Consider the following 55,139-nt stretch of genomic DNA (forward strand, 5'->3'; position numbering starts at 1 on the left):
TTGTTCCACCTTCTCAGTAAACTCTACGAGCGCACCAGCGTCGTCATCACCACGAACTTGAGCTTCAGCGAATGGGCCAGCGTGTTCGGCGATGCGAAAATGACCACCGCGCTACTCGACCGCCTTACCCACCGCTGCCACATCCTGGAGACCGGCAATGACAGCTATCGGTTCAAGGCCAGCTCGGAGACAGCGAAAAAGAAACGAAAGGAGACAGCAGCATTGACGCCATCATGACGCAAAGAACATAACAGCTGGGTGGGTCAAGTCTCGGTGACAATGCCGGGTCAGTTCTCAGCGACAATCAACACCTCATCGGCAGCTTGATCGGCCTGCATCGGAGACGAGGCTTGTGAGGCGCGTTGCAGCAAGAGCCATTGATTCAGGTCCTTTTTTGGAGCTCTCTCGTTGTGTTCGCGGGCAACTCCCCTGCCTTACGGTCATGAGATCGACGAGAGAGCGCCGTTTCCGTCCGAGCTTTCCCTTTTTCGGTCCCTGTGGCAGGTTTCCGGCCAAAAGACTTAAAGGTGGGGCGCTATGAGTTGGGCACTTTTTATCGATGAATCCGGGCAGGATCAGCGGCAATCGCCATATGAAGTCCTTGCTGGGATCGCCATTGAAGACCGAAAACTCTGGCGGCTGATACGGGATCTTTCCGATGCACAGGAGGAGATTTTCGGTCTGCGTCTCTTCGAGGCATATGGCAGCGAGGCCAAAGCTCAGAAGCTTCTCAAAAAGAAGGTCTTCACGCATGCAGCGCAAATGCCACCGTTTCCAGCCGATCAGCGACGGACCCTTGCACGCGAGATTTTGCAAGACGGCACTGCCGTCAGCCGCGAGCGCCTGACGGCCCTGGCACAAGCGAAACTCGCTTATGTTTGCCGTGCGCTAGATATCTCTCGCAAAGCGAAGGCACAGGCTTTTGCATCCATTGTTCCCCAGACCGCGCCTCGCCCCGCTGGAGGTATGTTGCGCAAAGACTATGCCTATCTGTTCGAGCGGTTTTTCTACTTTTTGAACAGTCAGCCGGAAGATCCGATGGGATACGTCGTTTTCGACGAGCTGGACAAAAGCGCAAGCCATATCCTCCTGACTCAAGTGTCAGAGTATTTCCTGAAGACCAACAAAGGCCGAACCCGGTCACGTCTGATCATTCCCGAGCCGTTTTTCGTTCACAGCGATATGACCACAATGGTCCAAGTTGCTGATTTGATGGCCTATTTCATCAGTTGGGGTGTGCGGTTGAACGGCATGCACGCGCAGCGGCGCCCCGAGCTCGATGATCTTTCTCGCAAAGTTATGCGTCTTCGGTTTACCCAACACACGCCCGGGGGTTACACGAACTATGGGTTCAAAATCATCAACGACCTGAGAGCAGCCGTCGACCAATAAAAAAGGCAATGCCGTCGCCAGCAAAGCCTCCGAGGAGAGAGATAGCACCAGCAGATCGATTTGTCCAGTTCGGCAACACCGTTCGATGTTCTTACGCCACTTTAAGGCCTTGATTTATAGTCCTAAAATTATTTTCTACTGGTGCGGTACGCCCGTGTTTCAATGTCAGTCATTGGTATGTTCAGGGGGCGTCGCCTGCGGCGATCAGCTCTAGTCGGCCTCGCCGACCGGAGCCTAGGGTCTCCGCCCATACGGGTCACGATCTTCGCCCAAAACGTCCTTGTGCCACGTCACTTTGGCTTCCGTTTCAGATTCAGGTTGGTCGACGAGCACGAGCATCGCAGCGCTTCAGGCGGGCCATGTCGAGGTGTCACATAAAGCCAGCCCTGGCATTCCGGACATTTGGCACAGTCAAGGAGATCCTGAAGAGCTTTCACGACTGGCGCGAAGTCGTTTGCAGTGAAGTTGGCCCAATCATTGAAGTGAACCGCCCGATTGATCGCCCAATCCTCTTCACCCTTGTGAGTGCTGGCCTCTTTCAGCTTCTGTTTGCGCGCTAAGGCGTCGGTCTTTTGAGAGCCATTGTTCCAGGATTGCGCAGCATCTGCTGCTTTCCCTAGCAGCTCTTTCAGTCGAAACATGGCGCTTGGAAGCAAACTTCCCATGTCATAATTATTGTCAGCCCGAAACCCTGTCTGAGCTGCCAGCTGATCTGCAAGCAAGCGAGAAACGAATTCCATATGGCGCCGCAGAATGGGTGCCGCAACTTCGACCCTGTCCTTGGCCAGCTCAGCTTCAATATCAGCCCACACGTCCGGATTGGCCTCCACAACCGGCCCGGTCTCCACAGACCAGCTGTCAAATGCGATTGAAGTCTTGCGGGTCACCAATTTGGCCGACCGCATTTGCTCTGCCCAAACTTTATCATGCGTGGCGATCACAAACTGGGTGTCGGGAAACTCCGACATCAGCAGTTTGCAGAACTGATATCGGTGATCCGCGTCGACGGACATGACGACATCATCGAGTAGGGCGACCGAAAATCCATCTCCGAGCAGTCGCTTCATGAGAGCCAGATACAGGCATACGCCCATTCCGTCCTGATGGCCTTCGCTGTGAAACGCCCCCGGTGGAAACAGACCGCGTTCGTAGAAATTGACGTCAAAGTCGAGACGACCTTCGGTCGCCTTCAAGCGTGCCACGAATTTCTGTTCATCGCCATCATTGAGGACACGGTAGAACTTGCTGAAATCATCTTCGACTGCGTCATAAAGCGCGTCGAGTTCTGTTTCCATTGCGCTGCACCAAGCCTCATAGGCCACCTCACTGGCCTCGCGGGCTTTCTTGGCGTCAGTCTCTACTTTCCGTGCCTCACGGTAGTCGTGAAACCGCTGATCCGCGTTGATCAGAAAGCTTTGCGCTTCAACCGTTGCTGTCTGATCAGGCTTGGCCCGCACCGCTTCCGTGAACTCGGACAACGCCACTTCGAACCCGCGCGGCATCCCAGGCCACCCCGCTTCAAGCCGATCCTTGAGAGCCAGTACATCGGAAAACTGCTTCAGTTTCTCCTGTAAAGAGGCCAAGTCCTTGCCCCAGGCTTCAATCTGCGCCAGAAAATCTGCCGCCTTCTCAGCTTTTGCGATGCGATGCGCTTCCAACAGAAGCGCTTTCAGGTTTGCCACCTCAGACGACAAAGCACCGGCGTCATCCATAAGATTTTGCTGCACCTCTCCGGCCGTCTTCGACTTTTCCTGTTTCGCGTGCAAATGCGCCAGCAGATGCGCCTCATCCGGCCATTCATGGTCGCACATCGGACATTCAGGTCCGTCGACGAGTTTCAAACCTTGAGCCACCAAGGCGCGCTGGTGCAACGCGATCAACAGTTGCGGGTCGTTTTCCAGTTTTTTGATATGATCCAGGAGACGGGTCGCTGCTGGCGTTTCCAGTGTTGGCAAGCCATCGATCGCATCCTTGAGCTTCGTTAGCTCAATCAGCGCCGCGGCGGTGTTGAGCGGCTGCTCTGACGACGGTTCAGCTAGGCCCTGGTCAAGTTTGGTCTCTGCCGTGACCTCGTCAAGAACCGGCAATCCAAGCAGCTGCCGATTTGGGTTCACGGCTCCCATGACATCGGAGGCTGAGAGAGATGACAGGCCGAGATGCTGAAGCAGGGTGTTACGCTTGTTTTTTGTGTCTTTTTCAGCCGCTGTCGCCGCCCGGTTGAGCTTGCCAAATGCCGTGTTTAACACAGACCGGGTTTGACCAAGGTCGTCGATCTTAAGGATTGCCTGAATTTCCTTGGATCGCTCTGTCGGTTCGACAAGGATGAACTTCAAAATCTCCCGTCGGGCGAGCGTAATCTCCGGATGGCTCGCCACGTCCTGCAGGACTTCGACGATAGCCGCGTCATTGGGCTCTATCTTTGGTTTCTTTGGCGCTGAAACGCTGCGCGTGAGCTTCGCCGACTTTCCAAGGGTTGGGAAGGTCAGTTCAAGTTCGACAAACGCTGCATCCGGGAAATTGATCCGATCAACATGCGGCGCATGGTCTCCGATGCTCAGCCCCTTGGTACCGCGCCCTGTCAGGCGGCCGATCTGCCCGGTCAGACCAAACTCTATCGCATCAATCACGCCGCTCTTGCCGGATCCGTTCGGGCCTGACACGGCAAATGTCTTGCCATCGAGGTCGATGTCGAGTTTGCGAATGCCCCTGAACTCTTCGATGTGGGCTGAGAGGATTTTGATCACAGAACCTCTCCCCCATCCGGCAGAGAGAAGATGTCGACCAGCTCGTCTGCCTTGGTCTTCTTGTCATCCAGAAGGCAGTCTTTCAGCTTTTCGATCTTGGCAGAGTCAAAGGTTTCATTTGCCTCTAAAGTCTCAATGAATTTTGCGACCACCGCCGCCTGCAGGGACGCCATGCTCTTAACTCCTAGGGCTTGCCGCGCTTTTCATACCAGCTGTGGCAGAATTTGATGAAATGGCGCGCCGGATGCTTGGGCTCGATCTCTTCGCGTCCGCACCATGCCCTCCACTCCTGCTCGATCATCCGCACGTCCCAGCCAGGCGCAGCGGTGCGAGCGTCATGGTAGGCTTCAGGATCGAGCGCCCCTTCGTAGATTTCGACAACAGGTACCGGAACTGTTCCCTTACTGCGGAAGACGACGATGTTACCCTCCAGGAAAGGATCGTAATCCGGGAAGTGATCGTGCTGCTCAGCATCCGCGATGATGTTGTTGACCAGGCGCTTGAACTCTTTAGCCGACGACTGCGAGCCGCATTTCAGGCGCAGCTTTTCCAAACCAATGCGCCATTCAGCTGACTTCCCACAGTGTTTGCGGGCGATCTCATACATCCGCCGCTCTAGCGGTTTCTTCAGGCGGAAATAATCTCGGCTGATCGTCAGCACTTCCTTAGCCTGAATGGCATTGAAGACCCAATCCGACAGTGTCACCTGGACTTCCTGTAGCACCCCATCGACATCGCGGCGCACCGTCTTCGCGCTTTCCACCAAGCCAAACACGTTCCACTGCCGCTCATCACCGGTGTGGATGTTTGTTTTGATTGTCGTCCCCCGCAGTCGCTCAAGAGCCTCTTCGGCCCGATTATATGCGCTGCCCCCTGCCGGCTTGCCGGTTGCAACGATATAATCGCTCACCTTGAAACTTACCGTCTTGGAGACTTCACGGCCGTCATTCAGTGCAGCAATAAGCTGCGAGATACAAAAAATGAGAATGTCACGATCAAAAACCGTTGCCATTCCCTTCGCTGACGGTGAAATCTCGATGTAATTTTCGCCGTTCTCATAGCGGCGCGTCTGATGGTCTGGCTTCTTGGAGATCGAGAAAACCGGATGCTCCATACCGGCCATGTCGCTCTTTGGCGCTGCATCGAAGATATCGCAGATGAACAGATCCGGCTGCTGGAACCGGTCTGGCAGCAGCGGGTTCGCTAACCGCTTCACTGGCTTATCACCCACCTCAGTCACCATACTGGCCTATTACCCACCGATTCTCTCTGTCTCTGGCTTATCACACACTAGTGGCTTATCGCCCACCAAGTCAATCCTTTGGCTTATCACCCACCAAAACCCCTATTTAGCTGGCTTATCGCACACTCGGCCAATGGCTGAGCCAAAATGATCAATGAATACATGCCAGTGGCTTGCCACACACCGAACGCTGGCTTATCGCACACCCTTTTGTTGGCTTATCACCCACCGCACATTTTGTAAGCTATTGATATCATGCATTGAATCAGAACAAATTTATCCGTAACCCATTCATATAACACAGATTTAACACACACTGATCGGCTATACGTCCAACCAATGATTTGTGCGAAGAGACATAGAGCAACGAAATGCTTAGAAGAATTGGTGCATTTTCATCAATTGAGTCACCCAGAGAAGCCTTGGAACGATCAGCAAACTTGAATTTAACCCCCAGTATCGTATATCTATCTGGCTATGACCAAGACGATGCAAACAGCGATACTGACCACAGTGAACGCTCCGTACCAGACGATGCTGGATGCGGACGCTCTCGCGTTGGCCATTTCGCAGCACGACATCAAGCTTGCACAAGTGGGGTCGTTTTTGACCGAAACCCCGGTCGACGCACAGATCGCTTTCGCCGAGGCTTTTGGCATTTCGCCATCGGAACTCGCGGCAACCGCAACAGAGTTTGCGAACTGGTCCGGCCAGCCCGTCGCCCTGGCTGCTTAGGCGTGGTTTCGGCCGCGTCCCGATGGCGCGATCTTATCATGGAAGCCTTCAGCATTATTGATCGCGTCAATCACGACGTACAGATCTTGGAGAATTGGTCATTCGGTGGTGGTACCGCAATGATGATCCAGATTGATCATCGCGAGAGCCATGATGTCGACCTCTTCCTCGATGACCCCCAGTTGTTGCCCTACGTGGAAGCGACCGTTGCCGAGATGCAGTTTTCCATCGGCGAAGCGACCTATAACGGAGACGGGTCCGGCCACCTTAAGATCGCTTTCGACGGTATCGGCGAAATCGACTTTATCGTCACCGGCCATGTCACAGACACCCCGACCATCGAAACACAAATCGAAGGCCGGCAGGTCTCGCTCGAAACCGTTCCAGAAATCGTCGCCAAGAAAATCCGGTACCGTGGGTCGCGCATCCAACCGCGGGATATCTTCGACGTTGCAGCAGCAGTGACATCCGGGCAGTCCGACGAGATCCTTGCTGCATTGGCAACCATTCCCGGCCACGTTCACATCGCAATCCAACAGATTGAAAAGCTGTCAGAAGATTACATCTCCAACAGCATCTCACAGCTGGCTCTTCGGGACACCTCCGCCGGTCTCGTAAAAACCGCCCGCGACATAGCCCTCGAGACACTGCGAAAGGTCTGACATCTCTGACAAGTCTTTCAGAGACGAAGATACAATTACGTCAAGGGCCCTCCCCTCCACATACATCGACGATCCGCTTTGGTCAGGTCCCGACCAGAATCGAGGTCCCATCCGAGGCACGATCTTTGCGCCGGAGTGGCCTATCACACTCCTTGAACGTGACTTCGCAAACCGAAAGACGGGGCCGAAGCCCCACCCCTTTCGTCTAGGTTTCAGCACCTGCCGCATCGTCTGCCCTGACAGCAAGATCGATGACGTGATGAACCAAAAAAGCCTCAATCAAGGACAGCGCATATTCACTGTCGATTGGGAGCATGTCTGGGCTGAGATGATGATTGTCGACATAGTCTTCAGCATCCCAAAGCGCCCGCGTATCCCTCGGATTGTCCGGCTCAATTCGGCGCACAACCATTTCGAAGGTGCTGTTTGCCAGCGAGATCGCCTCCCTCCGATAGGACGCGTCTACAGGAAGGGAGGTGATTTGATACCCCGTTCGAGGTAGTGCATTCGGCTTTGGTTTTTGCGCTTCATAGTCACGGATCAACAAGCCCCAGCTCGGATAGCCTTCCTCTTTGGCGATGCGTTCCAGAGCACGGTTCAAAGGAATGTCGTCTTCGCGACGAATGAGCCTCGCCTTGCATTTCAGTTCATTGATGGGTGCAGAGAGGTTCATGTGAGTTTCTCCTATTGCGAGCAAAAATTCACAATCCCTCCTCATGTGAGCGCTCGAACAGAAAAAGCTCTATTGCAAACCCTGCATGCTGAATACTTTCCCAACGGAGGGGGGAGGCTGGGGCGTCAGCCGTGTCCTGAGAATAGGAACCCACCGGCTGCCCTTCAACCCGAAAGCGAAGGAATGATTGTTTGGCCGCGGTGTCAGCTAGATCTTTGTCCAGTCGATCACGCCATGGTCTTTGACATGGTCAACAGCTTCAAAGCTGACATAGTCCCCGAAAATCACCATGTTGCTGCCGTCATGCCGCGCGTTTGGCACCAATAGCGCCGAGGGATCTGCTTCATCCTCTGAGCCTAGGAAATGCGCAGCCTCGCCGATCTTTTGGCAAGCTTCATACTCACCTTCCCGCTTAAGATAAGGCAGCTTTCCGTATGTCGCCGGATCAATCCCAAGACCGGCCAGGAATGACATGTCGGTTAGGTCGAGAACGCCATCGATCTTCACCTGTAGCTCATGCAGCCGGTACTTGATTTTTGAAGGTGCAATCGGCTGGCCCCGCGCGACATGATAGTGCATCTCCGCAAGCGCCCCTTCCCGGCTCATCGAGGTGTAGAGGACCTCAAATGTGCCGTCATCCCACCGGTTGCCGCCTGCAAAGAAAAGCGTCGGGTCCCGCCCGTCGCGCGTAACGCGCCACAGGCGGCCTTCATATGCCTGGGTCGCTAGTCCTTCCAGAGCATCGATGAGTGTGTGATCTCTGGGACCTTCGATCATGTGTTACAGATATCCGTCAGTGTCCAGACGATCGAGCACGCGGAAGATCTCCACCACCTCGCCATCATGGATCAAGTCAATGGCCCGCTGCCCTTCGAGCTGCGGATGGCGCGCGTATAGCCAAAGACGAATTTCGTCATTGGAGTAGTAGTCTTCCAACCGCCTCACAACATAGATGAGGTCAGACAGAACTCGCTCGCTGGTTGGCTGAGGTCGCTTCGTCCCATTTCGCCAGCGAGAGACTGTGGCTTTGGAGACATCTGTGACATTCGCAATGTCTGTCCCGTTCAAACCACCGATAGATTCAAGATCTGATATGCTCCTTGCAATTGCTGTAGTTGTCATCTCTCCGTTCCAGTCTGGTTGAGTGGAGTGCTTCGACGCAAATCGCCGATCGCCCTCACCGTCGCCCCCTGTTCCGTACGTTCTTGAGCAAGATTTTCATATGTCCCCCTGAGTTTTTCTGATTGCGTGCTGAATTTGACGAGCCGCGCGCGCAGCTTTGTCAGATCCACTTTTTTGGCCTCGGCAATCTCTGCCTTTGGATTCAGCTTTGCGGCCTTGTTCGCTGTGGCAACGACCTCGCGCATGCGCTTATCGGCAAAATGGTCTGGCCGATTGGCGGTCGGAATTGCGTTGATCTCTTCCATGCGGCGCTGCGCATCATAGACATTGAAACGGCGCGGATCGCGACGAATGTCCTCTACCCCGTTTGGCAACACCGTCCGGTCATTGGGCAGCAACGCTGATTTCGCGCCATGCGCCGACATCAGCACATCCAGCTCCGCACTTGTAAATGTGCATCCAAGTGACGACACACCAATGCGGGTTGCCCGTCCACCGGGCTTGTCCTTGTCGCGTTCTTCGGGCGGTTCCGCCCATTTTGTAGTTGTGAAGGACGTTTGTTCCCCAAAGCCATGTGCAATGCCTGAGACGACATTCATCGCCGCCAAGGACTCTGCCGACAATCCACCCATATAATCCATCACAATCGGTTTCCCGATATTGTGCCAACGGGACAGCGTGCGCACGAGACGCTGCGCATTCACCGGCCCAAGAGCTTTGGACATCGATGCCCGCACCCAGAGATTGTCATAAGGCAGATCCGACAGGTTCGGCATCATCTTCGATTGGAAGCTCTCATCCATAAAGTCCGTCAGCCGCGCGGCCACGAGATAGTCTATCGCGATTGACTTTCCGCCTTCTGAATCAAGCGCGCGCCGCAACAGCAAACAGGCGTCATGGTCGATCGCCTGCCAGCCTTCAAAACTGGGATCGGCAAGATAATGCGACGGTGACAAGACGGCACTGACGCCATGTTTAACGGCACACCGCGCAATGGCCCCATAGATATCGGTCGGGTGACGGTCCCGAAACACATCTGGCGCAAGCGGTACGCCCCGTGTCTCAGGTGCCCATGGGGCGCTCGAGGCCAGTCCTGCACATTTGCGTCGCGCAGAGAGCTCGATGGTGCGCGGATCAAGGACTATCTCTGCACCAAGGCCCTGCAGAACCTGAATAATGTCTTCCTGAAAGCCGATTTTCGAACCATCCAGCACAAAGCGCTTGCTCTTGATCACGCCCGCAGCGGCCAGTTCAGCGACCTTTCGGTAACTCGTTTCCCCCAGGCGGATGTAATGCGCCACAGGTTGAAAGACGGAAGCTTGCTTTGGAAATGCGATAACGCTCATGATGTGACCTTTCTGTTTCAGAAACTAATTCCGTGAAACGCAAAAGTCAATCCAGTCTTCTTAGCAGGCCGCCCGCGCTTCAGCGTGGGCGGCTTCTCTTTCGGTCTGACACTGCGTGAATCCTTCTGGAATTCGGCCAATCCTACGCCCGAACCATGACACATCGGCACGTGCCCGCAAGGGCTTCGCTCTTCTTCACTGCGTTGCGACCCTGCGGGTGCAGACACGCGTCTCTGTGTGTCACTTGGACTTCGTCATTACCCGTAAGCAAAAGGAGATCACTATGACAAAACTGATGAAGAAAATCCGTGCCACCCTACGTAGCCTCGGCGACAAAGCTAAAGTCACCATTAGCGTTGCCCTGTCGATACCTGGCTTCCTCAAAGTCGAGGTTGAGTACGAAAAGACGCTGGTACCGCCGGATCAATCAGATCCTGCTTAGCCGCTCCGGCCCGCGCTTTTGGGCGGGCTTTTTGCAGCAACGCCCAGCAGGCGCACCAAAGGCGTCGGAGAACCGTCTGTATAGGGAACACTCAGGAGGACCGCGTTTTTCCAACACTCTTGGGAGGCCAAAATTTGGCTCTCAAATCCGCTACGCTTTGGGCACAAGGGTCTCTTTTGGCCAGTGAGCTTCCCAACACTACGCCACTTAGCCCAGTCAGGCGAATAACACGTGTGTGAAGAGTCATCACAATAATATCATTGGCCAAAACCCGATTCGCTCGTGCGTATTAGCTGGTTTGGACTCTCGTCAGGAAAAAAGGGTTCAAAACATGCATCAACCGTCTCAGACACCAATCTTCTGGACCATCGTGTTTCTTACCGTCGCCTGTGGTGTAGGCGCGGGCGCCACCGCTGTCTACACCGCAGTGAATGGATCAAGCCAAAACATGGACCAGCTCTTCGCAACACTCTCCCATCTGTTCTCCGGTGGCATCGGCGCCATCTTCGGGGCCCACGCCGCAAGCTTGAGTGCGCGACCACCAAGTGCGCCGGCAAAAGATGAGCCAGGCACATGACCCCCGTCAGACGACGAGCATCTACCTATGACGACCTGGCGGAAGAGACGTTTGACGCACGGAGCGCGGCATCGCTTGCGCGCGCCAAAACCTTGTCACCCAATTCCCGGCAGTCGCAAACAGCGCTACGTCTGCAACAGCACAGCGTAGGATGCTGCTTGGTCCCGGATCAGCTCGTCAACCATATCGGTGGTCAAACGATGAGGATCGTAAACTGCCCTCACAAATCCAAAGCCGTCGCATTCGGTCTCGTGGCGCAGCAACGTGCCTACCCAGCCAAACAAACGGATCATGGCAATGAACCCGCCAGTATCCGAGGGCAATGACCGCGGCCACTATTTGTTAAACTCGCACACGAACCCCTGACACCTCAAACACTGCAGCGCAGAAGCAACCTCTCCGCTGAAAACAACCTTCTTCACTGAACCCCTGAAAACCTTCCCCTACCCCGCTGTCGATCTGAGCACATTGCAGGCATACATGCCAATCTCAGCACCGTCGGCACCATAGGCAATCATCGTCCCCTCCAGCATTCCCTGACCTTCCGGGACTTCCATGGCCTCTACCCTAACCTGATCATCAATCTCCTGAAACTTCGTCAATGCCGCGGCATGGCAGGCGGGTTCGTTCCCAAAACTCATATCAGTTGCAAGCTCCGCACCTGTTTCGAAGTTGAAAACGACAATGATCAGTAAAACCTTCATCATGCGCGCCTCTCTGAAGCGAAAACCGGAGCCTTGTGGCCCCGGCTTCCTAGTGAATGGATTGCCATTTCACCTTGCAGGACCATCGCCGTCCCCGGCTGTATCCTGCAATAACAGTAATACTGTATTGTTACGTAAACAAGAGTTCCGTTTTGCTCTTCATCTTGCCCGAAATATCCTCGGGGGAGGCGCGGGACGCGCCAGGGGCAGACAGCCCCAGAGGACCGTTGTAAGCCGCCGCGTACGGTGTTGTTGAATTCTTAGGCCAGATTTGCTATATCTTTCGCGTGACCTGTCAGGCCGTGTGCCGGGCGGGAGCAGCGGTGACCCGGGCCTCAAACAAGGACCGGTTGCGAGCCGCACCCCAAAAAACCGCCCTCGTGGCGGTTTTTGCCATTATAGGACTTCGATCCTGTAAGCATCGCGGAGCTTTTTGGCGTTTTCTTCCTCTTTGTCGATCCACGCACGCGCATGTGCAACTACATCGGCAAGTTGCAACATGCGCGATGCGGCAGAGTCCACTGGCGTGACGCGTCTCACAGCCGCCGACAAGCGCAACATTCTTGACTGCATTGAGTATCTGCGTGGCGAAGAAAACCATGCGCAATGGTTGGGTCGCAAAGGTTCAAACAAGCGCTATTGCCTGACCAGCGACCCAGAGCAGCCGAACCGCTTCTACATCCTCATTGGAGAGACCTACCGCACAGACAGCGGAGCGAAACGCGAACGGCAGTCAAAAATCATCATTGAAACCACAGGGGTCGATCCCCTGCCCGCCGCGTCATGGCAGATCAATCAAGGCGATCTATTCGACGGGCTGGATACGAACGAGGCCCAGACATGAACCAGCACACGGAATTCGCCCGCATCGGTGAAACTATAGACCAAGAGGCGCATAACGCCCCAGCCATCCGCTTGAGCCTGTCCGATATCGTTGAGGAATACGATATCAAAGCGGCGGCAATCACAGAGGCCGTTGCCACCTTTCATGAGGCAGAAACAGCAATCAAAACAGCCGCCTGCATTCAGGGCACCTATGGTTCTGACCCGTTTTCATCGGATGCACGGCTATATGAACGAGACGTGCGCCTAGCCCTTCTGCGGTCCGCATGGAAGCACGTCTACAACGGGTTGAAAATCGAGAGCATTGCGACGGCCAAGGACCGCAAACAGCTTGAGTTGAAGCTGACAACGCCCCTCCCCTTCACTCTTGAAAACATCGCCGAAATCTTCGGGGACTACCTGCTGGACCGGCGCTTTCATGTGCTGAAAGGCTTGGCCGAATGCTTCTGCGATCTGGACCCGGCCTACAAGAGCCATTCAAAGGTCAAAATCGGGGTTGAGGGCCTGCCTAAGCGGATCATCGTTTCCTATGTCACAGGCTGGAATTCATGGGGCCGTGAGCGGGTCAAAGACACCCTCAATGCCTTGCGGCTCTATCGCGGCGAGGCACGCTACACCCACGTCGAGTTTGAAAACATGATGGATGAGGCCGAAAAGTGGGGGGAGGCCGATTTCTGCGGCGGCAAGATCAAGGTTTTCAAGAACGAGAACGGGCATCTGATCTTCGACAAGCAAGGCTTGCTCGATATCAACCGTGCCCTTGCAAAGTTCTACGGCGAGGTCCTGCCCGATGCTCCGAGCGAGAGCGAGGCCAAGCGGCCAAGCACCGAAGTGGCCCGCGACTTGCAATTTTACCCGACGCCAAAAACGGTTGCCGAAACCGTCGTTGACGCCCTGCATTTGCGGGGCGGTGAGGCAATCCTAGAGCCATCATGCGGTGACGGCGCGTTGATGGACGAGCTGGCCGTCCGTAACGCCGATCTGCACGAAAGCCGTATGAGCGGCCCGGTCACTGTCACAGGCGTTGAGTATGACGGCGGGCGCGCGGCCCAGGCTAGCGCGAAGGGCCATCACGTTATGGTTGCCAATTTTTTGCAGGTCGCCGCTGACCCGTCTTTTGACGCCGTGGTGATGAACCCCCCTTTCTACGGTAAGCACTGGCTGAAGCACTTGACCCATGCCATGCGATTCTTGAAACCGGGCGGGCGGTTGGTCTGCATCCTGCCTGCGACGGCGCACTACGACCACGACGAGGCTGTAGGGGATTGGCGCGATCTCCCTGTTGGCAGCTTCGCAAGTTCAGGCACGAACGTGCCGACCGGCTATTGCATCTATTGGAAGCCGAGGGCCTAACATGCTGATAAGCTCTTAAGACAAGGGCAAATTGCTCATAGTGTTCTCGGGGTCGTGCACAGTATAGGGGCAGATAGCCCCTCCCCTCCCAACAAGAAAGGCATCTGGAATGCTTGTGAACTTCTACACGCCGCGAGAAGACGACCACGAGTTGATCCTTGCAACCCGTCTCGACATTCTGGGGGCCTTACCAAGGGTAGGAGACGAAATTCACATCGACGATTTTCAGGGTGTCGTCAGCGTGGTTCGGTGGCGGATCAAGGACGAAAAGCGCCTCGTAGCAGTCATGGTAGATGAACGCAGCTTAGACTGACACGCACCAAAAACGTGCTTCAGCGTCGATAAAACGCATCGTTTTGATCGAGCCATTGGCGCATTTTTTCCAAATGCGATCTGACATGGTGCACGGTCTCGCGAATGGTCCAAAAAATTCCAAAGGCACAGACGCCCAAGACCATGTAGAACGCAGGATTTGTCAGCCATGAAATGTCCCACATGACATAGGCCAGCATGGCAACGACCACGAAACCACCAATCAGCAACGATAAGAAAACCGCACGGGTGCGATGTCGATACGCTTCCGTCAGCAGCTTGTCGTGGCCGCTGGCCAAGATCGGTTCGACGACGCGATCTTGCCATTCTTCATGGGCGTTCTTTTGAGCCACCACACGTTGACGCAACTCAAGCAAAGATCGAAGCGGGTTTTTCATTGTGCCAACGTATCACACTGGCTTTGCCAGCGCACGGCCTGACGATGTTTGCGCGCGATCACAGCCTAGTTTGCCGATGATCACTCTCAAACCTCGACTATCCCCAAGAACTGGATTTCATCTTGCCAAGAATATCCTCGGGGGAGCGCCCGAAGGGCGCGGGGGCAGACAGCCCCCTCCTACCTATGCGGCCCGCGATAGGGCTCCCCAACAAGCTGGACGTGGGGGCATCCCAAAATGAAGCTCGTCGCAGCATGCAGCGAACGGAAGTAGATGCAATGCGCTTTCTGTGAAGACCAGAGCGTGTGAGGCTTGCTGGCATAGTTGCCGGTCCCGACATGGCGTTGCAACCATTGCCGGGTCAGCTCGTTTGTCGCGGGATCGGCGCGCACACTGATGCGGACAGGAAACTCCCGATCCATGATGTCATAGCGATGTGGCGCTTTGCTTCCCATGACGGAGAACATAAGCAGAACAAATAGCCCTTATCCAGAGCACAACGTGATCTGCGATCATCCGTACCGATGCCGATGTTGAGAACGCAAACGCCGCCGTGAGGAAAAGTGCGGGATACTTCATGACGTGTCTCCTTAAGGGTAAGGGGGGCTGTCCGTCGTCAGGGTTTTGGCCCCGAAGACGGCTTGATCTAAGAGAGAGTCCGGCTCATCTGATTGGGCACGCTGGCGGGGATGCAAGCGTCGCGCTTCGAGCGTCTTTTGTTGATCCTTTCACGTTGATTTAGAATGGCTTGGTCATGTCCGAAGCAACCGTTCGGCGAACTCGCCAGAGACGCAACTGGAACCGGTATCGCTAGGCAGGCGCGGTTTCATACGCATGATCCTGTCCGGCGTCCTCTGCGATAAAATCGAATCCGAAGTCCCACGCGGCGAATTCGCGTCCTGGCGCGATCTCGTCTGATGGCGCCAATGCGGGACCGGCAAATACCAGAAGCACGGTGCAGGCGGTTTTCAGAGTTTTCATTTTCCGCGTTCCTTCCGATTCGATATGAATAGCTAGCTATATACTATTACATAGCATACAATGCAATGTTAAAGAACATTCATGAAATTCGATCGCATGACCTCCGCAGGATACCTCGTGAACCACGTGGCCCGGCTCTTCGCCGACGGGCTTCGCAAGCGGATAGCTCCGCTCGGCATCGTCCCCGGCCAATTCCCGGCCCTGCTGGCGCTGTGGGAAAAAGACGGTCTGACACAGAAAGAGCTTCTTGCCGTTCTCGACATTGAACAGGCTACGCTTGCCAATACACTGACGCGAATGGAACGGGATGGCCTGATCGTGCGCAAGGAACATCCGTCAGACGCGCGTGCGCGCACGATCCATTTGACCGAGAAAGCCCGAGGTATTCGTGCTGACGCATACCGTGCGGCCGCTGAGACCAACAGATGCGCATTGGCCGATATGACCGAGGACGAACAAGATCTGCTGCTGGAGTTCATCCAGAGGGTCATCGACACGATGCAAAAAGACAAAGAGCAATGAGGGGCGGCGCAGACCGCCCCCTGCCAGCTTGAGACATAGGTGAAATCCGAAACCCACAACCGGTTCGGCGTGCCCGCCAGGACGGCTCTTACGCATTTGCCTGCTCCTAAATAGGCGGGGCAGATTCTACCTCATGGTGAGGGATCGGCGGGGCACAGGTCAGGGTCAATCCAATCGCCGCAACGGCACATCGCGATGCCGCCGGGCGCGGGCATTCACTCCATCGGACATGAACGCCGGTCCACGGTCATGAGATCCGCGCGTCGGCACGTGGCCGCGCGCCAGCCAAGCCCCTTTGAAAAAACCCGTTCGGGCTGTATTGTTCCCGTCGACATAGTGATGTACCGCGACTCCGCCAGCTGCGCCCGGAGAGGGCTGCATCCCATCATTTGCGGGCGGCAAGGTGCCGAACCCGGTGTTTCGCGCACTGAAAGGATCCGTTTCCATTGGCCAATCAACACACCGACAACCCGGCGCCCTCCTGGTGGACAGCACCCGGCGAAACCGACACGTTCTCCTATATCAGCCTCGTGGTCATTCTACTGCTGGTGCTTCTGGTGATCCATCTCTATGCGCGGTTCGACCGCTTTGCCGAGCATCACAGCGCGGATACGCCGCTGCGGACGACGGTACCAACCATGCTGATGATTGCACTCGCCTTTGAGGTGTTCCCGCCGCTGTCGCATTTCAGCATTCTGCTGCCTCTGGCGTTGATCGCGGCGGCCTTGGGCCGCGACTACATGCTTTGGTCGCACGGCTCCGGCGCGTTGACGCAAAACCAAGCCCCACCCGCCGCATCCGTCGAAGATCCAGGTGCCGAAGCGCCGCCGGACGCGGGTGGTCGGCAACGGGCCGTTTTCCCAACCGATCCCGGCGTAGCACCACGACCCGACCGCCCGATCGGGGGGAAGGACGACAATGCTTGAGCTCATGATCACTTCCATCCCGTTCGTCTTGCGCATCCTGTATCTGCGCTGGAAGAAAATTCCTGTCACACTTTACAACGTGCATTATGCCTTGTTCACTTGGTTGGTGCTGGCGCTGGTCGTCTTTTTTGCCGTGTTTTACTATCACCCGAAATCCTACACCGCGTTCGTCCCATTCCGCACGGTGCCGGTGGTTGCCGAAATCGGCGGCGACGTGACCGAAGTGACCGTACATGCCAGCAAGAGAGTAGCGCCCGGCGACGTGCTCTTTCGCATCGACGATGCCCGCCAAAGCGCTGCCTTGGATCTCGCCGAAAGCAGGCTCAAGGAGGTAAATGCCGCCGTCACTTCGGCCAAGGCCGCCGTCGCCTCGGCCAAGGCGGCGCTCGCCCGCGCCAATGCACAGCTTGCCCGGGCCAGGGAACGATTGGCCGACCAGGAAGAACTGCGTGACAACGGCTCTGCCGCGTTCCGCGAAACCGAACTTGAAACCGCCATAAGCGAGACCGCTTCCCGGGCCGCCGACGTGGACGCCGCCCAGTCGCAGATTGACGCTGCCACGGCCGAGCTCGAGATCGTCCTGCCTGCCCGTCGGCAGAGTGCCGAGGCGGCGCTCGAACAGGCGCAGGTGGAGCTTGAAAAGACGGTGGTCCGTTCGCGGGTGTCGGGCCTTGTCGAGCAGGTCACGCTGACCGAGGGCGCGCGCGCGGCGCAGATCGCGGTGCGCCCGGCCATGGTCATTGTTCCCGATCGCCGCCCGGACGAGCCGTTGCTGGTCGCGGCCGGCTTCTCGCAGGTGGCGTTGTCGGTTCTGCATGTCGGCATGGCGGCCGAGATTGCCTGTGAAAGCAGTCTCAAGGCGTCGATGGAAAACACGGTCCTTCCTGCCCGGGTCGCCCGGATCCAGCGCGCCGTCGCGACCGGGCAACTGTCCCCGACGGGCCGCCTGCTTGAGCCGCAGGAATTCGCACGCGGCGGCGAGGCGGTGGTCTATTTCAAGATGGAACATCCAGAACACGCGGCGCTGCTCGTCGACGGAACCAGTTGTATCGCGCAGACCTATACAACCCACCTTACAGGATCGCTGGAGGGCAGCCTGGCCGCACATGGCATCGAGGCGCTTGGCATGATCAAGGCAATCCTGCTGCGGATCAAGGTCTGGGTCGCTCTCGTCGCCGGTGCCGGGCTTGGCGGTGGCGGCGGGCACTGACATGAGGCATTGTCGCACAGATCGGCTGCAACTCGGAACGTACCCAACCCGGCGAGACAGGGTTCAGGCGGTACGTTCAAAACTTGGGCAGCCAAGTCCGGTCATTCGGCTACGACCCCGGACGCCAAGCTTCGCTTCTGTTTTCCGATTGTCGACGGTGTGCGCCTTTAGCCTGGGCCCGCTGACAGCCTTTCATCGGCCCAAGAAGGTTTCGCCCCGGCTGCGGTGATTGCAGCCGGAGGTCTTCTGCCAAGCCATCCGCCCGTGGACCTTGATCTGTGCAAGAGCCCGGGCGCGCGACTGTCCATCTCGCGTCGTTCGGTGCCGTGCCGACCACAAACCGCACGCATCATCATTGATCTGAACAAGCCACACCGGCATCAGTAGAACCGCGATCTGTCCGCGCCTTGTCGGTCGCCTGCCGCAACTCGGCCAGAATTTCGGCGCTGTGCTGACCGCGCGCCGGGATCGGCGGCGGTGACCACGCCCCCTGCCCCGCAAAGCGCGGCGCAGGCGCGGCCTGCAGGATGCCGTCCGCCGTCACCCACATACCGCGCGCAGCGTTCAGCGCATGGTCGCGCGCCTCTTCCGGCGACAGCACCGGCGCAACGCAGGCATCCGTTCCCATGAACAACGCGGCCCAGTGATCGCGCCGATGTGCCGCAAAAATGCCCGCCAGCCGACCGGTCAGTCGCGGCCACAGATCCCTGTCATACTGACACTGAAACTCGGGATCGTCAGACAGCCCAAGCAGCTCCAGAAACAGCGCGTAGAATTTCGGCTCAAGACATTGCACCGAAACATGGCCCCCATCCGCGCAGACATAGCTGCGCGACCAGTGTGGCCCGTCCAACAGGCTTTGGCCGCGTTCGTTCACAAAGCCGCCGTTTGGGCGCATCGAATGGATCAGGTTCATCATATGCGCCGAGCCATCGCAAATCGCGGCATCGACCACCGTGCCCTGCCCGGTCGCACGCGCCCTCAGCAAGGCCGCCAACATGCCCACAGCCAGATACAGCGCACCGCCGCCGATATCTCCGACCAATGTCGGGGGCGTCACCGGCGCGTCTCCTGCCACGCCAGCATACCACAACGCGCCCGACATCGAGATATAGTTCAGGTCATGCCCCGCTGTGTGCGACAACGGCCCCCCCTGCCCCCATCCGGTCATACGGCCAAAAACCAGCGCCGGATTGACCGCGTGGCAGACATCCGGACCGATCCCCAGCTTTTCCATCACGCCGGGGCGAAACCCCTCTATCAGCCCATCGGCGCCCGAGATCAGCGCCATGAAGGTCGCGATGTCTGTCCCGGCCTTCAGATCCAGTTCGATCGATCGCTTGCCACGGTTCAGCAGGTTGACGTCGGGCATTCCCGGAGTTACCGCCCCCCCCTTTCGGTGCACGGTGATCACATCGGCCCCCAGATCCGCCAGCAGCATGGCGGCAAAGGGACCCGGACCCAAACCCTCGACCTCGATAATCCGTATTCCGTCCAGCATGCGCGCCCTTCCCTACCTATTCCGAGACGTCAGTCCTGCGTCTGCATTATCCGCGCGACCAAAAACCGAGCGCCGCGTCTTGGCGGGCTCAGGCCACAACCGCTACCTGGGCCACCGAATCGTCGACACTTTGACAGGCGGCCAGCAGCCGCGGGATAAAATGGGTCTGCACATAGGCGGCATGGAACCGGCTCGGCGCGGTCAACGTCAGACGCCCCCCTGCCCGCTCGCCGCGCACCAGCGCACGCAACCAGGCACCATAGACCGCAGGATCCTCGGCGTGCAGAACCGCCTGGGCCAGCGACCATTCCTTGCCATCGCCCAATTCCGGAGGGGCGACCAGGCCGCGTACCGGCAAGGGAACCACCGCCGCGCTTTCCCGACCGTCCAGGCGCAGTTCGAAATCGGGGCCAACCGCCGCCCAGGCCGGGCGCGTGTCATCCAGAACCCGCTCGATGTCCAGGCCGTATTCGGTGACCCGTCCACGCGCACCTTGACGTTTGACCACAAGCCAGCCCATGCCCCGCAACCGTGCCATTTCTCGTTTGACTGTACGTTCCTGTATCGCCCACAATCGGGCGATCTCGCGTTGGCCAACCGCCAATTCATCTCGGGACCAATTGTATCGCGCCGTGATCAAAGTCATCAGCCGCAGTATCAGGCGCTGTCGGGATTTGTCTTGTGAAAGGGCAAACGCCCCCATCGCAGTGAGCAAATCGTATTTGCGCGCAGCCGCACTGCGACCGATGGGTTTGGGGTATAGCATACCGCTTCATTCCGCCTGTGTACGGATCTGTCGACCCGCTTTTGTCTCAATTTTGCGGGCTCTTTGATGGCCCATCTTGTCTTAACGGTCAGTCAACTCAGCGCACTCGGCGCTTTTCCCGGCCACTCCATAATTTGCGTCCTGTTTGTCGATTCTGTCAAGCCCAGAGTTTTTCTGGCCTGTCCCTATTCCAATTCAAAATGAAATTTGAGGTATTATAGGTATTGGGGGTCACCCAGGCTGTCCCCCAATAGGTGGGAAATGTCCCCCATTTTGGCCGCTTGGGGCGCATCGTGTCCCCTAATGGCCGGGCCAGTTCTGCTCGAGGTTCCAATAAATTGGCGTCTGCGCCCGCTCTACGTAGAATTTCCATTTAAAAACAATGCAGTCCCCGCGGGGGCGTTGCCGAATTGGGCCAATGATAATTCATTTTGCTTTTTTTCGCAAATCAGCGTAAATCAGGGTCGAGCAAAAATTAGCGTCCCGAAAAGCGGACAGGAGGCAGGATGTACACCCACAGCGATTTGGCCCAATTGCAGGCGCAATCCCTGAAAATGCAGGGCTGGATTCGGCAGCAGACCTATTCACCCGAGTTGGAAAAGACGCTGCGCCGCTTTTCCAGCTGGGAAGTGGCCGAGCTGATCTTCCGGGTCAATCAATCTACTTTGCGAGGGCGGCTGGCCGCAGACCCCAGCCTGCCCCAGGGATTGGTCGAGGAAGAGGGGCGCCAGCGATGGTACAGCCTGGACGAAATCAACGAGATTCGCCGCCGTCTCAAGGTCAACCGCAAATCGCTGATGCCGCCCCGCCCCTCTGGCAAGCGGGCGATTCGTGCTGCCATTGCCAATTTCAAGGGGGGGGCCGGAAAATCCACCGTGGCCTTGCACTTTGCGCATGCGGCGGCGTTGGATGGGTATCGTGTGCTGTGCGTGGACTTTGATCCGCAGGCCACGTTGAGCCACTCAATGGGCCTGAGTGACGTTGCCGAGGAATATACCGTCTGGGGTATCATGGCGCGGGACCTGATTGCCGAGACCGAGCGCATGAACACCGCCGCGCAGGGGGCGGAAAGTGGCACCGCCCTGCCCCGCCGCCGCCTGCCGCCGTCTGTCACGGGCATGGGGCTGGCAGAATTGCGCAACTCGGATTTCATCAAATCGACCAGTTGGTCAACCATAGACGTGATCCCCAGCTGTGCCAACGCGGCCTTCGTCGAATTCGCAAGTGCACAATATCGCCATCTGAACCCGGAATGGTCCTTTTTTGCCGCTGTTTCCAGGTTTCTGGATAGCCTGCCGGACGATGCCTATGACATGATCATCTTCGACTGCCCCCCGGCCATCGGGTATCAGTCGATGAATGCCGTGTTTGCCGCCGACGTCCTCTATATCCCCTCGGGGCCCGGCTATTGGGAATACGATTCGACCACATCCTTTATTGGCCAGTTATCCGAGGCGCTCGAGGATTTATCCAGATTTTCCAATGCTGTCCCGGCGGGGACGATGCGGTTGCCCAAGGCATTCTGCGACATCCGCTTTCTGCTGACACGCTATGAGGCGTCAAACGATCTGCACCGTGCGATGCGCTCAGCCTTTGGCAAGGTGTTTGGGGACAGAGTGGCGGAACACCCGATCGAAATGACCCGGGCCGTCGAACAATCCGGACGGTTCCTCAGTTCGATTTACGAAACGGATTATCGCGAGATGACACGAGAAACCTGGCGGCGGGCTCGGGCGTCTTTTGACGGTGCCTACGGCGAATTTCGGGACAACCTGCTCGCTGCCTGGGATGAACTGGAGGCCACAGAATGAGCAAGCGACGCGTATTTGACATCGAATTCCCCGACGTCGACCCCCCTGAACCCATCGCATCCGAATCTTCTGTTCCGGCGGCAGACCCGCGGCGTGGCCCCATGGCGTCCGCAATCGCAGAAAACGCCGATGCGCTGCGTGAACGCGAGACGCTTGAGGCTCGGATCCGGGCCGAGAATGACCATCTGGCGCATGAGCATGTGCGCTTGAAAAAGGCCGGTCTGATCACCGACCTGATCCCGATAGAATCGATAAAAACAAGCAAGCTGACGCGGGATCGTAGGGCCGGGCGCGACGACGAGTTGGACGAGCTCAAGGAATCGATCCGTGCTGTAGGTCTGTCCAACCCGATCCGAGTAGAGGCGTTGGGGCAGGGATCCTACGAGTTGATCCAGGGCTATCGCCGGCTGGCGGCTTTCCGCGAGCTTTTTGAAGAGACGGCTGATGCGGCCTATGCAAACATTCCTGCGGGTTTGACCGCCCGTGGCGAAGAACTGGAACTTCTCTATCGGCGCATGGTTGACGAGAACCTGGTGCGTCGGGATATTTCCTTTGCTGAAATGGCGCAGTTGGTGCGGGCCTATGCGGATGACCCGGAAACGGAGGCGGTCGACCTGGATGCCGCGTTGACCGCGCTGTTCGGGTCGGTGTCGCGCCAAAAGCGGAGCTACATTAAGCATTTTGTCACGGTTCTGGACGCATTTGGCCCGCGCTTGAAGTTCCCGGAGGCGATTCCACGGGCGCTGGGTTTGCAATTGGAGAAGCGGATAAGTCACGAACGAGGGGCGGCGGCACGCATGGCTGCGGCCCTGACGGCAGCCATGGCGGCCACGCCCGAGGCCGAATTGGAGGTGCTTCGGGACCTTTCCGTGCCCCCGCGAGAGCCCAGAGTGGTTTCGCCGAAACAGGCAGCACGGGCCGCCGCGAAAACGACGTTTCGGCAGAACGTACGCGGAGGCAGTGTGCGCTGTGCGGCGGCGGAAGGGCGGGTCGAATTGAGGATGAACCGGGACTTCTCGAACATGGACCGGCATAGGCTGGAAGCTGCAGTGGCCGCATTTTTCCAAGCGCTGGAAGAGTAGCGCGCCCAGATCGGTTCCGGGTATTTCAGGGTGTCCCCGCGGGGACACCCTTTTTTGCTGCCGGTCTACGGGCACGCGGCAGGGCAAAATTCGTGACCTTTGTGACCGATCGCTTCTGGTCTGAGAGGGGAACCTGATGGCTCAAATGTAAATCCTTCTTCTGTGTGAGGGGCATTGGACGCAGACACCCGATGCTTCTGGCGTCTTTATTGCAGGGATCGGTGCCTATGGATCACGGCGCTGCCATTGGAATGTGGACCGTGAACCGGCGTTCCGCACACTTTCAAACTCTTCAGGTTCGGCCGCGCCTTGGCATGATTGGCAAAGGAGCGGCTGACATTTCCAGCCAGAGAATTCGATGGGCTGACCGAAAGGGCAGAGGTCATGCCCTGTGGCGGGGCAAGGTCGGCGATATGGAGACCGATCAATTCCGGCGAAACGGGCAGGGGTCCTTTGTGTTCTGGAAAGGCTGGTCCTCCTGACAGCGCGACACCGGCGGGATTGCCACGAGTTGCTCACCACCCCGATCATCCGCCAGGCGCTGACGGTCGTCCTTCCCGAGTACGACGAGCTGGTCCCGTTGTTGGTGACGCCCGTGCGCCCCAGTCTGCACGCCTTGGCACAGGGTTTTCGGTTGTCGGCTTTTGCATTGACGGTGGAGATCGGTCGGATCGTCGAGAATCCCTTGGCACGGCCATCGCCCTGTTGCTCGCCACCGACGCAGGCGGGCAGGAGGCGTTCAGATCATGGCCGCTCTCGTTGACGCGGCCATCGTCGCACGGTTCTGGCACGCTCAGCGCAACGAGAGAGAGCGCCGCAACGCAAAAAAGCCGCGAGGCGACGCCGGTGTCATAAATTGCGACTCACCCGGTTTCACAACCGCCGTTACAGAATCTCGTGCACTCCGGTCAGTTTTTTAGGCCGTGCATGAAACTCATGAATTTCGGTGTTTGGACAAATGAAACATGAGCTACGTCCTTGCTGCTGAGCGTATCCCCTTTATGTCCGATAAGGCAAGATTATAGGATATCTTAGAGATCGGCAAACAGCGGCGGTTTTGAATCAATATACATATAAAAGCGCCGCATCGGGGGCTGGGACATGACCCCCAAGAGATTGCATTGTCTCAAAAGCTGTGACGGAGAATCGGAAAATTCGCCAGGTGCATGAGGTACAACCAGGCAGAGGTTCCCTCGGTCGGTCAAGATTTCGGGTGTGGGCACCGTTAAGTCAGTGCGCTGATGTGAAATGGGGCCACATGATCAAATAGACCTCTGCATGATGAGAGGATTCCCATGGTTTGTTTCGTTTGGTATGGTTTTGGAGAAGTTTCCGGGGGATTTTGATGGATCTGTTCTTGCGAGAAGCGACGGATCGGATCGGGGCAGAAGATGCTCTGGCCAAGATTGATGCGTTGATGGATTGGCGGTCGTTTTCACCCATCCTCAAGCGTGGTCTTGGGCGATCCGGGTTCGGCCCACGAGGGTATGATGCACTGGTCCTGTTCAAGTGCCTGTTGATTGGTCAATGGCACGGTCTTAGCGACCCGAAGCTGGAACGCGCACTGAAGGTTCGTCTGGATTTCATGATCTTTTGCGGGCCTGATCTGCATGCTGCAGTACCGGATGAGACGACCCATTGCCGCTTTCGCAACGCTTTGGTGAAGGGCGGTGTTTATGACGACCTTCTGGCCGAAGTCTGCCGCCAGATCGAAGATCACGGGCTGAAACTCAAGGAGGCTGAGGCCGCGATTATCGACGCGACTTTGGTAGAAAGCGCAGCGCGGCCCCGTACGCATATAGACGCCCCTGAAGATCGTGCCGAGGGCGAGGCATCGGATGATCCGCAGATGCATTTCAGCGCCGATCCCGATGCACGTTGGGTGAAGAAGGGCTCGAAAAGCACGCTTGGTTACAAAGCCTTCGCCCGCACCGACGAGGAAGGCTTTGTCGATCGTATTCACACCAAGCCCGCCAACTGCGCCGAAAGCCCGGAGTTTGGGCACATGATTGAAGGCGCAAAGGCCCAGCGTGTGCTTGCGGACAAGGCCTACGCATCCAGGGCCAACCGTGCCATCCTACGCGGCCAACACCGCGACGGGATCATGAGGAAGGCTGCTCGTAATCGCCCGCTGCGGGCCTCCGAAAAGCGCTTCAACAAAATGATCTCCAAACGCCGGTTTCGGGTGGAGCAATGTTTCGGAACCATGAAGCGCCTCTTTGGGCTGCACCGCGCCCGCTACTTTGGCGTCGACAAAACCCATGCCCAACTGGCGATGGCGGCGATCGGGCAAAACCTGCTCAAGGCTGCAAACAAGATCACCCTCAACCGGCAAACCCTCGCAATCGCATAACCGAACCCCTCAAACGCTCTGTGTCCGCTGAAAAATCAGCGGACCAAAACGAGTGAGCACAGTCCTGAAACCACAAAAAAATGACCCGTTACGCAGACGTCTTTCAAAGCGAAAACCTCACCGCTCTATCACCGCTTCGTTTCCCGTCGGACGTGATCGCCTGGGCGGTCTGGCTGTACTTCGGGTTTCCCCTCAGTATGCGGATGGTTGAGGGCTTGTCTGCAGAACGCGGTATCGCGGTTTCACATCAAACAGTCCGGGCGTTACTTTGCCGCCGACAGGCGCCTGATGCGCGAACTTACAGAGCGGCAAGGGTCGGTTCCACGAGTCATGATCACCGACAAATTGCGGTCATACGCAGCGGCGAAACGGCAGATCATGCCCGGCGTCGAGCATAGATTTCACAAAAGGTCCGAACAATCGGTCTGGAAATTCTCACCAGCCAACACGGCGACGAGAACGGGGGGAGTGAATAAATTTGAACCGCCCGGCCATTTGCAGCGATTTTTTCTTTCCACGATCCGATGGCCAACCTGTTCTGTCTCCTGCGCCACGAAATGCCATCAACAGACTTCCGCGAAATGAGATCGCTGCTCATTCAAACCTGGCGCGATATCGCTCACGTTTAAGCGGCGTAAAACCAAGGCCGCTGAATTTCCTTGGCCGGCGTCCGTTAACTTTGCGGTGCCTTCGTTTTACCTCTTGAAGCTCTAGTTGCTGTAGGAATTATGTGAATGTGGAATCATTGAACCTTGAGGTCAATCCATGTCTTCCAATGGCCACCGCCACCATCACAAACACGCCGACGACCACTCAGACGAACAGGAACATTCTCATGGAGAGGGTGTCGCGTGTTGCGGTGCCGGAGCGAACGCAGGGCCGGCACAACCCATTCCCTCGAACGGACGTAGCTTTCAGGTCTCCGGGCTCGATTGCGCCGAAGAGGTGGCAATCCTGAACAGGGTTGTTGGTCCAAAGGCCGGCGGAGCCGAACACCTGGCGTTCGACGTCATCAACGGGCGAATGACCCTCCTCGACAGCGCCGAAAAGATTTCGGACAGCGAAGTCGCGCAGTTGGTGGCAACGACCGGCATGAACGCAAAGCCATGGGATGCCGACAACGCCGCAGAGGACCAGGCGGCGCATCTGGCGCGTCAAAGGCTCTTCACCTCGTTGAGCGGCGGCTTCTGGGCGGCGGGTTTCCTTTTCCACATCGTCGAGACCGGCATGGGTGGCGCACTCGGGCTCTTTGCGGGGCATGGCGAGGCGCCGATGCCCATGGCCGAAGCGGGGCTCTTCGCCGTTGCGATCATATTCGGTGTCTGGCTGGTGACGCCCAAGGCCTGGTCCTCGGCGCGGCGGTTTTCGCCCGACATGAACCTGCTGATGGTAGTGGCTGTGGCGGGTGCCATCGGTCTCGGCGAGTTTTTCGAGGCGGCGACGGTGGCCTTCTTCTTCTCGCTGTCGCTATTTCTGGAAAGCTGGAGCGTGGGACGGGCGCGCAACGCGGTTTCCACGCTGCTCGACCTCGCCCCGCCCACGGCGCGGGTGATCCGACCGGATGGCACCGAGGCGGATGTTCCGGCGGCAGAGGTCGCCGTGGACGATCGCTTCATAGTGCGCGGCGGCGACCGTATCCCGCTCGACGGCGCGGTCGTGGACGGGGCAGGGGCCGTCGATCAGGCCCCGATCACCGGGGAAAGCGCGCTGGTGCCCAAGGAAGCCGGCGACGAGGTTTATGCCGGCACGATCAATGGCGAGGGCACGCTGACGGTGCGCGCAACCAAGCCCGCGTCGGACACGGTGCTTGCGAAGATCATTCGCATGGTGGGTGATGCTCACGCACGCCGCGCGCCGGTCGAGCAGTGGGTCGCGAAGTTTGCGCGTATCTACACGCCCATCGTCATGGTTCTGGCGGCCGCCATCGCTTTGCTGCCGCCCCTGCTTCTGGGCGGGGCCTGGGATTACTGGTTCTACAATGCGCTGGTGCTTCTGGTCATCGCCTGCCCCTGTGCCCTTGTCATCTCGACGCCGGTTTCCATTGTGGCGGCGCTGACGGCTTCGGCGCGGGCAGGGGTGCTCATCAAGGGCGGCGCCTATGTCGAAGCGCCAGGGCGCACCACCGCACTGGCGATGGACAAGACCGGAACGATCACCATGGGCGAGCCGGAGGTGGCGGCAGTTCACCCACTGGGCGGCGTCTCTGCGCGCGATCTCATGACGCTGGCAGCAGGTCTGGAAGCGCGGTCCTCGCACCCGCTGGCACGCGCCATCCTCGCGCGCGCGCAAGCCGATAATGTTTCCGTGTCTGCGGCAGAGGACACACGCACCGTGCCGGGGCGTGGGCTGGAAGGGCGCGTCGGGGGGCGCGCGATCTGGCTGGGCTCGGATCGGTTTGCCGAGGAGAAAGGGTTCGGCAGCGCCATTCCGACGGACCTTCGCGACCGGATCGAAGAGGCCGGCAGCACCCTCGTGGCCGTGGGTGACGACACCGGCCTAACCGGCGTTCTGGAGCTTCGCGACCGCATCCGCCCCGATGCAAAGGGGGTCGTTGCCCGGCTGCATGCGCAGGGTGTGAAGACGATCGTGATGCTGACGGGCGACAACGAACGCACCGCGCGTGCCGTGGCGGCCGAGGTCGGCATCGACGAAGTGCGCGCCGAACTGCTGCCAGAGGACAAGGTGACGGCCATCGAGGAACTGGCCGCAACACACGACATGGTGGCAATGATCGGTGACGGTGTGAACGACGCCCCCGCCATGGCGCGCGCGCATTACGCCATTGCCATGGGGGCTGTCGGATCGGACGCGGCCATCGAGACGGCGGACATCGCGCTGATGACCGACGACATCGGCAAGGTGCCGTGGCTCATCGGCCACTCGCGCCGGACCATGACGATCATCCATCAGAACATCGGGATCTCTCTGGCGACCAAGGCGCTGTTCGTCGGGTTGACGGCGTTCGGCATGGCTTCGATGTGGGGCGCGATTGCCGCCGATGTGGGGGTGTCCCTGCTGGTGGTGGCCAATGCGCTGCGGCTTCTGAACGGCTACCGGAGTAAGACCGGGCGTTCGGGCGGCGAACCGGTTGGCGAGCAGACGGCCAAGGGGGCGTTGGCGCATGGTCATTGAGTTAAAGGAACCCGGAAAAGAGCCGAGAAAAAACATGAACGCAAAAGGCAGGATGATGTGCCCGGTCTGCGACGTGCCCCTGAGCATGACCGACCGACAGGGGGTCGAGATTGATTTTTGCCCCGATTGCCGGGGGGTCTGGCTCGACCGGGGCGAACTCGACAAGATCATAGAGCGCTCGGCATCCGATATCGCGCCCCGGCGTGCGCCCGAGCCGAGCGGCTACGATGACGACCGTGGGCACGGCAGCGGCAAGCACGGCGGCGGCTATGGAAAGCACGGCTACCGCCGCAAATCATGGCTGCACGAGTTGTTTGACTAAGAACGAGATGGGGGCGGCGAATTGGTTGGTGCACACATGGCGCATGATCATTGATACGGCGTTTTCGATAGAGTAACGTCTGACATCAACCAGACCTCGCAAAAATGAGGCTTCGAGCAATGATGAATACCGGATTTCCACGACGGGTCTTTCTGTTGAGCGGATTGGCCGCCTTCCTGTCAGGTTGTGCCAACAAGTTCCGGTCGTACAGCGGGCCAGAAGTGACCCGGCTGCGCATGTACAAGGCACAGCGGTTGCTGATTTTGGACGGGGCGGACGACGTGTTGCGGACCTATCCCATCGGATTGGGCTTCGCGCCCAAAGGTCACAAGCAGTTCGAGGGGGACGGTCGTACGCCGGAAGGTTCCTACGTGATTGACCGGCGCAACCCAGACAGCCTCTTCCATCTCTCTATCGGCATTTCATACCCCAACGAAGCCGACATCGCGTTCGCGGAGGCGCAAGGCCGGTCTCCGGGAAAGGACATCTTCATTCACGGTGGCCCGAGACGCGGGATCGACCCCGTGAATGTCCGCGACTGGACGGCGGGTTGCATCGCTGTCACAGACCGACAGATCGAGGAAATCTACGCCATGGTGAGAGACGGGACACCCATCGACATCTATGCGTGATGGTCAGGCAAAACGGCGGCGCAGCGCGACGTTGATGCCTTCGATTGCGATGACCATGAGGACAACGGCAATCGTGACGCTGGCCGCCTTGTCATACTGGAAAGAGCGCACATAGGTCTGGATGTAAAATCCGATCCCGCCCGCACCGACAATCCCGAGGATCAGCGACTCTCGCAGGTTCAATTCGAACCGGAAGATCGTGTCGCGGGCGACGACCGGCGCCATTTGCGGCCAGATCGCATGTCTGAGCCGCACGAGCGGTCCGGCGCCCGCGCTTTCCAGTGCGGCGATAGGCGCGCGGGACACGCCGTCGATCGCCTCGGCGTAAAACTTGGCGAGCATCCCCGTCGCATGAAACGCGATCGCGATGATACCGGGCAGCGGCCCGAGCCCGACAGCGCCCACCATCAGCATGGCCACCAGGATCAGCGGAATCGCCCGTATGAAGGCAAGCAGCATTCGGATCGGCCGGAACACCGCACGCGATACCATCGTCTCGGACGCAAGGATGCCCAGCGGGATCGACAGGACCGTCGCACCAAGGGAGCCCAGGATCGCGATCCTCAGCGTTTCTGCACTGCCTTTCATGATCTCGGCCATCACCGTAGGGTCTGGTGGAAACATCCGGCCGAGGAAACCGGCGATCCGCGGGCCGGCGGACATGAGACGCGATAACTCGACGTCGGTGGTGACGAAGGACCACAGGACCGCGCCGGCGATCAGCGCGCTGGCCGCGAATCCGCCAAACTCTCGTAGCCGCATCAGGACACCGCCCGGAGCCCGATACCGGGCATTGGCTTTGGGTCCCTGTAGAGATCCGCTGTTGCGTCCTCGTTCAGCTCGGATGTCGGCACATCGAAGACGATCCGGCCGCCACGAATGCCGATAATACGCTGCGCGAAACGCCGCGCCAGGTCGGGCTGGTGCGACGAGAACATTGCCGTCGCTCCGCGTGCCCGCGCAGCCGCGGTCAGCAGCGCCAGTATTTCGCCGGCGCGGGCGGGGTCGAGATTGCTCACTGGCTCGTCGGCGAGGATCAGACGCGGTTCCTGGGCCAGACACCGCGCGATGGCCACACGCTGCCGCTGACCGCCGCTGAGGCTGTCGACCCTGCGTTCGGCAAGGTCTGCAATGCCGCAATCGGCAAGTGCCGTGCGCGCAATCCCCAGATCATGCGCGGTCGGGGATCCCAGCAGGGCCCGCAGCGGCGACATGCGTCCCAGGCGACCGTTGAGGACGTTACGCAGAACCGTGGAGCGTTCGACCAATGCAAACTCCTGAAACACGAAACCGGTATCCGGACGGCGCGCGCGCGGCGGCGGGTGGTCGGGGTCGAGCGGCGCACCCAGAACCGAGACCCGTCCGGCCCAGCCCTGGAGCCTGCCGTCGAGCAGCGCCAGAAGCGTCGTTTTTCCCGCCCCGGACGGGCCGAGCAAAGCGACGCTTTCGCCCGCCGGGACGAACAGCGACACCCGGTCCAACGCCGGGAGATCCGTGCCCAGATGGGCAAAGCTCAAGTCATCGATTTGGGCGGCGATGCTCATTCCAAAAGCCCGTATCGCCGCGCGATGTCGCGCACGCCGTCATAGGCGGCGGGGTCGGCCCTGACATAGCCGTCCGGGCCATAGAGATAGCGCAGCTTTTCGCGGTTATCCGGCGCGTTGAGCTTTAGCATCGCGTCGATAAACCGGTCCTGCACGTCAGCGTCAAGCCCCGGTCGCGCGATCACCAGATGGCTCGGGATCGGCGCGCTTTCCGCGATCCATTTCACCTCTGCCTGTTGCTGTGGTGTCAGAAGCAGATCGGCGTACTGGCTGGCGCCTGCGGCATCGACCAAGCCTTCGGCCATGGCCTGCATGGCCTGCTGGTAGCCACCCGCGAAGAAGATGCGACCAAAGAACGCCTCTGCGGTACCGGGCGCCTCGATCAGCCCGGCCTGCACGAATTCGGCAAGCGGGTAGAGATATCCCGATTCCGAGATCGGATCGGCGAAGGCGATGTCGCGCCCGCGCAGGTCGGCGAGCGACCGGATGCCGCTGTCACGGCGCACGTAGATGCGGCCCGTGTAACTCGGTGCATCGCGGTAGACCTCGGACAGGAGAGGCACGGCACCGATCTCTGCCTCGGCCAGAACGAAGGGCAGGGCACCCATGAAGGAGATATCTGCGTCGCCGTTTCTCAAAGCTTCGACCGCCGCCGCATGGTCGATGGTGACGAACCCTTCGACGGGGAGGCCGATCTCGCTGGACAGCCAGCCGGCGATGGCTTCGATGTCGCCCAGCAACTTCTCCGGGTTCTCCTGCGGAATGAAGGCGAGCCGCAACCTGTCATTCTGCGCAGCGAGCGGGGACGCCAGAGATATCGCGCTCGCGCCGGCCAAACGAAGGACGGTTCTGCGGTTCAGGTGCATCGCCATCAAAAGGCCCTCTCTTCGATATCGGCGGTTTCGGCCTTGAATGCAGTCCAGCTTGCTTCGGCGGCTGTCCAATCCTCGTCACGCACGGCGGCGCTGACCTCGGCCAGCTTCTCTGCCAGCGCGTAGACGCCGGGCCGTGCGGCGAGGTTGGACATGGTGCTGGCGTCAGCCGAAAGGTCCGCAGCCACGGTGTCCGTCAGGAGCAGGATGTGCCGCGCATCCCGCCGGGGCAGCAATGTGTCGAGCGTCGAGGCGAAGGTGATCAATTCGGAGAAGGCCAGTCGGAAGGCGGTGTTCTCGGCATCGAAGGCCTCATAGGGTTCGTCCGCCGCACCCACGGTTTCCAGATAGGCGGTCAGGTCGGCCCGTTCCGCCCCGGTCAGCCCAAGCGATTTCGTCTCGTCGAACCAGTCTACGACTGCCGCCAGGGTCGGCAGCGATCCGTCATGGAAATAAGGCGCGGTATAGGCCGTCCCGAGCAGCGTCGGCGTGTCCAGCGCACCGGCGCGGGCACCTTCATAGGCCGGCGCGACGGAGCCGATGTTGTGCGCCTGCCGGTCCAGGAAGTTGGCGTCCGAAACGTGGCAACTGGCGCAGGAGCGGTCGCCGAGACTGGCGAAGGGCGTGTTGAAGATCGCTTCGCCGCGCCGCGCAGCCTCGGGTGCGGCTTCGGTCAGCCTGCCATCGGTTGTCAGCATGGAATTGGGCAGGAAGTCGAATTCGAGCATGTAGGCGACCAGTGCGTCCATCATGAAAGGCGTCGGCTCGTCGCCGCCGAATTCATTGACGATGACGTTGCGGGTGAAGTCGCGCAGGGAAGCGAAACGGCCGTCGCGCCCGTACGGCCCGGTGAAGCGCAATCCGCGAAGGCTTGGGATGTCGAGAGGGTCGTTACGCCGGTCGTTGAAGATTGGGTTGAAAAAGGCACCGTCGACGTCGATCGCGCCCGGTTGATGGCTGGCGCCCGGAATGAACAGCCGTTGGTTGACGTCCGAGCGGTTGTGACAGGTCGAGCAGGCGAGCCCGAGATCGCGCGCCGGGCCGCCGAAGATTTGCGCGCTGTCGAACAGCATGTCGCCGTAAGCCACGAGCGGCAGGCCGGTCTCGTCGATGCCCTGTTCCTCGAAGTTGAGGACGAGACGCGGCAGCGGATCCTGATCGAAGATGTCGGAGCCCGGTGGCAGGCTTGGCGGCACCTCGATGGCACGACCGCTGAGCACGGCAGTTTCGGGCAGGGCGCTCAGCGTCCGACGCGGAGCGAAATCGTCAATGAGATAGTTCCCCGCAATATAGCCGGAAATGACAGCGCGCGCGGCTGCCATCGTATCGCGGTCAGCGGATGTGACGCCCGCGCCCAGGACCCCGGCGGACCCCGTACTGCTGTTCAGCTCCAGCCAGGCAAGGCCGATTTGCTTTGCGGCGGCTGGCTCCGCCGCGGCGATGCCGTCCGCAAACGCGCGATAGAGTTCGCGAGATGTCCGTACGGTCTGCTGCGCACGCGCCGGGTCTTCGGCAGCTATAGCACGGTCCAGTTCCTCTTCGATCCTGAGCGCAATGAGCCGCGTCGCCTCGGCAAAGACCGCCTGCCGGTCTTCATCTGCGATCGCGTCCAGAAGCCGCGCAGGGTCGATATCGCTCACGCGATCCAGCCACGCCAAGGCGCCGATGGACAATTCCGAACCCCGATAGGGTTCCGTCCAGGCGATCTCGATATCGTTCCAGGGCAGAGGCTCGAGATTTCCAAGAAAGAGCGTCAACCGGTAGGCCGCCGCCTCGGGAAGCCAGGGGGTCTCCTTGGCAGGTGTCGCGGCTACAGATCCGGACAGGACGAGCGCACTTGCGAACGAGACCATCAGCATCTTTAGGAAATCTCGTGTCACTGCGGCCTCCAGACCCAAAAGTTAGACATGGCTAACTTTCCTACCCAAAGCAAACAAGTTGTCAACCCCGCTGTTTACCTGCAAAGTCACAAGTATGACAAAGCTGCAATCACATGGGCGTGAGCCGTTTGAAACTGTCGACAGGGCTCCCGAGGCCCAGGCCGAGGGGTTTGCAACCGTGCGCCAGGCGCATGAGAGTGAAATGGCGGAGGATTACGTCGAGTTGATCGCAGAGCTGATCGAGACGCGCGGAGAGGCCAGACCGGTCGAGATTGCAGAACGACTTGGCGTGAAACCGCCAACCGTGACCAAGAACATTTCGCGGCTCAAGGCCGCTGGCCTTGTACGGAGAGAGCCCTACCGGGCGGTTTTCCTCACCGATGCAGGCCAGAAGCTGGCAGAGGCCTGTCGGCAGCGCCACAGGATCGTCGTCGCGTTTCTTTGCAGTCTCGGGATCGACGGAGAAACCGCGGAACGCGATGCGGAAGGGATCGAGCATCACGTCAGCGAAACGACGCTGGAGGCATTCGAACACGCGCTGATGCAATCCCGGAGCCACAAATAACGCCGCAGCGGGCTCTTGCGACAATGAGGCGGCGACACCGACAAAGGGGGCAACGCCAGCGGTCAAACGCCGGGGCGGGGCCTGTGTGCTGATTTCGAACTCTGGCGTCCAAAGCCGATTGGGTCGTCACTGCCCACGCGCGCCGGATGTAGCGCACCTATAATTCTCTGCTTGCGACCGACCGTTCGCCAAAGAATTCGGTGTTGGGATATACCTTGGACGCCTGAGCTGGCCCGTGATCGATGGCTTAGAGCGCGTAGACGATCGTGGTGATCGTGATCATGATCGTCGAGAACATGGCCAGCACGCCCAGAGCGAGCGTCCGGCCCATGTCGCGATTTGGCTTTTCCACTTTTAAGCGCAACTCCTCTGCGGTTTCCGGAAACTCGAGCGCCGCCGCATTCGAACCACGCCGCAACTCGTATTGGGTGTTCCATCGGCGCACTTCCGCCGCGTTCCAGCCGTTCAGCACGAGGATGATCGCCACAATCAAAACCATCGAGGACGGGACCCAGATCGTATAGCCACCGATGGTCTCGTCAGCCAAGGCGCTGAGTCCGGTACCGTTGCTTACCGTTTGGTCGGACGCATAGCCAAACGGATCGTATTGGATGAGATACGTGATCATTGGCTCCTGTCCTTTATGGTCCGCGCGCTGTCCGCCGATTTAGGTGACAATCCAGATGTTCCGGCGGTGCCACTGCGGGCCAAGCACGGATCCGTGGTCATCATGAGTTATTTACCCCGGATCCACATCGGAAAGAGGTTTTCGTAAAACCTTGAGACTGAGTGCCCGGACTGACCGGCGGGCGCGATGAAATAGGAACCGCGTTCGTCCGAAAGCGAAACGACCGCCTGAGAATTGGTGCCCGCGTTAGAGACAAACGGCCGAGCACCGTCCGATGCAAACACGGTCGACATCTGAGTAAAGGGATCGCCGGCGTTGGTGCTTCGAGAGACAGCAAGCTGCTCGCCATCCCGCTCGATCTGATCGGCGATCGCGGCACGTTCAAAATGTGCTCCTCACCCCGCCGCCCCGGTCGCAGTCAGCGATCCGGCGGCCAGGCTTGCAAGAAAGCCAAGCGCTATGGGGCAGAGGGGTTCCAATTGCTAAGGTCTTGCCGGGAGTTCAATCAGAGCCGAGGTAGCTGGTATAGACCTCGGTCGAGCCGTCTTGGCGGATCAGGAAGACATCGTAAGCCTCTCGGTCGTCCTGCGGTCCCATGCCGGGCGACCCGTAGGGCATTCCCGGCACCGCCAGGCCCACCGCGTCCGGTCGGTCCTCCAGCAGGCGCTGGATGTCAGCGGCCGGCACGTGGCCCTCGATCACGTAGCCGTCGACCAGAGCGGTATGGCAGGACACCATGCGTTGTGGCACGCCCTTGTCGAGTTTGAAGCGCACAAGAGAGCCTCCGAACATATCCTCGCCCGTCGGCGCAAAGCCGTTCTCCTCGATGTGCTTCATCCAGGACAGGCAACAGCCGCAGCCGCTTGTCTTCCGGACATCGATGGGGATCGCCTCAGCGACAGCTTGCGCCGCGGGAAGCAAGGCCAGTGCGATGGCAAGGGCGGGAGCATACATTTTCATGGGTCAAAGCCTTTCAGTTGTCGTTTGTACAAGTTCGCTCGCGAGCCTTTCAGCCAGAAGCGAGCGTGCCTCAGCCAGCCGCCTAAGCGCGGCTGTGTCGTCCGCTTCACGCTCGGCGGCCTCTGCCAGCCGGTCGTTCGAGAGAGGATCGGTCGGGCGACCGTCCACCCGCACTTCGTAATGTAGGTTGGGGCCTGTCGCGGTACCCGTCGCACCGACGCGGCCGATCATTTCTCCGGCCATCACGCGTTGCCCTTGTGTGAGCCCGTCCGGTACAGCGCTCAGATGCGCATAGCGCGTCAGGGTGTCGGAGCCATGCGCGATCTCGACCACCCGGCCATATCCTCCGCGTCGGCCTATGAAGCTCACTCGGCCGGGTGCCGTCGCCTGTACCGGCGTGCCACGCGCCGCCGCGAAGTCGACCCCTGTGTGCATTCGTACATTGCCGTAGACCGGATGGGTGCGGCGCCCGAACACAGAACTCAGCCGTGCACCTTCGACCGGTTGCGCGAACACGCGCAGCACCTCTCCGTCGACATAGATCGCCGCCCGTCCGCTGCGGTCGTCCGGCCAGACGATCTCATAAACCGAACCGCCGAGATCCAGTGCAGCAAAGGCAAGCTCGGGCTGGCCAATCCTCTGGGTGCCGTCCCGTGCCTCGCGCCAAAGGAGGCGCATCGTCTCGCCACCCGCAAGATCACGACGGAAATCGACAGTGCCGCCCAGCATCTGCGCCAGGTCCACCGCAAAACGGGCAGGGATATCTGCCGTGTCGAGCGCCGCGAAGATGGTGCTTTCGATCACCGCCTCACCGGCGAACGTCACCCATTCAGGGTCCGGCTCTAACACGCGAGTGGCAAGCTGTTCGCCGAAGGCCGCCTCTATCCGGACACCGTCTTCGACGGCAAGCTCTACACGACGCGGGGTGCCGTCCGGTCTTGAAACCACGGTAATGACGTGACCCGGACGCAGACGGCGCAGATCGTATTCCGCGCCAATCGCCAAGGCGATTTCGGCGCGATCCGAAGCGCCCAGCCCCGCATCGGCAAGGACCGCATCGAGCGTCTCGCCCGACGCAATCTCGCGCGACCAGGTGGTCAGCGGGGGCTCGATAGATGGCAAGGAGGTATCAGCCAGGGACACGGGCAGGAGGGGCAGGGGTCTGACCTCGAACGCGACATCCGCCTGGGCGAATGGAGGGCGGACAGAATTGGTTTCGGCAATCCGAGGCGGCGCGAGCGGTGCGGGCGTCCAGAGGGTCGCTTTGGCAATCGCAGGCGGCACCGGATCCTTGGGTAGAACGCCAAAGACAGCGAGAGCAGTCATCGAAGCGCCCACCACGACAACCAGAGACACCTCTACCTTTCCCATCCTCATGTTGTCTTCTCAACTTCTTCTTGCAACGCGCGGCGGATCTTGGGCACCGCGAACTCACGCGGTTCGCGGTTGTCGATCATGGTGACGAACTGCCCTTCTGCATCGAACGGCAAGCCACTCGCAGTATGGTTCATGGTGTACTCTCCGTCTTTGGTTTGCACCTTTTCGTAAGTCGCGCGGAAGCCGTCGGCCGCGCGTGCGATCTGGTCTTGCGGACCCGTCCAGCCGCGGATTGACGGATGGAAATGGCCAACATACCCGGCCATCGCCTCGACCCTGTCCCGCTCCGGGTCTACCGCGATGAAAATCACGTTCAGCCGCGCCGCGTCCTCTCCCGTCTCGTCCAGCCAGCCGGAAATATCCGATAGCGCGGTCGGACAGACATCGGGGCAATTGCTGAAGCCGAAGAAGACCAACATCCAGCGTTCTGCAAAATCGTCGTCGGTTCGGACCATGCCGTGATGATCGGTGAGTTCGAAATCAGCGAAAAACAGTGGTGCATCCCCGGTTCCGGCCCGGTCAGAACGGTCGTCGGACCATAGCAACAGCCAGGCGAAAATGGGCGCCGCCACGCCCGCAAACACCCACAATATCTTTTGAAGACCTGAAAGCCTCACGACGCTTCGCCCGAAGTTGATTCTATATTTTGTGTGCGTTTACATCCTCTAGCCACTGTAGGTTCAAGCGCGATTGTCATTGATCGGCCATCCATCACCGATCTGTGAAACCCCGGTGAAGCTTGTGATGTGCGCGGCATGAAGCTACGCCCACTGTTGGGAATGCGGAGACCAAATTCAGCGCCTGAAACTTCACCATCGCGTGTGGCGACCGGCAGGTCGAGATCGACACGGAAAACAGCATGACCTGCGATGCGGAGAACTTCTTTCTGCATCGGAAACTGCGCACGGCCGAAGGTGCAGAGAAATCGGAAACCGTTGAAGACATACCGCCGCCTGAGCTGATCGAGCAGGGCAAAAACCTGCCAAAACCTACTGAGTTTTGCCGTAGGGTATTGGCATGGGGTTTTTGTCCGATGCGCAGTGAAAGCCACCGCTGACCAGTCGGTTTGAGCGTCAGTTTTAGTTCCCGCATTATTGGGCTATGACGCCCGCGCCAGGTGATGCTTTGGCGAGCATCCGAACTTGCGCGAGTAGTCGCGACTGAAATGCGTCGGGCTTTCATAGCCGACTTGAAATCCCGCAACGGATACGGAAGGCACACCCCTTTCCAGGAGTGCTCGCGCTTCGATCATCCGTAGGTCTTTTTGATATTGCAGAGGCGTTGTGCCGGTCACTGACTTGAAGTGTTCGTGAAACGATGACGCGCTCATCCCCGCGACCTGGGCCAGATCGCTCACGACCAAAGGTTCACGAAAACTGGTCCTAATCTGCTGGATGGATTTGGCGATGCGGCTGGCATGGCTGTCTACCGCCAGCAGGTTCCGCAACATGCCCCCGATGGGGGACAGAAGCAGGCGAAAGTGAATTTCCTTCAGGATCATCGGGCCAAGAACCTGTATGTCAAGCGGCGCGTCCATCAGCTCCAGATACCGAACCATGGGGTCGATCCATGCGGGGTCTGCGGCACTGGCGGACAGGGACATCGCGTGATGGTCGTCGGACACGGCCTCGCCAACCTGCTCATAGAGACTGCGGAGGATGCCCAGATCGAGCGAGATGATCAGGGCCAGATACGGGGCCTCTGGACTGGCCTCGGTAATCCTGGACGTCACCGGAAGGTCGTGGCTGACCAAAAGCGCGTCTCCTTCCGCCAGGGAGACGAACTGCCGACCCACGTTCATTTCTTTGCGCCCCTGTAGGATCAGACAAATCACGGGATTGTAGACGACAGCCTCGAACGTGGTGACCTCAGCCCGCTGAAAGATATGCGCGGCGGGGAGAGCCCTGCCAGAATTCGCGGTTTCCCGCGCTGAAAGCTCGATTGCCAGGGCTCTTAGTTTCTCAAGCGACATCACATTCTCCTCGTGGCCTGGATAGCAGAGCGGTCCTATCGGATCACGCAATTTGCCCGCCATTCGGAGAAATTGGCAAGTGTATCGGAGAATCCGGCAGGACCGATGCCCGCCCTCCGCTTAACTTGGCATCAATGAAGCGATCCAACGGAGCATGGCATGTCTGGAACGGACACAACCTTCAAACTGAACTCTGATACAATGATCCCTGCGGTGGGGTTCGGCACGTATCTGATCTCGAACGAGGATGCCGAAGTGGCGATCAGCGCTGCGATCTCGGCTGGCTACCGGCATATCGACACCGCCTCTGGTTACCGCAACGAAGAGACGGTCGGCGCGGGGATCGAGAACGGGCTACAGGCGCAGGGCCTGTCTCGCGCGGACCTCTTTGTGACGGCAAAGCTTTGGCCCGGAAATCCCGCCTGGGGGGACGCCCCCAAGACCGGGGCGCAGACCATCGCGGAATGCGACGCAAGCCTGTCGCGCCTGGGGCTGGACTATGTGGACCTATATCTGATCCACGCCCCCTATGGTGGCGACATGCGGCTTGAGCAATGGCGCGCCCTGCTGGACCTGCAAGCCCAGGGCAAGGTGCGGTCCGTGGGTGTCAGCAACTTCAACGAAGGCCACCTGGACGAGATCAGCGCGGCGGGCCTGCCCATGCCGGATGCCAACCAGATCGAACTGCATCCCTGGTCCCAGAAACCCGACCTTCTTGCCCATATGGCCAAGCACGACATCGCGCCAATCGCCTATAGCAGCCTTGTGCCTCTGTCGACCTGGCGCACTGAGGCGGGCCAGGACAGCGCCAAGACCGACGAGATGAAAGCGGACGGCGCGGCCTTTCAAGGTATGGCCGAGAAGTACGGCGTGTCAGAGGCGCAGCTCTTGCTGAGGTGGGGCGTTCAGAACGGCTATGCCGTGCTGCCCAAGAGCCTGAACCCAGACCGGATGCGCCAGAACATTGACCTCTTCTCCTTTGAGATCGACGATGCGGACATGGCGCTGATGGCCACAATGGATCGCGGCGATGGTGTCGCCTGGGCGACGGGCGATCCCAGCAAGTAGACGCGGCCTTCGCCTTCCCTCGAGCAGTCAAAAAAATCCAAACACGATTGGAGCTACTATGACACCTCCAATTCTTCGAACCTCAACCGCGCTCACGGTTTTGCAATCAGCGCAATCCCAGGAAACTGAGAACGAGCAGCACGACAACGACTACACCTATGATATAGAAAACACGATTCATGTGACCCTCCGGTTTTTTAAATTGTACCTGCCTTGTGACCAGCAGTCTCGATGTGGGACCGCCCCGCAGGGCGATCCCTTGTTTTAGGAGTGGCTGTTCAGGAAGTCGTCGACTTCCTTTTTGGCTTCTTCTTTGGATTTGCCGTATTTAGCCTGAAGTTTGCCTTCCAGTGCTTCGCGGTTTCCATTAATCTCGGCCAGTTCGTCGTCCGTCAGATCGCCCCATTTGGCCTTGATGTTGCCGGACATCTCTTTCCACTTTCCTTCAATTTGATCCCAGTTCATAGATTTTCCTTTCGAGGTAATGACAACGTCCGGACACAGCCCATCGTCGTCGATTGATTGTTTCAAGACAGCCGCTGGTGCAAAGCGGATTGAGCCGCCCCCGCGATCCTGATCGGGTTCTGCTGCGGGTCATCCGCACCGCTGCAATCGAGAGGCCGCCGCGCAGGGTGCGGAGGGGAGCGTTTGCTCGCCCTCCGGTATTGTCTACTTCTCGTAGGTCGGTTGCGCTTTGAGCGCTTCCTGCGACGAGTCGATATAGACTTGTACCTCGTCGCCGCCGTCCTTGCGCAAGATGGTCAACTCGTCAAACGTAACGGCCACAGGTTTTTCCCCCATACCCAGAAATCCACCGACGTCGATGACTGCACGCTCAATGGCACCCTTGTCATCCAGAAGAAGCGAGTGGATTTCGCCCACATCTTCGTCATCAACCCCATAGACGCGCGCGCCTGTAAGCATCTCTGTGGTCAGCTCAGTGCGCTCTGTCTTGGCATAGCCTTCGCGCTTGACATCGGGAGCCATAAGCATGGAACGTTTGGGTTCTGCCGCGGCGTCCATCTCCGGCTTGTTCATGTCACGTGCAAAGCTCGGTGCTGCCTTGAGCGCGTCGCTGGAGGATTTGATTACCAGGAAATAGTCATCGGCGTCATCCGCTTCACGCAGGATGTGGATCTGATTCATGTCCATGGCGACATCCTTTTCGCCAACTCCAAGAAAGCCACCGACACCGACGATCACGGCAATGACGTTGCCATCCGGCGAGATCACGAGTTCATTGATTTCACCTATGTCGTCCCATTCGGTTTGCGCGTCGGGAGCCATGTTTGTCATGACATCAACGTCTTCTTCGGCGCGATAGACACGCATACCGATGAATTCGGAGGCCAACAGGTCATTGTTGGTGACGGAATAGTCCATAAAACCAGTCATATGGTTGTCCGCAACTGCCGATGTCGCCATCGTCAGACATACGGCGGTTGTCATCATAAGGGTTTTCATTTTCCAAGTTCCTTCGTTGTGGCGCGACGGCGTAATGCCGGCAAAGTGCGCCTGTGGTTTGTCTCTGCACCTCGCATCTGAACGCCGGGAAAACCTCGGCACACATCCGAGAACCTGGACTCGGAAAGATCATTTGAAGCACAGAGCCGAACTCTGGATTAGCCGATGAGAGAAACAGCGCAGCATCATATGACATAGCAACCGCCACATTCCTGTATGTCTGCCCTACGTCATTTCAGGTAGGGATCAGATAAATTCCGGATTAAGTTCCTCGCAGAGCCAACCCTTGGTAGGTTGACCCTGTTCAGAGAAAGGGCATTACAGTGGCCACAAAATGCGAATACTGCCCGTTGCGTCGGAAACCGCTCTTTGCCCCGATGAGCGCGGACGAAGTGGCAAGTATGCAGCGGTTCAAGGTCGGTGAATTGGTCGTTGATCCTGGCACCCCGATCCTGATGGAAGGTTCAAATAGTCCACAATTGTTTACCGCGTTACATGGGATGGGCCTGCGTTATCGCCATTTGGAAAATGGCGAACGCCAGGTCATCAACTTCGTTTTCCCGGGTGACTTTCTGGGTCTGCAAGCCGGGCTGATGGGAGAGATGGGGCATTCTGTAGAGGCAACGACAAAAATGACCCTCTGCGTCTTCAATCGAAGTGAGCTTTGGTCGTACATCAAAGCCGATCCCGAACGCGGGTTTGAGCTTGCATGGCTTGCCGCTGTCGAAGAGCATTTTCTGGGTGCTGCCCTGACCACGGTCGGTCAGCGCACCGCGCTGCAAGCCGTAGCCTGGGCATTTGTGCGAATTTATCTGCGTGCCAATGCAAGTGGGAATGGGGGCAACGGGGCAATGCGCTTGCCGTTCAAGCAAAAAGACCTGGCGGATGCTCTAGGGCTCTCGCTGGTTCATACGAACAAGACCATTAGACTCTTGAAGTCGCGTCAACTGATTAGTTGGACCGGCGAGGAAGTTCTGATCCATGATCTGCCCGGTCTGGCCAAGGTTGGTCTGACCAACGTCGACACTCCGGAAAAACGCCCCATCATGTGAATGGTGAATGATGTCTGAACTTAAAGGCAGTGGGACGTATCCCATTGACATACGGTAGGGCAAAGCCAAGCCATACTGTATGAAACCGCAAACCTGTTGCGCCCCCACCGTCCCTAGTTTTCCGGAGACCTATAATTTCATTTCATGCGGCCGTATCGAGTACGTCACGCGAAGGCATTTCTGGTCGGTGTTCCGTCCCGGGAGATGGAATAAATTGCTCTTTGGCCGGGTTATGAGCCGTGTTTACAAGATCGGGTTTTAGCGGGTCCATAGCAGTATCTTTGCAGACGGCGGTAACTCCGACTGGGGCAAAGCTCGCGACAGACTTTTTTCAACATCTCTCCAGAAGCGACCAGAACACGGCCACCGGAGCACTCATGCGGTCCTTGTTCTGTTTGATTTTCCGCAGTTCACGGCGAGTCACCGGATTTGTCGGAACAAAGAACTCCACCCGATCCGGTTGATCCCTGACGGCGTCGTATGGCAGGATGCTCGCCCCCAGATTTCGCCTGACAAATGAGAGGATTGCCGTCGTGTTGCGCGCTTCAAGCGTGCTCGACGCCAACAATTCCTGGACCGACGGGTCGTTGACCAATCGACACAGGGGATTTGCGACCAGGGGTTCATGTCTGAGGAGGCTCCAGTCCGATTGCCCTTTGTTTTCAAGATGAGCCATGTGAACCGGGCCACCTTCGGAACAGACGATACCCAGATCGTCACAGAGAATTTGCTCACCCTCCAGCGCGTCACCTGGTTGGGCGGACAAGATACCGATATCGGCTTCGTCGCGCTGGATACGACGGCGAACTGCGGCACTGTCGACATCGCTTATTTCAATACGCACGTTTGGATGGGTCGATCGGAATAGTTTGATGACCTCGGGCAACAGCGCGATGGTCGCCGATGGCACCGCAGCGATGCGCACTATGCCAACCAGCGAGACGGCATGCCGGCGGATCGCTTCCACGCTCGTATCGAACACATCCGTCGCCCTCTGGCTTTCTTCGAGCACCAGCAGCCCCAGGGGCGTCAGGCGACTCTTGCGGTCGGTTTCGAACAGCGGCGCGCCGATATGCTCTTCGAGTTGGGCCAGAACCATCGAGATGGCCGAGGGGGTGCGTCGCAAGATCTTGGCCGCCCCTGAAAGTGTACCTCTTTCGGCCACAACACAGAAGGTACGGAGCATCTCGAGTTTTACTGTCATTCAATTTTCCTGAAAAAAGGTTCACTAAATTCAGTCTATCTGAATTATCGGGATTGCAATAGGCCTTCTGCAAGCAAACAGGAGAAACCTATGACCGATCGCACGCAACTTTACATCGATGGAACCTGGAGCGACGGCGCCTCGCAGATCGAAAACCGCAACCCGTCTGACATATCCGATCTGATCGGAATGTATGCGCAGGCGGATGCCTCCCAACTTGACACCGCGCTTGAAGCCGCGCGCCAGGCACAGCCGCTGTGGTGGGCCGCCGGCATACAGAAGCGCCATGATGTGCTGATGGCGATCGGCACCGAATTGATGGCGCGCGCCGAAGAGATCGGCCGCCTGTTGTCGCGTGAAGAAGGCAAGCCGTTGGCCGAAGGCAAGGGCGAAGTGTACCGCGCCGGGCAGTTCTTTACCTATTTCGCCGGCGAAGCCCTGCGTCAGCACGGTGACCTGGCCGAAAGCGTGCGTCCCGGCATAGAGATCGACGTGCGCCGCGAGCCTGTCGGTGTCGTCGCCATCATCAGCCCGTGGAACTTCCCTGTGGCCACCCCTGCATGGAAGATCGCGCCGGCACTGGCCTTTGGCAACGCCGTGGTCTGGAAGCCGGCCAATGTTACACCCGCCAGCGCCATCGCGCTGACCGAGATCATTGCGCGTCAGGACATCCCGAAGGGCCTGTTCAATCTGGTTTCGGGACCGGGGCGCGATGTCGGCCAGCGTTTGGTTGAAAGCGCCCTGGTCGATGCGATCAGCTTCACGGGCTCGGTGCCTGTCGGGCGCGGAATCGCGGCGGCTGCAATTCAGAACATGACCAAGGTGCAGATGGAAATGGGGTCCAAGAACCCGCTGATTGTCATGGACGACGCGGATCTCGATCTGGCGGTGATGCACGCCGCCGGGTCGGCCTTTGGTGGTACCGGCCAGAAATGTACCGCTGCAAGCCGCCTGATCGTGCATGCCGCGGTGCATGACGCCTTTGTTGAAAAGCTGGTTGCGGCGACCAAGGCGATGAAGGTTGGGCACGCATTCGGGGACGGCACCCAAATAGGTCCTGTAGTCAGCGAAGCACAGCTTGTGCAGAACCTCGATTACATCGGGCTCGGCAAATCCGAAGGCGCCGAATTGCTGTGCGGTGGGGATCGTCTGGAGATGTCGACGGATGGCTATTACATGGCCCCCGCCGTGTTCGCGAATACGCGCAACGACATGCGGATCAACCGCGAAGAAATGTTCGCGCCGATCACGGCCGTGCAGCGTGCCGACAGTTATGAAGACGCCCTGTCCCTTGCGAACGACACGCAGTTCGGGCTGACGGCCGGCATCATGACGGGGTCGCTTGCGCGGGCCAGCCATTTTCGGGCCAACATGCGCGCCGGCTGCGTGATGGTCAACCTGCCGACCGCTGGCACGGATTACCATGTGCCATTTGGCGGGCGCGGTGCATCCAGCTTTGGCCCCCGCGAACAAGGCTCTTATGCCGCCGAGTTTTATACCACCGTCAAGACGGCCTATGTCTCTGCGGGAGAGCCGCAATGAGCCTTCTGATCGACGGGCTGCAATATGCCAACTGGTCTGAAAAGATCTTTCGCCAGATGCGCGAGGGCGGCGTCGATGCCGTCCACGTTACCATCACCTATCACGAGACCTTCCGCGAAACCGTTCTGGTGATCGAGCGGTGGAACCGCTGGTTCGAAATGTACCCAGACCTGATCTTTCAGGGGCGGACCGCTGCCGATGTGACGCTGGCGCGCGAGACGGGGCGCACCGCGATCTTCTTTGGCTCGCAAAACCCGTCCTGCATCGAGGATGACATCGGGTTGGTCGAGGTGCTGCACACCCTGGGTCTGCGGTTCATGCAGCTCACCTATAACAACCAGTCGCTGCTGGCGTCAGGCTGCTACGAGGATGAGGATACCGGTCTGACCCGCATGGGCCGTGCCGTTGTCACGGAGATGAATCGCGTAGGTCTTGTCGTGGATATGAGCCATTCCGGCGAACGGTCCACCTTTGAGGCGATCGAGCATTCGACACGCCCCATCGCGATCACCCATGCCAACCCGGCAAGCTGGCACGCCGCCCTGCGCAACAAATCTGATGATCTGCTTCAGGCTTTGGGGGAAAGCGGCGGAATTCTCGGCCTGTCCGCCTATCCCCATCACCTGAAAGACGGCACTGCCTGTTCACTGCAATCCTGGTGTGACATGGCGGCGCTCGCGGTCGATCTGGTGGGGCCGAACGGCGTCGGGATCGGCACCGATCTTTGCCAGGATCAGCCTGACAGCATCGTCGAATGGATGCGGGTCGGGCGCTGGACCAAGACCATTGATTACGGTGAAGGCAGCGCCGATGCGCCCGGGTTCCCGGCCATGCCCGACTGGTTTCATGACAACCGCGACTTGGCCGCGATCCGCAAGGGATTGCGCGCCGCCGGTCTCGATGAAGCGACATCTGACGGCGTGATGGGAGAAAACTGGCACGCCTTTTTCGACCGAAGCTTTGGCGCACAAACCATGCAATCGGCAAAATCGAACCGCGCCGCCGAGTAAGGCGCGACACTGAGTATTCTGGGAGGATCAAGAATGAGCGATACCGCGACAACACACACCAGCGCAGCGTCCGGGAGGATCGACAAAGCGCTTTTTGCAATTACGGGCGGATTCATTGCCCTGTTCTGCACCTATGCGTTCTTTGACATCGAGGGACTCTCTGCGCTTGTCGATACGGGGTTCGGCTTCTCGGCGAGATATTTCGGCCTGTATTGGCAGGTCCTGCTTCTGGCGACCTTTCTCATCGGTCTTGTGCTCTGCGTCCTGCCCGGTTCCAAGACTTTGATGGGCGGGCTGACCATACCGGAATTCAACACGTTCAGCTGGGGGTCCATGATCATGTGTACACTGCTTGCCGGCGGTGGCGTGTTCTGGGCCGCAGGCGAGCCGATTGCGCATTTTTTGTCCACGCCGCCGGTTTTCGGTGATTTGGGCGAAGATCCGCAGGCCATTGCGCATGCGGCGCTGGCTCAGAGTTTCCTGCACTGGGGCTTTCTGGCCTGGGCCATCCTTGGGTCGCTGACGACCGTCATGCTGATGCATTACCACTATGACAAGGGCCTGCCGCTTGCGCCGCGCACCCTGCTTTATCCGGTGTTCGGCGATCGCGCGCTGCATGGGCCGATCGGTCTGATCGCGGACGCCTCTTGTGTCATCGCGGTGGTTGCGGGCACTGTAGGACCGATCGGCTTTCTGGGTTTGCAGATGTCTTATGGCCTGAATGCGCTGACCGGCATTCCTGACACCTTTACCACTCAGGCTATCGCGGTTCTGGCGCTTGTCGGGGCCTATACCGTTTCCGCGGTCACCGGTCTGGCCAAGGGCATCAAGGTGCTGTCGCAGATCAACGTGATCCTTGCGGTTGCCTTGCTGGTCTTCATGCTGATCGCCGGTCCGACTTCCGACATCTTCTCGGGATTCTTTGGTGGCATGCAGGTCTATCTGACCTACTTCTTCGATCTGACCCTCTATCGCGGTGATGCGGCGCTGTTCGGCGATCCGGGCTGGCTGGGCTGGTGGACAGTGTTCTTCTGGGGCTGGTTCATGGGCTACGGACCGCTGATGGCGATCTTCATTGCCCGCGTCAGCCGTGGGCGCTCGATCCGTCAGATCATCGTCATGCTGTCCATCGTCGCACCGATCATCACCAACTTCTGGTTCACGATCATCGGCGGGTCGGGTATCTTCTTTGAGATTGCCGAGCCGGGCATCATCTCCGCTCCGTTCGAAGGCTTCAACCTGCCCGCCGGACTGTTGGCGATCACTCAGGCGATGCCGATGGGCTTTCTCCTTTCGGTTCTGTTTCTGGCGCTGACGATGTGTTTTGTCGCCACCACCAGCGACTCGATGAGCTATGTGATCTCGACCACCATGTGTGACGGCGAACCCTCGACCGGACTGCGTGCCTTCTGGGGGATTGCCATGGGCGTGATGGCATTGATCCTGATCTCGACCGGTGCCGGGGGCATTGGAAAGCTTCAGAGCTTTATCGTGATCACGGCGGTGCCCGTATCTCTGATCCTGCTGCCCTCGCTCTGGGACGCCTTGCGGATCACGTGGATGCTTGGACGTGCGCCGGAACCGGCGCATGGCTAACGTCTCGGTGTGGCGCGATGTCTTTGCGCCACACCTGCTCCACGTCAAAGACTCCAGGAGGAAATGCGATGTCCCTATACGATCATGATACGTCTTCCGACACCGCCGACTATCGGCGTCCGGCAACAGAAGTCATGCGCCTTGCGCGGATGGGGAGCAGTCATCCGACCCGCTTGTCCTTCCTTCGGGTGCTTCTGCGGCGGTTGGCCAGCGGAGATTGGGATGTCGATCGTCCGGTCTGGGCCGTCGACGCGAAAGGCGTCGGTCATGCGGTCTACCGGGTGCGGGGCGCGGAGCAGACCTATAGCCTTGTCGCGTTCTCCCATGATCTGCCTGCCGAGATGCGTTCGGACCGGGTGATCGCGACCGCCTGGGATGCAACGTTCACCCTGTTCGACGGCGACCCGACGCCGGCCGATATCGCCCGGCTGGGCGACAATGTCCCCTATCAGGAAGCCGGCCGGATCAGCCCCAGGGAACTGACGCTGGCCCGCGCAAACCGTTCGGTGCGGCTGTTCGATCATGTGGTTGGCGCGCTGTCGCACGGCAAACAGCCCGACCGCGAAGAAATCGACGCTGTCGGTTATCTCATGCGAACCACGGCGGTTTACGGTTCGGGAAAGTTCGGCGCGGCAGACCGCGACGACATTGCACGGCGTCCGGAACTGGCGGCACCGTTTCAGGTTGAAATGCTGACAGTCTGGCTGATCCGCGCCTTTACGGTCGATATCGTCGAGCACATGGCGGTGGTCAAAGGTGGCGATCGTGCCGTCCGTCTCGATCCCACTGTGCGCCGGAGCCTTGGTGTCGGCAATTCCACCGGACTTGGCATGGCACCGTTCCTTGTCCGCCATCCGGTGCTCCTGAACAACTGGATCATGGCCCGCGAAGATGCGCTGGCGCGGGTGCGTGCCCAGCCCGGCGCAACCGCCGCCGCAGTGTCGCGGTTGCACGAGGCGCTGGACCTTTCCATCGCAAATGCCGAGCTCTGGCGCTCTGAGCACCCGGTACAGGTCGCGAAGCTGCACGATCTGCGCCGCGATCTTGCGCTTGTATCGGACAAATTGGCGAACTGGGATCCGCAGCAACCGCACCCCTGGGATGCGTTGTGGAGATGGGGCGCCGCGAGCTTGACCTATGAAGGGCAGGAGGCGCTGCTGTCGCTGATGCTTGAGCCGCATGGAGAACTGGTGGACGATCTCGCCGACCATATGGGCGCCGACGAGGCGGCAAGCTTTCAGTTGAACGGCGCGATGACGGTCAAGGCGCTGCGCGACATCCTGGTGACCGAATATGCATGGGCGCTGTCGATAGATTTCACGTCGCCCGAAAACATCGCGCGGTTTTGGTATGTGTCCGAGGAAAAGCTCGAACCCCGTCTGGGCGAGCGCGCTTTCGAGGACGGGGCGGCGCTTGAGCAACCGTTGTGCATCGCCCGCCTGATGAGCGAGCTTGACGCGACATTGCAGGGCTATGACGGGATGACGCCCGTGGCCTCGGTTCTTCTGGCTCACCCCGAGCACCGCTACGCTGTGCGACGGGTCCAGATCGCGCAGCACCATCCGTTTGCAGAGATCCGCGACAACCTGATCGCGGCCGATATGCTGCCAATCGATCTGTTGCGCTGCAAGCTGGCCTTCTTCGGAGCAAGCCAGTTTGACCCCCGGTCGGATCGCTGGGTCCGCATCAATCTGTTTCAGGGCGCATCTTATCCCGACGAAATCAAATCGGAGGACATCCGATGAGCATCGAACCACACGACCAGACGCGCGGCGATTCCACGCTGTTTTTCAATGACTCGAAGGCCGCCCCCTTGTCGCGAAACGAAGTTGCTTCGCTTTGCATGAAGGCCGCCCGTGGGGCGGGCATGAGTTGGGGAATGGCCGAAGAAGCCGGTTATGCCGCCGCCTGGCTGGTGACGCACGGCATTGACGGTCCGGAACATCTCAGCGCGCATCTGGAGCAAGCTCAGGGCCGCGAATGGGCAGCGCTTTGCCCGAATGTCAGGCTCGGCAATTGGCGTTCAGCAGCCGGACGCGCGCTATGTCCGATCGTTCTGGGGGCGACCCTGTGCGATCACGCGGCTCTGTCGGAAGGGCCGGTGGCGGATTGTTCGATAACGCTTGGCATGGTTGATCACCCGATCCTTCTGTTGCCTTTCCTCGCCGAAATCGTTCGGGCGAACGGTCTTCTGATCACGGTGGAATGTGCGGCAGGTCGGGTCTGTATCGGTGAGAGCGCGTCTTGGTTGAAGTCTGCTGTGCATCTGCTTTCCGGTCCGGAAGCTGACCTGACGTTGACGGCCAGGAAAGGCAAGCCACAGACCCCGCCCGCGTTGACAACGCGCGATGCACAAACCAGCGCGGAAACCATCTCCGCGCTCACCACCTTTGCCATGCACACGACGGTTCCGGCCTCCGAACTGTCGCGTGCCGGCGCCGGTTCAACCCTCGACGACAACGATTGAAACAAAAGGAAAACCAATGACACTCAAACGCCTCAACCCCGGTTCCCGTATGAGCCAGGCAGTCTGTATCGGCAACATTGCATTTCTTGCCGGGCAGGTCCCGGATGATCTGGACGCCGACATCTCGGAGCAGACCCGGCAGGTCCTGGGTAAAATGGACCAGGTAGTCAAAGAACTTGGCGCAACCAAGGCCGATATTGCTTCGGTTCAGGTCTGGCTGTCCGATATGGAGGACTTCCAGGGCATGAACGCGGTCTGGGATGAATGGGTCAGCCGTGATGCTCCGCCGGCCCGCGCGACCGGAGGTGTCGCTTTGGCTCGTCCCGGAATGCGGGTGGAAATGATCGCCGTTGTGGCGCTTCCCGTGGTCGGCTGATCTGATTTCAAACAGGGTGGCACGCGTTTGCCAGCCTGTTTGCACTGTCGCAAATGTGTCGGAACGGTGATAGATTCCAAGGGCGTACGCTACCCGAAGGCAGTAATCCGCATGCCGTTTTTTCGATGCCCGCTATGCCGTTCCGTACCGCGACCCTGAACAGGATCACCGCTTTCTAAAGCGCATCACCGGTCCGATGCTTGGCTTCAAAGCCTTTCGTTCCGCAACAGCCAGTTCGGAGCCAATATCGCGAGCTGCGCAATACCCCGAGTGGTCTTACCACCGCCTGGGCAAGCCGACACATCAAAAGTACCGGTTCTCTTCAGGAAAGCCTGCCGATCCACATCCAGATCCGCTGCTCGGAGCGTCGTATTTCCGTCAAAAGCCGTTTTGTCCGTCAGGGTCAGGCTACGGGACTGACCGGACAACAAGCCCCCTTTCCACTTTTGGAGCGCAAAGAAGGCTTGAACGTCTGGCGGGAGGAATGGGTGAGTGCAGTCCGCCGGAAGTGCCGGACCCAGTACATCTTAGTGGCGCGCCATCACCCTTGATGTCGATTTGAGTGAAGGCTGCGCAGCCAAGCCGCGAAATCAACTTCGCTCACCTGATCGGATGCCAGATGTTCCATCATCCGGACACCGATCTCAGGGTCGGGCCGGATCGCAATTCCATTGAGCCTCAGAAAGGTGAACGCCGCCACAAAGGCTGTGCGCTTGTTCCCATCGACGAAGGCATGGGCTTTGGAAATGCCGAACGCATAAGCCGCGGCCAGCGCATAGGCATCGGGGCTGCCGTAACCCGCCGCGTTGACCGGGCGCCCGCAAGCGCCTTCCAGAAGTGCTGGGTCCCGGGTGCCGGGCGCGCCGCCATGTCGCGAGATTTGGCGGTCATGAATGACATACACGGCTGGCAGCGGCACCCAGACCCATTTGCTCATGCAAGGGCCTGAAGCAGCTCACGGTTTTCATCCATGACGTCTTCCGCTGCCGCGAGCGCGGCCTGCAATTCGGGGTTTTCCGTCATCAGTTTCAGCCCGCCATCATCCGTGCGCACGGCATAGAGCGTGTCGCCCTCCTTGGCATCAAGCAGGGCAAGCATCTCGGTGCTGAGCGTCACGACAGCGGAATTGCCGACTTTGCGGATCTTGGATACAATCATGGGAGACCTCATGGGTTATACGTATGTATATACGATGGCCATGCTGTTTGTCAACCTAAGGCAAGGCTTCACGGCCCCGGCGAGGAAGAGGTTTGAACTTGGTTCAGCTCCCAGTGATCAGGATTTTGAAGGACCGTTGCGCCCCTGCGGGAGGGGGCGGAAATGGGGCGGCGCGTTGGACCGCACGCACGGCAGCTCTGTCAAACGCGCTGGACCCGGAACTGCGGCGCAAGCTGGCACCGTCCAAGCCACCATTGGATGCGATCTTGAACGCGACCTCGGCCTTACCGCGCCCTACGCCGCGGACCTTTTTGACGCGTGCCAGTCTGCGCATCACTTTACCCGGATAGTTGCTGGCGACCGCGTTGCCGCTTGTCTGGGCCACCCCGGCTTTTGTGCCCTGTACGGCGGCCTTGGCTTGCTGCTGTCCTGTGGTCGCGCCCTTGCGTGCGTCGCGACCGGCGGCACCTTTCGCTTGGCGTCGTGGCTTTGCGGGGGCGTTTAGTTCCTTTGCCGGGTTCCGCCGCTCCGGTCGCTTCGAGACCATTGGCGCTGCCTGATCCGGTGTAACTGCGGTGATGCGGGTGGCCGCTTCTGCAGCTTGCGTTTGCGATGGCTGAACCCGGGTCGCAACCAAGGTCAGAGCCGACGGGTCTGGAACAGAGTCCAGAGCTGGAGTTGGAGAAAGCGTTGCTTGAGCTCTGACGATTGGCGCGCGTGGGCGCGGTGCTTCAGCCGTCTTGATTTTTGTTGTTTGGCTCGGCTGAGCCTCGGGCGCTTCTGCGGATCTGAGGAAAGGGCGCGCCACTGTTTCGGCAGGCTGTGTTGGTGGTGTACGTTCGGGCGTGGGCGTATCTGGCAGACCCTCGGTCGGTTCAACCGGCTCGGCCTCTGTCTCTACCGCCTTCGCCGTCATAACGCCCTCGCTCATATCGGCAAAGCTGGACCCAACAGCCGCTTGGGTGGCCCCTGCGGCGCTTTCCAGTTCGACCCTGGCCTCTGGGGCGAAACCGTTGGCCACCCCTACATGCAACGCCACGGCAATGCCCAGTGCGGCTATCTTCAATGCCTTTGAACTTGCGATCATTCCAGCCCCCGTTCGGTGACAATCATGATTTTCTCTGCCCCAGCGTTCCGCAGATCCCGCGCGATCCTGACCAGTGCGTCCGCTGGCAATGCGCGATCCGGCACAAGCCTGATGGTCTTGCGATCTTCCGCGCTGAGACTCTCCAAATAGGCGGCAACGGTTTCTTGAGTTGTCCCGCGATAGCTGAGCGTCGCATCCGGATGCACAACCAGCGCATCCGGCGGGCTGCGCCCGTCCAGTTCGGTTGTACGGATCAAGGACAGGGGCGCATCGATGGGGTGTGCCAAGGTACCTGCCACCATGAAGAAGACCAGCATCAGAAAGACGATATTGATCAAGGCAATTGTCGGTTCCCGCTGAGATTTCGCTTTGGCCAGTTTGCGCATCGCTTAAGACCCCAACACAGTGACACTGAGCCGTGGCAGTTTGCGCAAAGCCACCAGCAAATCGGTCAGCCGTTGCGCGTCGACGCCGGTTTGCAAGCTGACGAGCAGCGGCGTGCCGGGTTCTGTCGCGCCAAGCGCCGATGTATCAAGGGCCGCCAAATCCAACGCCTCGCCGTTTAGGCGCACAATGTCGGTATCTAGTTGCAGGAAGAATGGCGGGACATCGGGAAGGGCCGCGCCGCCACTTGCCGCTTCCGTCAGCGCAACCTCGGAGAACTTCGAGAAGGTCGATGTCAGCATGAAAAACAACAAAAGAAGGAAGATGATGTCAATCAGCGACGTCACCTGCAACTTGCGCCGTCTATTGCGCGGTTTAGCCATGGGCGGGTTCCATTGCGGCAGGTAGGTGCGATGACGCCTTGCGGCCAGAGGGCGAAAGCACAGTAAAAATCGCCTTCTCTGCAAAGAGCCGCTCCGCCTCCATGCGGCCCTCGAACCAGCTTAGGATCAGCGCGGTCGGCATCGCCACGACAAGCCCCACGGCCGTGGTTAGCAAGGCGACCCAGATGCCCCCGGCCAGGATCGACGGATCGACCTGCGCGCCCGCGTCTTGCAAGGACTGGAACGCCTCAATCATGCCCAGTACGGTGCCAAAGAGGCCCAATAGCGGGGCCAATTGCGCTACGCTATCCAAAAACCGCATGCCGCGTTCCAGCCTGCCGAACCGCAGTTCGGCCTCTGCCTGCAAGCGCTCAGACGCAGTGCGTTCGCTGGTCAAAGCCATATCGACGATGGGCACTAGATAGCTGGTGGAGCGATCTAAGGCCGCCCGTGCGCCCGTGCGATCCGCGCGGTCCCACGCCTCAATGGCCTCGGACAATGCCTTATGCCGCCCAACACCCGCAGCTGAGAATTGCCAGAGCTTGTACAGGACCACGGCCAGCGTCAGCACCGAGACGCCCATCAGGATCACAACCACCGGGCCGCCTATTTCAGCGGTTTTGCGCAGCGGGTCGAGCCATGTCATCACCATATCCATCAGCCCAGCACCTCGATTTCGAGGCGCGAGCTTGGCAGGAGGCCTTTGTCACACACCGCCGCATCCAGCCCTTCACCGGTGCAGGTATTGGCCCCGTTGAACAACACC

At 59.1% G+C, this 55,139-nt stretch carries 61 protein-coding genes and 2 pseudogenes (1 of these 63 cut by a window edge); 29 read left to right on the plus strand and 34 right to left on the minus strand.

The genetic code is table 11. The features are described from left to right. Together NANH_RS0101095 and NANH_RS0101100 are read left to right on the plus strand one after the other, a co-directional pair. A partial coding sequence (locus tag NANH_RS0101095; RefSeq protein ID WP_027260380.1) for an ATP-binding protein occupies positions 1 to 237 on the plus strand: 237 nt, incomplete at its 5' end. A gap of 300 nt (positions 238 to 537) precedes the next feature. Further along, positions 538 to 1,392: a DUF3800 domain-containing protein gene (locus tag NANH_RS0101100; RefSeq protein WP_027260381.1), complete on the plus strand. Its 855-nt coding sequence runs from the start codon at positions 538 to 540 to the stop codon at positions 1,390 to 1,392. A gap of 290 nt (positions 1,393 to 1,682) precedes the next feature. On the opposite strand, the gene NANH_RS0101105 is transcribed toward NANH_RS0101100, so the two are convergent. From NANH_RS0101105 to NANH_RS0101115, 3 genes are read right to left on the minus strand one after another with little or no spacing between them, the layout of a single operon-like run. Continuing rightward, a complete protein-coding gene (locus NANH_RS0101105; RefSeq protein ID WP_027260382.1) occupies positions 1,683 to 4,136 on the minus strand; it encodes an AAA family ATPase in 2,454 nt (817 codons plus the stop codon). Continuing rightward, positions 4,133 to 4,309 carry a hypothetical protein gene (locus NANH_RS28265; protein WP_154665550.1) on the minus strand — a complete coding sequence of 59 codons (177 nt, stop codon included), beginning with the start codon at positions 4,307 to 4,309 and terminating at the stop codon, positions 4,133 to 4,135. Before NANH_RS28265 ends, NANH_RS0101105 begins: the two co-directional genes overlap by 4 nt. Positions 4,310 to 4,320: 11 nt before the next feature. After that, entirely contained in the window at positions 4,321 to 5,367 is a 1,047-nt protein-coding gene (locus NANH_RS0101115; protein WP_245601349.1) for a replication initiator protein A, read from the minus strand. A 489-nt stretch (positions 5,368 to 5,856) separates the two neighbouring features. Here NANH_RS0101115 and NANH_RS0101120 point away from each other — a divergent pair, with 489 nt between their 5' ends. Both NANH_RS0101120 and NANH_RS25095 read left to right on the plus strand, forming a co-directional pair. Next, positions 5,857 to 6,114, plus strand: coding sequence for a hypothetical protein (locus NANH_RS0101120; RefSeq protein WP_036049162.1), 258 nt, complete (start codon positions 5,857 to 5,859; stop codon positions 6,112 to 6,114). Between the two features lie 38 nt (positions 6,115 to 6,152). Beyond that, on the plus strand, positions 6,153 to 6,776 hold the full coding sequence (locus tag NANH_RS25095; RefSeq protein WP_036049165.1) for a nucleotidyl transferase AbiEii/AbiGii toxin family protein: 624 nt from the start codon (positions 6,153 to 6,155) through the stop codon (positions 6,774 to 6,776). Positions 6,777 to 6,981: 205 nt separating this feature from the next. On the opposite strand, the gene NANH_RS28845 is transcribed toward NANH_RS25095, so the two are convergent. From NANH_RS28845 to NANH_RS0101145, 4 genes are all read right to left on the minus strand, one after another. Then, entirely contained in the window at positions 6,982 to 7,449 is a 468-nt protein-coding gene (locus NANH_RS28845) for a P-loop NTPase family protein (protein ID WP_051372188.1), read from the minus strand. 207 nt (positions 7,450 to 7,656) lie between these two features. Beyond that, positions 7,657 to 8,226, minus strand: coding sequence for an RES family NAD+ phosphorylase (locus tag NANH_RS0101135; RefSeq protein WP_027260385.1), 570 nt, complete (start codon positions 8,224 to 8,226; stop codon positions 7,657 to 7,659). A 3-nt stretch (positions 8,227 to 8,229) separates the two neighbouring features. Beyond that, entirely contained in the window at positions 8,230 to 8,571 is a 342-nt protein-coding gene (locus NANH_RS0101140; protein WP_036049168.1) for a hypothetical protein, read from the minus strand. After that, positions 8,568 to 9,917 (minus strand): hypothetical protein, encoded by a 1,350-nt coding sequence (locus NANH_RS0101145; protein ID WP_027260387.1) that lies wholly within the window; start codon positions 9,915 to 9,917, stop codon positions 8,568 to 8,570. The genes NANH_RS0101140 and NANH_RS0101145 overlap by 4 nt, the downstream gene beginning before the upstream one ends. Positions 9,918 to 10,200: 283 nt before the next feature. Between NANH_RS0101145 and NANH_RS0101150 the strand changes: the two genes are divergently transcribed. Next, a complete protein-coding gene (locus NANH_RS0101150) occupies positions 10,201 to 10,359 on the plus strand; it encodes a hypothetical protein (RefSeq protein WP_154665551.1) in 159 nt (52 codons plus the stop codon). A 702-nt stretch (positions 10,360 to 11,061) separates the two neighbouring features. Here the strand turns inward: NANH_RS0101150 and NANH_RS28770 are convergent. The 3 genes from NANH_RS28770 to NANH_RS29750 all read right to left on the minus strand — a co-directional run bounded on the left by NANH_RS28770 (position 11,062) and on the right by NANH_RS29750 (position 12,213). Next, a complete protein-coding gene (locus NANH_RS28770; protein ID WP_161631355.1) occupies positions 11,062 to 11,229 on the minus strand; it encodes a hypothetical protein in 168 nt (55 codons plus the stop codon). 150 nt (positions 11,230 to 11,379) lie between these two features. Beyond that, a complete protein-coding gene (locus tag NANH_RS0101160) occupies positions 11,380 to 11,643 on the minus strand; it encodes a hypothetical protein (RefSeq protein ID WP_027260389.1) in 264 nt (87 codons plus the stop codon). A gap of 393 nt (positions 11,644 to 12,036) precedes the next feature. After that, positions 12,037 to 12,213 (minus strand): DUF3800 domain-containing protein, encoded by a 177-nt coding sequence (locus NANH_RS29750; protein WP_139236628.1) that lies wholly within the window; start codon positions 12,211 to 12,213, stop codon positions 12,037 to 12,039. Here NANH_RS29750 and NANH_RS28775 point away from each other — a divergent pair. From NANH_RS28775 to NANH_RS0101180, 3 genes are all read left to right on the plus strand, one after another. Further along, positions 12,140 to 12,484 (plus strand): hypothetical protein, encoded by a 345-nt coding sequence (locus NANH_RS28775; RefSeq protein ID WP_027260390.1) that lies wholly within the window; start codon positions 12,140 to 12,142, stop codon positions 12,482 to 12,484. The two genes, NANH_RS29750 and NANH_RS28775, sit on opposite strands and share 74 nt — an antisense overlap. Next, positions 12,481 to 13,836 (plus strand): DUF4942 domain-containing protein, encoded by a 1,356-nt coding sequence (locus NANH_RS25105; RefSeq protein WP_051372189.1) that lies wholly within the window; start codon positions 12,481 to 12,483, stop codon positions 13,834 to 13,836. The genes NANH_RS28775 and NANH_RS25105 overlap by 4 nt, the downstream gene beginning before the upstream one ends. 109 nt (positions 13,837 to 13,945) lie before the next feature. Beyond that, a complete protein-coding gene (locus NANH_RS0101180) occupies positions 13,946 to 14,149 on the plus strand; it encodes a hypothetical protein (RefSeq protein ID WP_027260391.1) in 204 nt (67 codons plus the stop codon). Between the two features lie 19 nt (positions 14,150 to 14,168). Here NANH_RS0101180 and NANH_RS0101185 read toward each other — a convergent pair whose 3' ends face one another. Further along, positions 14,169 to 14,546, minus strand: a complete 378-nt coding sequence (locus NANH_RS0101185) for a hypothetical protein (protein ID WP_027260392.1) — start codon at positions 14,544 to 14,546, stop codon at positions 14,169 to 14,171. Positions 14,547 to 15,356: 810 nt separating this feature from the next. Next, entirely contained in the window at positions 15,357 to 15,527 is a 171-nt protein-coding gene (locus NANH_RS28275) for a hypothetical protein (RefSeq protein WP_154665552.1), read from the minus strand. Between the two features lie 81 nt (positions 15,528 to 15,608). On the opposite strand from NANH_RS28275, the gene NANH_RS0101200 reads away from it, so the two are divergent. From NANH_RS0101200 to NANH_RS0101215, 3 genes are all read left to right on the plus strand, one after another. Then, the gene (locus NANH_RS0101200) at positions 15,609 to 16,049 is read left to right on the plus strand and encodes a MarR family winged helix-turn-helix transcriptional regulator (RefSeq protein ID WP_027260394.1); all 441 of its coding nucleotides are present in this window, start codon (positions 15,609 to 15,611) and stop codon (positions 16,047 to 16,049) included. 446 nt (positions 16,050 to 16,495) lie between these two features. Beyond that, a complete protein-coding gene (locus NANH_RS28850) occupies positions 16,496 to 16,975 on the plus strand; it encodes a hypothetical protein (RefSeq protein ID WP_051372190.1) in 480 nt (159 codons plus the stop codon). Further along, on the plus strand, positions 16,968 to 18,185 hold the full coding sequence (locus NANH_RS0101215) for an HlyD family secretion protein (protein ID WP_027260396.1): 1,218 nt from the start codon (positions 16,968 to 16,970) through the stop codon (positions 18,183 to 18,185). Before NANH_RS28850 ends, NANH_RS0101215 begins: the two co-directional genes overlap by 8 nt. Before the next feature lie 352 nt (positions 18,186 to 18,537). Here NANH_RS0101215 and NANH_RS25115 read toward each other — a convergent pair whose 3' ends face one another. Further along, entirely contained in the window at positions 18,538 to 19,686 is a 1,149-nt protein-coding gene (locus NANH_RS25115) for a CaiB/BaiF CoA transferase family protein (RefSeq protein ID WP_051372191.1), read from the minus strand. Positions 19,687 to 19,774: 88 nt separating this feature from the next. Then, positions 19,775 to 20,452, minus strand: coding sequence for a DnaA N-terminal domain-containing protein (locus tag NANH_RS0101225; RefSeq protein WP_027260397.1), 678 nt, complete (start codon positions 20,450 to 20,452; stop codon positions 19,775 to 19,777). 506 nt (positions 20,453 to 20,958) lie between these two features. On the opposite strand from NANH_RS0101225, the gene NANH_RS0101230 reads away from it, so the two are divergent. From NANH_RS0101230 to NANH_RS0101265, 7 genes and pseudogenes are all read left to right on the plus strand, one after another. Beyond that, positions 20,959 to 22,263, plus strand: a complete 1,305-nt coding sequence (locus NANH_RS0101230) for an AAA family ATPase (RefSeq protein ID WP_027260398.1) — start codon at positions 20,959 to 20,961, stop codon at positions 22,261 to 22,263. After that, positions 22,260 to 23,345 (plus strand): ParB/RepB/Spo0J family partition protein, encoded by a 1,086-nt coding sequence (locus NANH_RS0101235; RefSeq protein WP_027260399.1) that lies wholly within the window; start codon positions 22,260 to 22,262, stop codon positions 23,343 to 23,345. Before NANH_RS0101230 ends, NANH_RS0101235 begins: the two co-directional genes overlap by 4 nt. A 1,345-nt stretch (positions 23,346 to 24,690) precedes the next feature. After that, positions 24,691 to 25,698 carry an IS5 family transposase gene (locus tag NANH_RS0101245; RefSeq protein ID WP_027260401.1) on the plus strand — a complete coding sequence of 336 codons (1,008 nt, stop codon included), beginning with the start codon at positions 24,691 to 24,693 and terminating at the stop codon, positions 25,696 to 25,698. Between the two features lie 80 nt (positions 25,699 to 25,778). Continuing rightward, positions 25,779 to 26,327: pseudogene (locus NANH_RS29755) on the plus strand (hypothetical protein). Between the two features lie 136 nt (positions 26,328 to 26,463). Next, positions 26,464 to 28,830 (plus strand): heavy metal translocating P-type ATPase, encoded by a 2,367-nt coding sequence (locus NANH_RS0101255; RefSeq protein ID WP_245601350.1) that lies wholly within the window; start codon positions 26,464 to 26,466, stop codon positions 28,828 to 28,830. 34 nt (positions 28,831 to 28,864) lie between these two features. Then, on the plus strand, positions 28,865 to 29,152 hold the full coding sequence (locus tag NANH_RS0101260; RefSeq protein WP_027260403.1) for a TFIIB-type zinc ribbon-containing protein: 288 nt from the start codon (positions 28,865 to 28,867) through the stop codon (positions 29,150 to 29,152). A 119-nt stretch (positions 29,153 to 29,271) separates the two neighbouring features. Beyond that, positions 29,272 to 29,784, plus strand: coding sequence for a L,D-transpeptidase family protein (locus NANH_RS0101265; protein WP_027260404.1), 513 nt, complete (start codon positions 29,272 to 29,274; stop codon positions 29,782 to 29,784). A gap of 3 nt (positions 29,785 to 29,787) precedes the next feature. On the opposite strand, the gene phnE is transcribed toward NANH_RS0101265, so the two are convergent. From phnE to NANH_RS0101285, 4 genes are read right to left on the minus strand one after another with little or no spacing between them, the layout of a single operon-like run. Next, the gene (gene phnE, locus NANH_RS0101270; protein ID WP_027260405.1) at positions 29,788 to 30,546 is read right to left on the minus strand and encodes a phosphonate ABC transporter, permease protein PhnE; all 759 of its coding nucleotides are present in this window, start codon (positions 30,544 to 30,546) and stop codon (positions 29,788 to 29,790) included. Continuing rightward, positions 30,546 to 31,328 carry a phosphonate ABC transporter ATP-binding protein gene (locus NANH_RS0101275; protein WP_027260406.1) on the minus strand — a complete coding sequence of 261 codons (783 nt, stop codon included), beginning with the start codon at positions 31,326 to 31,328 and terminating at the stop codon, positions 30,546 to 30,548. Before NANH_RS0101275 ends, phnE begins: the two co-directional genes overlap by 1 nt. Beyond that, positions 31,325 to 32,200: a phosphate/phosphite/phosphonate ABC transporter substrate-binding protein gene (locus NANH_RS0101280; protein ID WP_027260407.1), complete on the minus strand. Its 876-nt coding sequence runs from the start codon at positions 32,198 to 32,200 to the stop codon at positions 31,325 to 31,327. The genes NANH_RS0101275 and NANH_RS0101280 overlap by 4 nt, the downstream gene beginning before the upstream one ends. Next, positions 32,200 to 34,080, minus strand: a complete 1,881-nt coding sequence (locus NANH_RS0101285) for a cytochrome c peroxidase (RefSeq protein WP_027260408.1) — start codon at positions 34,078 to 34,080, stop codon at positions 32,200 to 32,202. Before NANH_RS0101285 ends, NANH_RS0101280 begins: the two co-directional genes overlap by 1 nt. A gap of 94 nt (positions 34,081 to 34,174) precedes the next feature. On the opposite strand from NANH_RS0101285, the gene mntR reads away from it, so the two are divergent. After that, a complete protein-coding gene (mntR, locus tag NANH_RS0101290; RefSeq protein ID WP_027260409.1) occupies positions 34,175 to 34,645 on the plus strand; it encodes a manganese-binding transcriptional regulator MntR in 471 nt (156 codons plus the stop codon). Positions 34,646 to 34,892: 247 nt separating this feature from the next. On the opposite strand, the gene NANH_RS25125 is transcribed toward mntR, so the two are convergent. The 5 genes from NANH_RS25125 to NANH_RS25130 all read right to left on the minus strand — a co-directional run bounded on the left by NANH_RS25125 (position 34,893) and on the right by NANH_RS25130 (position 38,182). Beyond that, positions 34,893 to 35,273 carry a hypothetical protein gene (locus tag NANH_RS25125; protein WP_245601358.1) on the minus strand — a complete coding sequence of 127 codons (381 nt, stop codon included), beginning with the start codon at positions 35,271 to 35,273 and terminating at the stop codon, positions 34,893 to 34,895. 107 nt (positions 35,274 to 35,380) lie between these two features. Next, entirely contained in the window at positions 35,381 to 35,566 is a 186-nt protein-coding gene (locus NANH_RS29190; protein ID WP_074920712.1) for a penicillin acylase family protein, read from the minus strand. Positions 35,567 to 35,774: 208 nt separating this feature from the next. After that, positions 35,775 to 36,233: a DUF411 domain-containing protein gene (locus NANH_RS0101300; protein ID WP_027260410.1), complete on the minus strand. Its 459-nt coding sequence runs from the start codon at positions 36,231 to 36,233 to the stop codon at positions 35,775 to 35,777. 3 nt (positions 36,234 to 36,236) lie between these two features. Next, positions 36,237 to 37,604 (minus strand): peptidoglycan DD-metalloendopeptidase family protein, encoded by a 1,368-nt coding sequence (locus NANH_RS0101305; protein WP_139236559.1) that lies wholly within the window; start codon positions 37,602 to 37,604, stop codon positions 36,237 to 36,239. 2 nt (positions 37,605 to 37,606) lie between these two features. Next, the gene (locus NANH_RS25130) at positions 37,607 to 38,182 is read right to left on the minus strand and encodes an SCO family protein (protein ID WP_407694614.1); all 576 of its coding nucleotides are present in this window, start codon (positions 38,180 to 38,182) and stop codon (positions 37,607 to 37,609) included. A 287-nt stretch (positions 38,183 to 38,469) separates the two neighbouring features. On the opposite strand from NANH_RS25130, the gene NANH_RS28285 reads away from it, so the two are divergent. Continuing rightward, positions 38,470 to 38,667, plus strand: a complete 198-nt coding sequence (locus tag NANH_RS28285) for a hypothetical protein (RefSeq protein WP_027260413.1) — start codon at positions 38,470 to 38,472, stop codon at positions 38,665 to 38,667. A 42-nt stretch (positions 38,668 to 38,709) separates the two neighbouring features. On the opposite strand, the gene NANH_RS0101320 is transcribed toward NANH_RS28285, so the two are convergent. Continuing rightward, a complete protein-coding gene (locus NANH_RS0101320) occupies positions 38,710 to 39,582 on the minus strand; it encodes an AraC family transcriptional regulator (protein WP_027260414.1) in 873 nt (290 codons plus the stop codon). 159 nt (positions 39,583 to 39,741) lie between these two features. On the opposite strand from NANH_RS0101320, the gene NANH_RS0101325 reads away from it, so the two are divergent. Then, positions 39,742 to 40,650 (plus strand): aldo/keto reductase, encoded by a 909-nt coding sequence (locus tag NANH_RS0101325; RefSeq protein ID WP_027260415.1) that lies wholly within the window; start codon positions 39,742 to 39,744, stop codon positions 40,648 to 40,650. A gap of 264 nt (positions 40,651 to 40,914) precedes the next feature. On the opposite strand, the gene NANH_RS0101330 is transcribed toward NANH_RS0101325, so the two are convergent. Together NANH_RS0101330 and NANH_RS0101335 are read right to left on the minus strand one after the other, a co-directional pair. Then, positions 40,915 to 41,115 (minus strand): CsbD family protein, encoded by a 201-nt coding sequence (locus NANH_RS0101330; protein WP_027260416.1) that lies wholly within the window; start codon positions 41,113 to 41,115, stop codon positions 40,915 to 40,917. Between the two features lie 204 nt (positions 41,116 to 41,319). Continuing rightward, entirely contained in the window at positions 41,320 to 42,045 is a 726-nt protein-coding gene (locus tag NANH_RS0101335) for a PRC-barrel domain-containing protein (protein ID WP_245601361.1), read from the minus strand. A 446-nt stretch (positions 42,046 to 42,491) separates the two neighbouring features. Between NANH_RS0101335 and NANH_RS0101340 the strand changes: the two genes are divergently transcribed. After that, a complete protein-coding gene (locus NANH_RS0101340; RefSeq protein ID WP_051372192.1) occupies positions 42,492 to 43,166 on the plus strand; it encodes a Crp/Fnr family transcriptional regulator in 675 nt (224 codons plus the stop codon). A 331-nt stretch (positions 43,167 to 43,497) separates the two neighbouring features. Here NANH_RS0101340 and NANH_RS25135 read toward each other — a convergent pair whose 3' ends face one another. Further along, positions 43,498 to 44,370, minus strand: a complete 873-nt coding sequence (locus NANH_RS25135) for a LysR family transcriptional regulator (RefSeq protein WP_074920714.1) — start codon at positions 44,368 to 44,370, stop codon at positions 43,498 to 43,500. Positions 44,371 to 44,460: 90 nt separating this feature from the next. Here NANH_RS25135 and NANH_RS0101350 point away from each other — a divergent pair, with 90 nt between their 5' ends. From NANH_RS0101350 to NANH_RS28290, 7 genes and pseudogenes are all read left to right on the plus strand, one after another. Then, on the plus strand, positions 44,461 to 45,912 hold the full coding sequence (locus NANH_RS0101350) for an aldehyde dehydrogenase family protein (protein WP_027260419.1): 1,452 nt from the start codon (positions 44,461 to 44,463) through the stop codon (positions 45,910 to 45,912). After that, positions 45,909 to 46,922 carry a membrane dipeptidase gene (locus NANH_RS0101355; protein ID WP_027260420.1) on the plus strand — a complete coding sequence of 338 codons (1,014 nt, stop codon included), beginning with the start codon at positions 45,909 to 45,911 and terminating at the stop codon, positions 46,920 to 46,922. Before NANH_RS0101350 ends, NANH_RS0101355 begins: the two co-directional genes overlap by 4 nt. A 33-nt stretch (positions 46,923 to 46,955) precedes the next feature. Continuing rightward, on the plus strand, positions 46,956 to 48,518 hold the full coding sequence (locus NANH_RS0101360; protein WP_027260421.1) for a BCCT family transporter: 1,563 nt from the start codon (positions 46,956 to 46,958) through the stop codon (positions 48,516 to 48,518). Positions 48,519 to 48,586: 68 nt separating this feature from the next. Then, positions 48,587 to 50,263 (plus strand): hypothetical protein, encoded by a 1,677-nt coding sequence (locus NANH_RS0101365; RefSeq protein ID WP_027260422.1) that lies wholly within the window; start codon positions 48,587 to 48,589, stop codon positions 50,261 to 50,263. Continuing rightward, the gene (locus tag NANH_RS0101370; protein WP_051372194.1) at positions 50,260 to 50,985 is read left to right on the plus strand and encodes a DUF3726 domain-containing protein; all 726 of its coding nucleotides are present in this window, start codon (positions 50,260 to 50,262) and stop codon (positions 50,983 to 50,985) included. Before NANH_RS0101365 ends, NANH_RS0101370 begins: the two co-directional genes overlap by 4 nt. Before the next feature lie 16 nt (positions 50,986 to 51,001). Beyond that, positions 51,002 to 51,361 (plus strand): RidA family protein, encoded by a 360-nt coding sequence (locus NANH_RS0101375; RefSeq protein WP_027260424.1) that lies wholly within the window; start codon positions 51,002 to 51,004, stop codon positions 51,359 to 51,361. Positions 51,362 to 51,518: 157 nt separating this feature from the next. After that, positions 51,519 to 51,617: pseudogene (locus NANH_RS28290) on the plus strand (IS6 family transposase); the annotation flags it as partial. 285 nt (positions 51,618 to 51,902) lie between these two features. Here the strand turns inward: NANH_RS28290 and NANH_RS0101380 are convergent. The 7 genes from NANH_RS0101380 to NANH_RS0101410 all read right to left on the minus strand — a co-directional run. Next, the gene (locus tag NANH_RS0101380) at positions 51,903 to 52,298 is read right to left on the minus strand and encodes a type II toxin-antitoxin system death-on-curing family toxin (protein ID WP_027260425.1); all 396 of its coding nucleotides are present in this window, start codon (positions 52,296 to 52,298) and stop codon (positions 51,903 to 51,905) included. Beyond that, entirely contained in the window at positions 52,295 to 52,519 is a 225-nt protein-coding gene (locus tag NANH_RS0101385) for an AbrB/MazE/SpoVT family DNA-binding domain-containing protein (protein ID WP_027260426.1), read from the minus strand. The genes NANH_RS0101380 and NANH_RS0101385 overlap by 4 nt, the downstream gene beginning before the upstream one ends. Before the next feature lie 103 nt (positions 52,520 to 52,622). After that, positions 52,623 to 53,606 (minus strand): TonB family protein, encoded by a 984-nt coding sequence (locus NANH_RS27335; protein ID WP_051372195.1) that lies wholly within the window; start codon positions 53,604 to 53,606, stop codon positions 52,623 to 52,625. Next, complete coding sequence (locus NANH_RS0101395) at positions 53,603 to 53,992, minus strand: ExbD/TolR family protein (protein WP_027260427.1); 390 nt, start codon at positions 53,990 to 53,992, stop codon at positions 53,603 to 53,605. The genes NANH_RS27335 and NANH_RS0101395 overlap by 4 nt, the downstream gene beginning before the upstream one ends. Before the next feature lie 3 nt (positions 53,993 to 53,995). After that, positions 53,996 to 54,337, minus strand: a complete 342-nt coding sequence (locus NANH_RS0101400) for a biopolymer transporter ExbD (protein ID WP_027260428.1) — start codon at positions 54,335 to 54,337, stop codon at positions 53,996 to 53,998. Positions 54,338 to 54,365: 28 nt separating this feature from the next. Beyond that, positions 54,366 to 55,025: a MotA/TolQ/ExbB proton channel family protein gene (locus tag NANH_RS0101405; protein WP_027260429.1), complete on the minus strand. Its 660-nt coding sequence runs from the start codon at positions 55,023 to 55,025 to the stop codon at positions 54,366 to 54,368. Positions 55,026 to 55,030: 5 nt separating this feature from the next. After that, a protein-coding gene (locus tag NANH_RS0101410; RefSeq protein WP_027260430.1) for a hypothetical protein crosses the window boundary here: on the minus strand, positions 55,031 to 55,139 show its 3' end. Its footprint extends 311 nt past the window's final position; 109 of the gene's 420 nt are visible here — the last part of the coding sequence; its start codon lies beyond the right edge, outside the window — the gene reads right to left on this strand; the stop codon is at positions 55,031 to 55,033.

Source organism: Sedimentitalea nanhaiensis DSM 24252 (assembly GCF_000473225.1).
Classification (GTDB): Bacteria; Pseudomonadota; Alphaproteobacteria; order Rhodobacterales; family Rhodobacteraceae; genus Sedimentitalea; species Sedimentitalea nanhaiensis.

Coding starts and splice junctions, on each gene's coding strand:
- NANH_RS0101370 (WP_051372194.1), top strand. CDS start 50,260: ATGAGCATCGAACCACACGACCAGACGCGCGGCGATTCCACGCTGTTT.
- NANH_RS29190 (WP_074920712.1), bottom strand. CDS start 35,566: ATGTCGACCGTGTTTGCATCGGACGGTGCTCGGCCGTTTGTCTCTAAC.
- NANH_RS0101405 (WP_027260429.1), bottom strand. CDS start 55,025: ATGGTGATGACATGGCTCGACCCGCTGCGCAAAACCGCTGAAATAGGC.
- NANH_RS25125 (WP_245601358.1), bottom strand. CDS start 35,273: ATGATCACGTATCTCATCCAATACGATCCGTTTGGCTATGCGTCCGAC.
- NANH_RS29750 (WP_139236628.1), bottom strand. CDS start 12,213: ATGCAGTCAAGAATGTTGCGCTTGTCGGCGGCTGTGAGACGCGTCACG.
- NANH_RS0101160 (WP_027260389.1), bottom strand. CDS start 11,643: ATGATGAAGGTTTTACTGATCATTGTCGTTTTCAACTTCGAAACAGGT.
- NANH_RS0101330 (WP_027260416.1), bottom strand. CDS start 41,115: ATGAACTGGGATCAAATTGAAGGAAAGTGGAAAGAGATGTCCGGCAAC.
- NANH_RS0101275 (WP_027260406.1), bottom strand. CDS start 31,328: ATGAGCATCGCCGCCCAAATCGATGACTTGAGCTTTGCCCATCTGGGC.
- NANH_RS25095 (WP_036049165.1), top strand. CDS start 6,153: ATGGAAGCCTTCAGCATTATTGATCGCGTCAATCACGACGTACAGATC.
- NANH_RS0101260 (WP_027260403.1), top strand. CDS start 28,865: ATGAACGCAAAAGGCAGGATGATGTGCCCGGTCTGCGACGTGCCCCTG.
- NANH_RS0101100 (WP_027260381.1), top strand. CDS start 538: ATGAGTTGGGCACTTTTTATCGATGAATCCGGGCAGGATCAGCGGCAA.
- NANH_RS0101150 (WP_154665551.1), top strand. CDS start 10,201: ATGACAAAACTGATGAAGAAAATCCGTGCCACCCTACGTAGCCTCGGC.
- NANH_RS0101235 (WP_027260399.1), top strand. CDS start 22,260: ATGAGCAAGCGACGCGTATTTGACATCGAATTCCCCGACGTCGACCCC.
- NANH_RS0101200 (WP_027260394.1), top strand. CDS start 15,609: ATGAAATTCGATCGCATGACCTCCGCAGGATACCTCGTGAACCACGTG.
- NANH_RS0101340 (WP_051372192.1), top strand. CDS start 42,492: ATGAGCGCGGACGAAGTGGCAAGTATGCAGCGGTTCAAGGTCGGTGAA.
- NANH_RS0101255 (WP_245601350.1), top strand. CDS start 26,464: ATGTCTTCCAATGGCCACCGCCACCATCACAAACACGCCGACGACCAC.
- NANH_RS0101140 (WP_036049168.1), bottom strand. CDS start 8,571: ATGACAACTACAGCAATTGCAAGGAGCATATCAGATCTTGAATCTATC.
- NANH_RS27335 (WP_051372195.1), bottom strand. CDS start 53,606: ATGATCGCAAGTTCAAAGGCATTGAAGATAGCCGCACTGGGCATTGCC.
- NANH_RS0101305 (WP_139236559.1), bottom strand. CDS start 37,604: ATGGGAAAGGTAGAGGTGTCTCTGGTTGTCGTGGTGGGCGCTTCGATG.
- NANH_RS25105 (WP_051372189.1), top strand. CDS start 12,481: ATGAACCAGCACACGGAATTCGCCCGCATCGGTGAAACTATAGACCAA.
- NANH_RS25115 (WP_051372191.1), bottom strand. CDS start 19,686: ATGCTGGACGGAATACGGATTATCGAGGTCGAGGGTTTGGGTCCGGGT.
- mntR (WP_027260409.1), top strand. CDS start 34,175: ATGACAAAGCTGCAATCACATGGGCGTGAGCCGTTTGAAACTGTCGAC.
- NANH_RS28285 (WP_027260413.1), top strand. CDS start 38,470: ATGACCTGCGATGCGGAGAACTTCTTTCTGCATCGGAAACTGCGCACG.
- NANH_RS0101245 (WP_027260401.1), top strand. CDS start 24,691: ATGGATCTGTTCTTGCGAGAAGCGACGGATCGGATCGGGGCAGAAGAT.
- NANH_RS0101185 (WP_027260392.1), bottom strand. CDS start 14,546: ATGAAAAACCCGCTTCGATCTTTGCTTGAGTTGCGTCAACGTGTGGTG.
- NANH_RS0101360 (WP_027260421.1), top strand. CDS start 46,956: ATGAGCGATACCGCGACAACACACACCAGCGCAGCGTCCGGGAGGATC.
- NANH_RS0101335 (WP_245601361.1), bottom strand. CDS start 42,045: ATGACTGGTTTTATGGACTATTCCGTCACCAACAATGACCTGTTGGCC.
- NANH_RS0101180 (WP_027260391.1), top strand. CDS start 13,946: ATGCTTGTGAACTTCTACACGCCGCGAGAAGACGACCACGAGTTGATC.
- NANH_RS28275 (WP_154665552.1), bottom strand. CDS start 15,527: ATGAAAACTCTGAAAACCGCCTGCACCGTGCTTCTGGTATTTGCCGGT.
- NANH_RS0101230 (WP_027260398.1), top strand. CDS start 20,959: ATGTACACCCACAGCGATTTGGCCCAATTGCAGGCGCAATCCCTGAAA.
- NANH_RS0101375 (WP_027260424.1), top strand. CDS start 51,002: ATGACACTCAAACGCCTCAACCCCGGTTCCCGTATGAGCCAGGCAGTC.
- NANH_RS0101320 (WP_027260414.1), bottom strand. CDS start 39,582: ATGTCGCTTGAGAAACTAAGAGCCCTGGCAATCGAGCTTTCAGCGCGG.
- NANH_RS0101300 (WP_027260410.1), bottom strand. CDS start 36,233: ATGAAAATGTATGCTCCCGCCCTTGCCATCGCACTGGCCTTGCTTCCC.
- NANH_RS25135 (WP_074920714.1), bottom strand. CDS start 44,370: ATGACAGTAAAACTCGAGATGCTCCGTACCTTCTGTGTTGTGGCCGAA.
- phnE (WP_027260405.1), bottom strand. CDS start 30,546: ATGCGGCTACGAGAGTTTGGCGGATTCGCGGCCAGCGCGCTGATCGCC.
- NANH_RS0101350 (WP_027260419.1), top strand. CDS start 44,461: ATGACCGATCGCACGCAACTTTACATCGATGGAACCTGGAGCGACGGC.
- NANH_RS0101225 (WP_027260397.1), bottom strand. CDS start 20,452: ATGCTATACCCCAAACCCATCGGTCGCAGTGCGGCTGCGCGCAAATAC.
- NANH_RS28775 (WP_027260390.1), top strand. CDS start 12,140: ATGCGCGATGCGGCAGAGTCCACTGGCGTGACGCGTCTCACAGCCGCC.
- NANH_RS28265 (WP_154665550.1), bottom strand. CDS start 4,309: ATGGCGTCCCTGCAGGCGGCGGTGGTCGCAAAATTCATTGAGACTTTA.
- NANH_RS0101215 (WP_027260396.1), top strand. CDS start 16,968: ATGCTTGAGCTCATGATCACTTCCATCCCGTTCGTCTTGCGCATCCTG.
- NANH_RS28845 (WP_051372188.1), bottom strand. CDS start 7,449: ATGAACCTCTCTGCACCCATCAATGAACTGAAATGCAAGGCGAGGCTC.
- NANH_RS0101365 (WP_027260422.1), top strand. CDS start 48,587: ATGTCCCTATACGATCATGATACGTCTTCCGACACCGCCGACTATCGG.
- NANH_RS28770 (WP_161631355.1), bottom strand. CDS start 11,229: ATGATCCGTTTGTTTGGCTGGGTAGGCACGTTGCTGCGCCACGAGACC.
- NANH_RS0101385 (WP_027260426.1), bottom strand. CDS start 52,519: ATGATTGTATCCAAGATCCGCAAAGTCGGCAATTCCGCTGTCGTGACG.
- NANH_RS0101380 (WP_027260425.1), bottom strand. CDS start 52,298: ATGAGCAAATGGGTCTGGGTGCCGCTGCCAGCCGTGTATGTCATTCAT.
- NANH_RS0101280 (WP_027260407.1), bottom strand. CDS start 32,200: ATGGCGATGCACCTGAACCGCAGAACCGTCCTTCGTTTGGCCGGCGCG.
- NANH_RS0101135 (WP_027260385.1), bottom strand. CDS start 8,226: ATGATCGAAGGTCCCAGAGATCACACACTCATCGATGCTCTGGAAGGA.
- NANH_RS0101395 (WP_027260427.1), bottom strand. CDS start 53,992: ATGCGCAAACTGGCCAAAGCGAAATCTCAGCGGGAACCGACAATTGCC.
- NANH_RS0101120 (WP_036049162.1), top strand. CDS start 5,857: ATGACCAAGACGATGCAAACAGCGATACTGACCACAGTGAACGCTCCG.
- NANH_RS0101145 (WP_027260387.1), bottom strand. CDS start 9,917: ATGAGCGTTATCGCATTTCCAAAGCAAGCTTCCGTCTTTCAACCTGTG.
- NANH_RS0101325 (WP_027260415.1), top strand. CDS start 39,742: ATGTCTGGAACGGACACAACCTTCAAACTGAACTCTGATACAATGATC.
- NANH_RS0101265 (WP_027260404.1), top strand. CDS start 29,272: ATGATGAATACCGGATTTCCACGACGGGTCTTTCTGTTGAGCGGATTG.
- NANH_RS0101355 (WP_027260420.1), top strand. CDS start 45,909: ATGAGCCTTCTGATCGACGGGCTGCAATATGCCAACTGGTCTGAAAAG.